The following is a 57671-nucleotide window of genomic DNA, read 5'->3' as shown; positions in this document are numbered from 1 at the left end:
ACGCCTACGTGCCCAAACCGGTCGACTTCGAGCAGTTCATCAAGGTCGTACGTCAGATAGACGACTTCTTCGTCACCGTGGTGCGCCTGCCCCAGGGATGACGCGCGCCGCGGGACATGAGTGGCCGCAGCGGTTTTTGGCTACGGTAAGAGGTATGAACCTGCCGGAGCCGCGTGACCCCGACGGTCCCTACCGCATCAGTGTGGTGTGCCTGGGCAACATCTGCCGCTCGCCCATGGCCGAGAAGGTCCTGCGCGCCGACATCGACCGCGCAGGACTGGGCGGCCTGGTGGAGGTGGACAGCGCGGGCACGGGCGACTGGCACGTGGGGGGCGCCATGGACCCGCGCGCGGCCTCGACCCTGCGCGTCCACGGCTACCTCACCGACCACACCGCCTGCCAGTTCGGTCCCTCGCACCTCGTCACCCGCGACCTCGTCCTGGTCATGGACCTGGACAATTTCGACACGGTGCGGCGCATCGTCGACGAGCACGGCGAGAAGCATGGGTTCGACCTCGGACGGCTGAGACTCTTCCGGTCCTTCGCGCCCGGCAGCGGTCGCAACCCCGAGGTGCCCGACCCCTACTACGGCGGGGACGACGGGTTCACCGCCGTCCTCAACATGGTGGAGGCCGCCTCCAAGGGCCTCACCGGTGAACTCGTCGCACGGTTGCGGCGGTAGGGCCGGTGGAGGAGGAGATCGTGCGCGCCTTCGACGGCGGAGGAGGCGAGGGCCGACGGCGGGACCCGGTCAGCGGGACCATGGCCGAGCGGCTCACCGCCCTGCTCGGCCGGGAGGTGCGCCGGGCGGCCAGAGCGGGCAGCAACCACGACTGGGACATCTTCTACGCGGAGCTGGTCGACGGCACGCGCCTGTTCGTCAAGTCCCTGTCGCGGGGCGTCCCCGTCAGCCCCGTGCTCTCGACCGAGGCGCGCGGGCTCGACTGGCTCGGCCAGGCCTTCGGCTCCCCGGCGATCGAGGTCGTGGCCTGGGACGAGCGCATCGTCGTGCTGCCGTGGGTGGAGGAGCGTGAGCCCACCCCGCGTGCGGCCGAGTGGCTGGGGCGGCAGCTCGCCGGGATGCACCTGGCCGGGGCCGACAGCTTCGGAGCCGAGTGGCCCGGCTTCATCGGCCCCCTGCCGGTGGACAACACGCCCTCGCGGGACTGGCCGTCCTTCTACGCCGAGCAGCGCCTGCGCCCCTTTCTGCGCCGGGCCGTCGACCAGGGCGGGCTCACCCCCGCCGACGGCCGGATCATCGAGAAGGTCGTCGACGCCGTCCCCGACCTGGCCGGCGCCCCCGAACCACCGGCCCGCGTCCACGGCGACCTGTGGAACGGCAACGTGATCTGGCGCGACTCCGACGCCGTCCTCGTCGACCCCTCCGCCCACGGCGGCCACCGGGAGGCCGATCTGGCGATGCTCGCCCTGTTCGGGCTTCCGCACCTCGACCGGGTACGCGACGCCTACAACGAGGCCGCTCCCCTCGCCGAGGGCTGGCGTTCCCGGGTCGCCCTGCACCAGCTGTACCCGCTGCTGGTCCACGTCTGCCTCTTCGGCGCGGCCTACCGCACCACCACCCTGGAAGCCGCGCGCGCCGCGCTGTCGTGAGCCGGGGGCCGTGTTTGCTTTGGGGCCTCCGCTGCGCTTCGGCCCGCCCGTCGCCCGCCGGCGCCCTCACTGTGCTTGCTTTGGGCTTCCGCTTCGCTTCAGCCCGGTTCGGGCGCCCTCAAGGCGCGGTTCTTCGTCGCTGCGCTCACATCCTCGTTCCTCGGATGTTCGCTCCACTCCTGCAGAACCCCGCCGGCGCCCTCACGGCACACCCCTTGGGGCGCGGCTGTGCTCGTGTGGGGCCCGGCGCCCTTGCGTGCCTTTGCGGCTCGGTTCGGGCGCCGGGGGCGGGGTCAGCCCTTGACGCTGCCGGCCAGGAGGCCGCGGACGAAGTAGCGCTGGAGCAGGAAGAACACGAGCAGCGGGATGATCATCGACACGAAGGCACCCGCTGTGAGGCGGTGCCAGGCCTCGCCCCGGGTGCCGGCGAGCTCGGCGAGGCGGACCGTCAGCGGCGCGGTCTCGGCCGAGTTCCCCGTGAAGATCAGCGCCACCAGCAGGTCGTTCCACACCCAGAGGAACTGGAAGATGCCCAGCGACACCAGGGCCGGGACGATGAGCGGGAGCACGATCCGCATGAAGATGCGGCCGTGTCCGGCGCCGTCCACACGGGCCGCCTCGAACAGGCTCTTCGGCAGTTGCGCGATGAAGTTGTGCAGGAGGAAGATCCCCAGCGGCAGGCCGAAGATCGTGTGTGCCACCCACACGTTCGTGAACGCCATGGCGCCGGTCAGCTCCCACGCGGGCAGGACCTGCACACCGCCGATCACCACGCCCTGGGAGAAGAAGCGCAGCAGCGGCACCAGCGACATCTGCAGCGGCACGATCTGGAGCGCGAAGACCCCCAGGAAGAGCCAGTCGCGGCCGCGGAAGTCCGTCCACGCCAGGGCGTAGGCGGCCAGAGCCGCGATACCCACGACGAACACCGTCGCCGGCAGCGTGATCACGAACGAGTTGACGAAGTAGCTGGCCAGCCTGCCGTCGCTGGCACTGCCGAACAGTACGTCCCGGTAGTTGTCGAGCGTCACCTCGGGGGAGGCGAAGAACGTCCACCAGCCGCTGGTCCGGATCTGCTCGGCCGGGCGGAAGGAGGAGATGAACAGGCCCGCGGTCGGCACCGTCCACACCACGGCGATGACGAGCGCGACCAGGCTCGCCGTCGACCCGCTGAGCCTGCGGCGCACCCGGGCCGCCGCGCTCCCGCGGGGGACCGGGATCTCGGGGTTCGCCGCCGCGGCCTCTACCTCGGGGGTTCTGTTGCTCATGCCAGCTCCCTCGCCTTGCGCATCCGGCGGATCTGTACCACGACCAGTGGGATGACCAGTACGAACAGGAACACGGCCAGTGCCGACCCCTGACCGGTCTGGCCCTGCTGGAAGGCTTGGCTGTACATCTCGTTGGCGATCACGCTGGTCCCGTAGTTGCCGCCGGTCATGGTGCGGACGATGTCGAAGACCTTCAGCGTCTGGACCGTGATGGTGATGAACACGACCAGCAGGGTCGGCCACACCGTCGGCAGGGTGATGCGGAAGAACAGGTTGAAGGGGCCGGCCCCGTCGATCCGGGCCGCTTCGACCATGTCGGCGGGGATGGCCTTGATCGCGGCCGAGAGCACGACCATGGCGAACCCGGCCTGCACCCAGATCAGCACCAGGATCAGCAGGAATGTGTTGATGGGCTGTTCGAGCAGCCACAGCCTGGGCTCACCGCCCAGCCACACGACGATCTGGTTGAACAGGCCGTACTGCTCCTGGTCGGCGGGCCGGTAGGCGAACACGAAGCGCCAGATGATGCTCGCGCCGACGAACGAGATCGCCATCGGCATGAACACCAGCGACTTGGCGATCGGCTCGAACCGGGAGCGATCCACCAGCACCGAGTACACCAGCCCGATGGCGGTGGACAGCAGCGGTGCGAACAGCACCCACAGCAGGGTGTTGAACAGCACCTGGAGGATCTCGGGGCGCTCGAACATCCACAGGTAGTTGTCCAGCCCCACGAACGTCTCGCCCGAGCGGTCGTAGAAGGACAGGAGGGTGGTGCGCACGCCCGGATAGACGATGCCGCCCAGGAGGAGGAGCAGGGCGGGGGCGAGGAAGAGGAACGCCTGCCAGCGGTCCCGCCGGGTGCGCGGCAGGTCGACCAGCACCAGCAGCAGTCCGATGACGGCGAGGAAGACGGCGATCCCGATGAGCATCCACACGATCTTGGGAAGCTCGTTCAGGAAGGAGAACTCCATGGTCGGTCCCTTGTACCTGGAAGGGGACGGGGCCCGGCCTCGCCGGGCCCCGCGGGGGTTTCCGGGTGTTTACGGCCAGGCGGACTCGATGGCCTCCAGGACCTCGTCGGTGGAGGAGCCGGTCACCCAGTCGATCATGCCGGTCCAGAAGGCGTCCGTCCCGACGGAGGCGGGCATGGAGTCGCTGGCGTCGAAGTGGAACACGGTGTCCTCCGCGAGCAGGACCTCGGCGGCGAACTGCGAGGCGGGGTCCTCGATGACCGACGTGTCCATGTTCTGGTTCGCCGAGACCCAGGCGCCCTCGGAAGCGCGGCTGTTGGCGTACTCCGGCGTGGACAGGTACTCGTGGACCGCGGCGACCTCGGGGCGGTCGGCGAACGGCACGGCGAACTCGCCGCCGCCCATCACCGGCACCTCGGCGCCGGCCTCCAGCGGGGGCAGGACGAAGCCGTAGACGTCACCGTCCTCGCCGACCTCCACGTCCTCGCCGAACTGCGCGGAGTAGAACGAGCCCATCAGGTACATCGCGCAGCCGCCGTCCAGCAGGGGCAGACCGGCCTCCTGGAAGGAGGTGATCGCGATGCTCTCCATGTCGCCGAACGTACCGTTGACGTAGTCGGGGTTGCGGACGATGCCGTCGGCCAGGTCGAAGGCCTCGGCGACCTTCGGGTCGTCGAAGGGGATCTCGTGGGAGACCCACTGGTTGTAGGTCTCGGTGCCGCCGGTGCGCAGCAGCGCGTTCTCGATCCAGTCGGTGCCGGGCCAGCCGGTGCCGTCCCCGGACTCGAAGCCCACGCACCAGGGCTTGGTGCCCGACTCCGCGATCTCGTCGCTCAGCGCGACCATGTCGTCCCAGGTCTCGGGGACCTCGTGGCCGTTCTCGGAGAAGTACGTCGGCGAGTACCACACCATCGACTTCATGTTGGCGCCGTAGGGCGAGCCGTACAGTTCGCCGTCGATGGTGGCGTAGCTGCGCCAGTCCTCGCCCCAGCCCTCCTCGACGTTGGCCTTGACGCCATCGGAGACGGGCACCGCGTGGCCGTCGGAGACGACGCGCTCCAGGAGCCCGGGCTGCGGGATCAGCGCCAGGTCGGGGGCGTTGCCGCCCTCGAGGCGGATGGGCAGCTGCGCCTCGAACTCACCGCTGCCCTCGTGCTTGATGTCGATCCCGGTGCACGCCTCGAAGTCGGCCCAGGAACGGTCCATCCGCTCGGCCTCCTCGTCGCGGATGGACGAGTAGAGGCTGACGCTGCCGCCGATGTCCTCCCACTGCTCGTAGGGGCTGCAGTCGATGCCGGAGGCGTCACCGCCTCCACCGGCCCCGCCCTCGCCACTGAGGTAGCCGCAGCCTGAGGCCGCGAGGAGGACGACGCCTGCCACCGCCAGACGGCGGGTGCTGTCTCTTCTCAGCATGGAGCTCTCCCTTGTGTGACCCACGGCATGCCGAATCCGATGCAATCCACTATCAGTGAAAATGTCTACAAATTTCGCAACTACTTTCGTAACGATGACGAAACGTAGCGGGGCCTCAGGCCGTGTTCTTCGGATGCTCTCGCCGCATCGGCGGAGCCGATCCCCCCGCGAACGGCCGACCAGGCGTCTCCTCGCGAGTCGGAGAGCGCAGCTCGGCCCGGCCGGCCTCGCAAGCTCTCCGCCGCGGCAAGGGGGCGTCCGGTGGCCGTGCAGCCCGAGATGATCCGAAAAACAGGGCCTTAGATTGGAACCATGTCGAACGCATCCAGGGATCCCGAGCTGCACGTCGCACTCATCGGTTACGGCAAGGGCGGCGAGGTCTTCCACGCGCCGCTGATCGACGCCGTCCCGGGCCTGCGCCTGGCGGCGGTGGTCACCGGTAACCCCGAGCGGGCCCGCGCGGTGCGCGAGCGCTACCCCGGTGCCGTGGTCCACCCGACCGTCGCGGACCTGTGGGCGCACGCCGACCGCTACGAGATCGCCGTGGTCACCACGCCCAACGACACCCACGCCCCGCTGGCCCGGGCCGCGCTGGAGAACGGCCTGGACGTCGTGGTGGACAAGCCGTTCGCACTCACCTCCGCCGACGCCCGCGAGCTCACCGACCTGGCCGAGAAGCTGGGCCGGGTGCTGACCGTCTACCAGAACCGCCGCTGGGACGCCGACTTCCTCACCCTGTGGGGCCTGGTCGAGGAAGGCGCCCTGGGCCGGGTGCACCGGTTCGAGTCGCGCTTCGAGCGCTGGCGCCCGCAGGCCAAGGGGACCTGGCGCGAGAGCGGCGGGGTGGAGGCCGGGGCCGGCCTGCTCTACGACCTGGGGCCGCACCTCATCGACCAGGCGGTCAACCTGTTCGGCCCGGTCTCCTCCGTCTACGCCGAGGTGGACACCCTCCGCGAGGGGGTGCAGGCCGACGACGACGTCTTCCTCGCCCTGCAGCACGCCCGCGGGACCCGCTCCCACCTGTGGATGAGCGCGGTCGCCGCGCAGAACGGCCCGCGCTTCCGCGTCCTGGGCGACGCGGGCGCCTTCACCAGCCACGGCATGGACGCCCAGGAGGCCCGCCTCACGGCGGGCGAGCGCCCCGACGCCGACGACTGGGGCGTGATGCCCGAGTCGTCCTGGGGGGTGCTGGACACGGAGGGCTCCACCCGCCGGGTACCCAGTGCACGCGGCGCCTATCAGGAGTTCTACGCCGGGGTCCGGGACGCGGTGGGCGAGGGCGACCCGCTGCCGGTCGACCCGCACGAGGTCACCCACGGCCTCGAGATCATCGAGGCCGCCCGCCGCAGCGCGCGCACCGGTTCCGTCGTGCGGCTGGAGTGACCTTTCCATGGGCCTATGTTGGGAGGTGAGTCCCACCGAAGGAGGCTGACGTGGCCCAGGTCCTCGTGGTCGCAGACGAGCTCACCGGTGCCAACGCCACCGGTGCCAGGTTCGCCCGGACCGGAATGCGTGTGGCCACGGTGACACCTGAGCACGTCAGCCAGGTCGAGGGCGACTACGACGTGGTGGTGGCCAACCTGGACAGCCGCCACGTCCCCGCCGAGCAGGCCGCCGACCTGGTCACCGACGTGGTCGAGGCCGTGTGGCCGGTGGGTCTGGTGGTCAAGCGCACCGACTCGACCCTGCGCGGCAACATCGGCGCCGAGCTGGAGGCCACCTACCAGGCCGTCCGCGAACGCGTCCCGGTCGGCACCCGGGTCCGCGTGCTCTTCGTCCCGGCCTTCCCCGCGGCCGGCCGCACCACCGAGAACGGCGTCCAGCTGCTCAACGGCTTCCCCCTGGGGGACACGGAGCTGGCCCAGGACCCGCTGCACCCCATGGCCACCGGCTCGGTCGCGGAGATCCTCGCCGCCCAGACGGCTCTGGCGGTACGGCACGTGCCCGTCCGCCAGGTCACCCAGACCATGCTCACCGCCGAACTCCTGGCCGGCGACGAACCGATCGTGCTGTGCGACGCCGCCACCGAGCAGCAGCTCACCGACATCGCCGAGGCCGCCGCGGCCGCCCACCACGCCGACGGGACCGTGTGGGTCTGCGCCGACCCCGGCCCCACCGGCGCCCTGCTCGCCTATGCCCTGCGCCTGCGCGGTCAGGCGGGTTCGCGCGGCCCCCTCCTGGGAGTGGTGGCCAGCACCACCGAGGTCACCCGCCGCCAGCTGGCCACGGTGGCACGCACGGGAGCGGTCCGCTTCATCGACCTGGACGCCGTGGCCCTGTGCGAGGACCGCGCCGACGACGTCGCCACCGAGCTGGCCGCGCAGCTCACCTCCTCGGTCTTCCCCGACCTGTGCATCCTGCGCGTGGTCACCCCCGGCGACCGGATCGGCGAGATGCCCGCACAGGCGAGGGCCGAACTGCCGGTCCGCATCGCCCGCCTGGTGGCGGACGTGGTCAACGAGACCCACGCCCTGCCCAGCGGCCTCTACCTCACCGGCGGCGACCTGGTGTCGAGCCTGCTGGACGAACTGGACGTCCACGCCTTCGACATCGGCGGCGAGATCGTCCCCCTGGCCGTCCACGGCCACCTCAGCGGGGGTCCCCTCGACGGCACCCCCGCCATCGCCAAGGGCGGCCTGGTCGGCGACGACACCACCCTGGTCGAATGCCTCACCAAGCTCCGCCGCGCCGTCCGGACCCGCCTCCACCAGGTCCACTCCGAGGTGTCCGAGCACATCTTCCCCGTCCCCAGGCCCGCTCCCGGGAGGCACACCCGGTCCCAGCGGTGAGACCGGCGCCCCCGGCCGCGCGGCGGAGCGGGGCGCCGCCGTCCACGCGTGTCAGCGGGCGGCGGCCTTCCGGTGCCCCGGGTCCCCGGGAGCACCTTCGCCGACCGAGCCCGCCGGGCCCCCGGCGCACTCCTTCGCCAGGCGCTCCACCATCTCCGCCAGTACCTCCGGGTACTCCAGCGGCCCCATGTGCCCGGCCCCCTCGACCTCCCGGACCTCCCGGCAGTCCCCCAGGAGCGAGGCGATGTGGTGGGCGTGCCACGGCGGTGTCATCCGGTCCTCGGTGCCGACCGCGACCACGGCGGGCACGGTGATCCGCCGGACCGTGTCGTCCAGGTCCAGACCTGTCATCACCTCGCCCCAGCGCCCCCGCACCACGCCGTTGCACGCGTGCACCATGCGCATGCACAGCCGTACCATCCTCGGATCCGCCTTCATGCTCATGCAGACGTACTGCAGCGCGAGGTCGGTGACCGGGTTGGGCGGGCCCAGCGGCAGGGGGGCCCGGAGGAAGACCTGTGACCCCAGCGTGCCCAGAGGGCCGGGCAGCGGAATGGCGCGCGCCCTCTTCGTCAGCTCGGTGCAACCGGTGTTGGTGAGCAGCACCGCGCCCGCCTTCTCCCGGAACACCTCACGGTCGCCGGCGGCCATGACGGTCATGCCGCCCATGCTGTGTCCGGCGACCACGGCCCTGTGCCCCTCGGGGACGGTCGCCGCCAGGACGGCGCACAGGTCGTCGGCGAGCTTCTCGGCGCCGTAGCCGGCGCGGGTGAGGGGGGCCGGACTGCGGCCGTGGCCGCGCTGGTCGTAGAGCACCACCCGCAGATGGGGGGCGAGCTCGCGCACCACCGGTCCCCACGACGCCAGGGACGTCGCCCAGCAGTGGGAGAGAACCACGGTGGGGCCGTCGGAGGGGCCGCGCACCTCGACGTGCAGTTCGCTGCCGTCGTCGGAGCGCACCCGCAGTTCCCGGGCCGCGCCCACGTGTCGGATCGCCATGGGAGAAACACCTCTCGTCGGGGGAGTGGGGGAAGGAGTCCGGAGCACGTGCCTCGCCGGAGAAGGGTCAGTCGACCAGTTCCTCCAGTTCGATCCGGGGGACCGCGAAGGGAGGCGTCCCCGATCCGCTGACCGGATGACCTCCCCACACGTTGGGCTGGGCCAGCACGCCCGTCCCCTCGTGCCCCTCCGGGGTGCGCACCCGTACCGTGCGGACCCCGCGCTCGTAGGCCGCGGTCACCTCGGGGCTCGCGGACAGCCGTCCACGCCACTCGTACGCACCGGTCAGCGGCGAGAAGTGTCCGGCCAGATGCGCGGTGGCGGTGATCTCCGCGTCCTCGTCCCCGTCCACCGGGACGAGGACGACCTCGCCCCGGTACTCCTCCTCGTCGTCGTCGAACCCGCTCACGGCATCCTCCCTCAGACCCCGGCCCGCGCCCTGGTCCTCGTCCGGGCACCCGCGTCCACCCGCAGGTCGTAGTTCCTCGGATCGAACCAGCGCGTCCGCAGCGCATAGCTCCACGTGAAGGTCGGCCACAGCGTCGTGTTCCGACCCTCCTCGTTCAGGTACCAGCTGTCACATCCGCCCGTGACCCACACCGTGCCCCGCATGGACCTGTCCACCATCTCCTTGTAGGCCCTCTGCGCCTGCGGCCGCACGTCCAACCGGTCGTAGCCGCCCCGGCACAGGTACTTGAGGGCCTCCATGGTGTATCTGATCTGGGCCTCGAGCATGAACAGCTGCGACGTGTGACCCAGCCCCGTGTTGGGCCCGGCCAGCACGAACAGGTTGGGGAACCCCGCGACCGTGGTGCCGCGGAAGGCCTGCGCGTCGCTGCCCCAGTGGTCGGCCAGGGAACCCCCTTCCCCGCCGAAGATCCGCTTGGCGATCGGCGGTTCCGTGACGTGGAACCCGGTGCCCAGGATGACGGTGTCGACCTCGTGCTCGGTCTCCCGCCCCGAGGCGTCGCGCGTGACGACCGCGTTCGGCCGGATCTCCGCGATGCCCTCGGTGACCACGTCGACGTTGGGGCGGGCCAGCGCCGGATAGTAGTCGTTGGACATGAGGATGCGCTTGCAGCCCGCACGGAAGCTCGGCGTGACCTTGGCCCGCAGCTCCGGGTCCTTGATGCTCCGGTGGATGTTGGCCCTCCCCATGGCCTCCACCACACCGAGGAGCCTCGGGTTCTTCGCGAAGCCGAGGACGTAGCTCTCCCGGCCCCAGTAGATGCTCTTGCGGGCGATCTGCTGGGTGAACGGCAGGTTCCGGTACAGCCACCGCTCGGCCTTGGTGATGTCGCGGTCGTGGCGGAACATCACCCACGGCGCGGTGCGCTGGAAGAGCGTCAGCCGGGCGACCTTCGGCTGGATCTGCGGCACGAACTGGATGGCCGACGCGCCGGTTCCGATGACCGCGACCCTCCGGCCGGTGAGGTCGTGCCCGTGGTCCCAGGTCGCCGAGTGGAAGAGCTTCCCCTCGAAGGTGTCCAGGCCCTTGATGTCGGGAAAGGCAGGGTCCGCGAGCGGGCCGGCGCCGCTGACCAGGAACTGCGCGGTGAGCGGGCCCCGGCCGGTCTCGATCCGCCAGCGGTTGTGCTCGGGCTCCCAGTGGGCCGAGAGCACCTCGTGGCCGTACCGCACGTGCCGCCTGATGCCGTGCTCCCCGGCGACCCGCTTCATGTAGTCGAAGATCTCGGGCTGAGGGGAGAACGACCGGCTCCAGTCGGGGTTGGGCGCGAACGAGAACGAGTACAGGTGCGAGGGCACGTCGCAGGCGGCGCCGGGATAAGAGTTGTCCCGCCAGGTGCCGCCGACCTCGTCGGCGCGCTCCAGGATCACGAAGTCCTCCAGGCCGGCCTGCTTGAGGCGTACGGCCATCCCGATTCCGGCGAAGCCGGACCCGATGACGGCCACCCTGAAGTGGGGCGGTGCTTCGGTCACGTGCTGGTTCCCTTCGTACGACCGGTCCGCGCGGCGTCTGCCGGCGGCCGCGGACCGGAATGCGGGGGTCCCCCGGGGCGTGGCGCGTTTCGCCCCGGGGGAGTGTGCCCCCGGAGGCGTGGCGCGTTCCGCCTCCGGGGAGAGGGCTCCCGGGGACGCGGCGCGTTCGTCCCCGGGAGGCCTGTGCCACCGCCGGCGGACGCGGGGCGTCCGGTTCCTCGGCGGTGAAGTGTGTGCGGCGGTTTCTGCGGGCGGCGGTCGGCCCTCGGACCTCAGCGCCCCAGCAGCCCCGCCTTCCTCCAGAAGTAGCGCCCCAGCCCCGTGATGGCGTTCGCCGTTTCGAGCGTGGTGACGACCTTGCGCGCGGCCCAGGTCTTGGTGTCGATCCAGTGCGGGTTGTTGCGGGCGGCCCGGGCGGCCTCCTTGGGGTCCAGCCCGACCTGCTCGTACACCTTGGGGTTGATCAGCCGGGTCGCGGAGTAGTAGGTGACCAGGCCGAGGATCACCTTGCTGTAGGCCTTGTTGAGGGGGCCGCGCTGCGTCCAGTCGCGCTTGAACTCCTCCCGGGCGTAGCGCATGTGCCGGGCTTCCTCGGTCACGTGGATGCGGGCGACCGCGCGCACCAGCGGCAGGACGTTCTCGTCGGGGATGGCCTCGCGCTGGAACTGGTCGAGGACCTCCTCCACGAACAGGGCTCCCGCGAAGATGAGCGGTCCGTGCGCGATGGTCTTGAACAGGCGGCCCAGCTGGAAGGCGACCGGGTCGAGGCGGTGGGTGTGCCATCCCAGCTTCTGCACCATCTTCGCGAACATGACCGTGTGGCGGCACTCGTCGGCGATCTCGGTGTAGGCGTACTGGACGTGCAGCGTGGTGGGGTCGTTGTGGTAGGCGTGCCGCACCAGCATCTGCATGAGGATGGTCTCGAACCAGATGCCGATGGTCGCGATGGAGGCGACCTCCAGGCGGCTGAGCTCCTTGCGCTTCTCCTCGCTGAGGCGGTCCCACAGGGGAGTGCCGTAGATGGAGATGCGCTCGGGTCGGATCGCCCACATGTCGGGGTCGACGGGGGCGTCCCAGTCGATCTCGACCAGCGGGTCGAAGGAGGCCTTCGCCGAACCGCGCAGCAGGCGCTTGGCGATGTCCTCGCGGTCGGTGAGCTCGGGTTTGGCGGCGATCTCTGCGGTCATCTGTCGTCTCCTTCAGGAAGCGTCCGCCAGGGCACCGGCGGGAAGGCCGTCACTTCGGGAAGAACCCCTGCCGCGGAGGGATCCCTCGACGCGGACCCCGCTCTGCCCCCTCTCGCGGCCGCCGTGGCGCTCGTGCAGTCCCCGTGCGATCTCCGCGTCGCCGAAGACCCCGTTCTGCAGGAGCAGGCCGATCTGCAGCGCCACGGCCTGCTCGGTGTTGCCGGGGAAGTGGCGGAACAGGTGCAGGCCGACCGTTCCGAGCGGAGTGGAGGCCACGTCGCGCGGGGGCCGCCGGGCGCCGGCGGCCCTCACCACCGCCATGACGGTGTCGCGCTCGCGTTCGGCGGGCACGAGCCCGTCGAGCGCGACGCCCGTGGCACGGGAGCGCTCGTGGATGGGTGTGTCCACGTACCCGGGGTAGACGGTGGTCACCCCGATGTGGGTGCCGTACTCGGCGCGCAGGCAGTCCGCGTAGGCGGTGAGCGCACGCTTGGACACGGTGTAGGCACCCGCGAAGGGAACCTGGAGGTGGGAGAGCAGTGAGGCGGTGATGATCACCCGGCCCCTGTCCCGGAGGAGGGCGGGGAGCGCGGCGGCGGTGACCCGCCAGGCGCCCAGCAGGTTGACCTCCAGGGTCTGGTGGACGTCGGAGCCGGGTGCCTTGCCGATGTCCACGGCCGGTCCGATGCCCGCGTAGTGGATCAGCAGGTCGAGGCGGCCGCCCAGCTGGTCGAGGGCCTCGCCGACGCCCCGGCGGACCTGTTCGTCGTCGGTGATGTCGCAGGCGATGACTCCGGGGGCCGGTTTGCGGTCCAGTCCCACGACGTTGACGCCCAGGCGGCGGAGGACGGCCACGGTGGCGCTGCCGAACGCCCCGGAGGCTCCGGTGACAACGGCGTTCAGGCCGGGGAGTCGGCGCAGGTGGCGTGGCAGGGGGGTCGTCATGTGATCTCCTCCACAGTCATTGCCGGAACGTTACAACGACCATTGTCACAATGCAATGGGTCAAGAACGAGAAATTAACTCGCCAGTAGCTTTCGGGACCTGTCCGGCCGAGCCGCTCCGGCAGCTGTTCTGGCGGCGATCTCCCGCGGAGTCCCTAGGCTGGGGGCATGGCCGAATACCGCATCGACGAACTGGCCCGTCTTGCCGACACGACGGTCCGCAACGTCCGGGTGTACCAGGACCGGGGGCTGCTCGCCCCACCGCGCAAGCAGGGGCGCGTGGGGATCTACTCCGAGGCGCACCTGGCCCGGCTGAGGCTCATCGGCCAGCTGCTGCGGCGCGGCTACACGTTCGCCACCATCGGCGAGATGTTCCAGGTCTGGGAGCGCGGCGGCAACCTCGCCGACATCATCGGCTTCGAGTCGGCCATCGGCGACTCCTGGAGCGACGAGGTGGCCGACTACGTCACCCTCGGCGAGCTGCGCGAACTCTTCGGCACGGGGGTGACGCCCCGGACGGTCCGGCGCTCGATGGAACTCGGCATCCTCGAACGCGACGGGCTGCGCTTCCGCGTCCCCAGCCCCCGGCTGCTGCACGCCGGGGCCGAGCTGGTCAGGCTCGGCATGAGCGTGGACTCGGTGCTCGACATTGCCGCGAACCTGCGCGAGAAGATCGGCCAGGTCTCCGAGCACATGGTCAGGACGGTCTTCGACCACATCGTCGCCGAGTACGTCCCCGGAACGGTGGTGCGCGGCGGGAACCCCGCCGAGATCGCCGAGCTCACCCGCCGGGTGCGCCCCCTGGCGCAGCAGGCCGTCGATGCGGTGCTGGCCCAGGAGATGGCCGAGAACCTCACCAACTTCCTGGGGGAGCACTTCGCCGAGGCCATGGAGGACCTCGAGCGCGAGCGCGCCGCCGGGACCCCGGGCCCGTCGGCGCGCTCCTGAGCCTCTCGGCGCCGGTCAGGGGGCCGCGGCCTCCCCGGCACCGTCCGCGGCCCTGCCCGCCGCACCCTTCTCCGGGGCCTCCGCCCCCTCCAGAACCCCGGAGTGCTCCGGGGTCTCGGCGGGTTTCAGGACCTTCGGGCCTTTCGGCATTCCCGGGTCCTCCGGAATCTCGGCGGGTTTCAGGACCTCCGTTCCTTTCGGAACCTCCGCGTCCTCCAGAACCTCCGAGGGCTTCAGGACCTCCGTGAGTTCCAACCCCTCCGGCCCCCCTGGCCCCTCTGCTCTTCCGGAGCCTCCCGCGCCGACCACCGTCAGCGGCAGCGGCGCCGTGAACCGCAGCTCCGCGAACGCCCCCCGGGGCACGGCCGGGGAGTGCGGGAAGACCGGCCTGACCCTGCGGTAGGCCTCTCCCGGCCTCGGCCGCGGATCCTCCTCGCCCTTGTTGGGCCACATCGACATCGCGCGCTCGGCCTGCGCCGTGATCGTCAGCGACGGGTTCACGCCCAGGTTGGCCGTGACCGCCGAGCCGTCCACCACATGGATGCCCGGGTGCCCGTAGAGCCGGTGGTAGGGGTCGATGACACCGCTCTCGGGGCTGTCGCCGATGGGGCAGCCGCCCAGGAAGTGCGCGGTCATGGGGATGTCGAAGATGTCGCCCACCGAGCCGCCGGCGAAGCCGTCGATGCGGGTGGCCAGCCGGGACGCCGCGTCCTGGCCGGCCGGGATCCACGTGGGGTTGGGCTCCCCGTGGCCCTGCCGGGAGGTCAGCTTCTTCCTCCCGCCGAACAGGCCGCGCCGGACCGACGTCGTCAGCGAGTTGTCCAGCGACTGCATGACCAGGCCGATGATGGTGCGCTCCGACCAGCGGCGGGTGGAGAAACTGCGCACGAACACGTACGGGTGGCGCACCACCAGCCCGAGGAACTTCAGCCAGCGCGGCACGCGCCCGCCACCGGGCACCTGCATGGCGGTGAGCATGCCCATCGCGTTGGAGCCCTTGCCGTAGCGGACCGGCTCGATGTGGGTGTTCTCGTCGGGGTGGATGGACGAGGTGATGGCCACCCCGTGGGTGAGGTCCTCGTGCCAGGGCACGTGGCGGCTCGTCGCGCCCACGAGCGCCTCGGAGTTGGTGCGCGTGAGCGTGCCGAGCTTCTCCGAGAGGCGCGGCAGGTGCCCCGAGTCGCGCATCCGGTGCAGGAGCGTCTGCGTGTTGTAGGTGCCCGCGGCGACGACGACCTGGGCGGCGGTGAACGTGCGGGCGCCGGCGCGCCTCCGGCGCGCGCCGGTGCGCACGGTGTCGACCGCGTACCCGCCGCCGGGCAGCTCGCGGACGCGCTCGGCGGTGGTCAGCGGGTGCACCTCCGCGCCGCCGCGCTCGGCGAAGTAGAGGTAGTTCTCCGTCAGCATGTTCTTGGCGCCGTGGCGGCAGCCGGTCATGCACTCGCCGCACTCCGTGCACGCCCGGCGCTCGGGGCCGGCGCCGCCGAAGTAGGGATCGCCCACGGATTCCCCGGGCGCGGCCTCGGGGCCCTCGCCGTCCTTCCCGTCGCCGAAGCAGACGCCCACGGGGGTGAGGCGGAAGGTGTGGCCGACACCGGTCTCCTCGGCGATGGCCTTCATGTGCCGGTCGACGGCGGTGACGGTGGGGTTGGTGCGGACCCCGAGCATGCGCCGGGCCTGGTCGTAGAACGGGGAGAGCTCGGACTTCCAGTCGGTGATGTGCCGCCACTGGGGGTCCTCGAAGAACGGGTCCAGCGGGTGGTAGAGCGTGTTGGCGTAGTTCAGCGAGCCGCCGCCGACGCCGGCGCCGGCCAGGATGAGCACGTCGCGGAGCAGATGGATGCGCTGGATCCCGTACATGCCCAGCTGCGGTGCCCACAGGAAGTTCTTCAGGTCCCAGGAGGTCGAGGGCAGGGTCTCGGGGGTGAAGCGGCGGCCGGCCTCGAGGACCCCGACGCGGTACCCCTTCTCGGTGAGGCGCAGGGCGCTGACCGATCCCCCGAAGCCCGATCCCACGACCACCACGTCGTAGTCGAATCGGCTTTCCTCCTGCTCGGAGGAGGCGGAGGAGCGGGTGGAGGACGAGGTGGGATCTGCTTGCGCATTGCTGTCTGGCACGGAGTCTTCCTTCTGGTTGGTTGCGGAGGCCCGTAATGCGCCGGATACGAGTCCGCAACGATGAAAACGCGCCATCTAGAAATGTGACAATGGGTATTGTAATGTTCGTCACTACCGCCGAGTAAGGTGTGTTCCATGTAACACGCGAGGCGCGCATCGGCGCAAGGTCCGCTCCCCTCACCGCCTCCCCCCGGCGGTGGAACACAGGAGGTTCTCATGCCCATGGCATCCGAGGAGACACCGGAAGAAGTCTCCCACGAGGCGCCTGAGCAGATCCGAGGCACCCGCTGGCGTCGCTTCGCCCTCGTCCTGATACCCGGTTTCGCAGCTGCCGGGGTCCTCGGCGGGATGACCACCCAGGGCTTGCTGGCCGCCTCCTTCGCCGTCTCCGGGGACAGCTTCAAGATGTCCGCCAGTGAGTTCAGCGGCCAGGGGTTCACCCAGTACGGCGACGTGGCCACGTCCGCGGACGGCAGCAGCCGGGCGGTCGGCCTGTCCCGGGTGGGCAACGCCCAGCTGAGCGACCTCTGCATGTCCTCGCTCTGGGACCTGCCGATCGGCCAGGCCACCCTGGTCATCACCGCGGGCGAGAGCACCCCGGTCGAGGGCACCAACTTCGTCCTCGACATCGAGCAGCTCCAGGGCCACGCCGAGTTCGGCGCCATCGAGATCGGCCGCGACGCCAGCACCCTGGACAAGACGGAGGGCGGCCAGGGGCCTGCCGGCGGGTTCGGCCTCCAGGCCGACATCATCAACGTCACCGACATGGAGCTGACCACGTGGGCCGTCACCTCCGGCTCCCTGCACCTGTCCGGTCTGGGCCTGGCAATCAAGCCCGGCAACCACGAGTGCTTCTGAGTCCCATGGCCCACGCACTGAACCTTGTGCGCAAGGGGTGGGGACGCTTCGGGCAGTGGCGGCGCACCCGGCCGTTCTGGGGCGGCGTCCTGCTCGTCGCCGCCGGAATCGAGCTGCTGGTCGCACCGGCCGCACAGAGCCTCGTCATCCCCATCGACCTCATCATCTACGCCGGTATCGCCGGGATCTCGGGCGGCCTCATCGCGCTGCTGCTGATCTCGCTCGGTGTGCTGAGCTGGCTCCAGCCGGCGCAGCACGTGTTCTTCGGGGTGACCGGTGTCCTGCTCGCCCTGGTGTCCTACGTGACCTCCAACTTCGGCGGGTTCGTCATCGGCATGCTGCTGGGGATCGTCGGCGGGGCGCTGGTGTTCGCGTGGGGTCCCAAGACCCGCCGCCCCCGGCGCCGGGACCGGGCCGCCGCCGCGGAGGAGACCGCCGGTGAGGAGACCGCGGCGGAGGAGGCAGCTGCGGAGGAGACCGTCGAGCGGCCCGAGGGCACGGGTGCCCGGCCGTCGGCCGCCGTGGCCCTCCCGCTCGCGGCGCTCCTGCTCCTGTCCTCCGCCCCCGCCCCTCACCTGAGCTGGCCCTGGGACTGGCTCCTGCCCGGCGAGGAGGCCTCCGAGGAGCCCATCGACCCCTCGCCCTCCCCGAGCGCGGAACCCACCGAGCCAGGACCCGGCGAGGATCCCGGGGACCCCGGCACCGGAGACCCCGGGGACGGGGAGCCCGGCGCCGACGACCCTGAGAAGGAGGAGGGGGAGGACGGCGAACCCGACGGGGAGCCCGAGGAGGACGGCGAGGAGGAACCCGAGGAGGACACGGAGGAGGCCGACCCGGCCGACTGCGAACTGCGCGCCGGCCCCGAGGCCGTGGCCGACTCCGAGGAGGAGTTCCTGGAGGTCGTGCGCGCCTGCCAGGCAGCCCTGGAGGAGGGGGAGCTCCCCGACGTCCCGATGGACGAGGGGTACGACTGCTTCCGCGGTTCCGTCCGCACCTCGGGCCTGACCTCCGACGTCCTGACCATGTACGGAGCCGGATACGACGGTGTCGTCGAGTGCCCCACCGCCGACGGACCTCAGCGCTACATCCGCCTCACCATGAGCAGGGCCGTCTTCGACGACGCGGAGCTGTGGTTCGAGGACGCCGGCACCCGCATGTCCCTGGGCCTGCCGCGGATGACCATGGAGGGCGACGTCGTCATGCACGTCACCCGCATGGAGATCCGGCTCCTGGGCATCCCCCTGACGTTCACGCCGGACTTCCCCCCGCCCCTGCTCCTGCCCTTCATGATCGTGACCGACGTCGATGTCGCCGCCCCCACGGCCGGCACCGACACGATGGACATCCCCGCGCTCAACGGGAACTACGGCGGCTGATCCCGCCTACCGCGACGGGGGTGCCGCACCGTGTGCGGCACCCCCGTCCCCCTTTTCCGGCCGCGGCCCTCCGTCACCCGTCCGCGGTGATCAGGCGGCTCGGCCGTCCCACGTGCGAGACGTACAGGGCGTCGCGCGCCCGGGTGCAGGCCACGAACAGCAGCGTCCGCTCCTGCTGGAGCACGTGCTCCAGAGCCACCTGGTCACCCTCGGCGGCCTCGATCGCGGCCTTGGGCGGCAGCAGGTGATCGCTGACCCCCACCAGCGCGACGCAGCGGAACTCGCGCCCCTTGAGCCGGTGCATCGTCCCGATCCGCACGGAACCCGTGCGGCCGGCGTCCTCCAGCGGGGCGGTGCGGATGCCGCGGGCCTCCAGTTCCTTGGCGATTCCGCGCACCACCCACTGGTTGCGCCCCGCCACCGCGATCTCCTCCGGCTCGACACCCGCCTCGAGCCACACCCGCACCCAGTCACCCAGCGCCGTGAGCTCCTCGGCACGGTCGGCGCAGCCGCGCACCACCGGCTCCGGACCGCGCAGCAGCGACCGGTACCCGGCCAGGGTGTCGGCGTTGTCGTCCATGCCGAGCGCCGGGCGCCGCAGCACCCGCATGCTCCAGTCGAGGATCTCCTGGGTGACGCGGTAGCTCACGCGCAGCCTCTGCCCGCGCCCCCGCACGTTGATGCCGAGCGAGGCCAGCGAGACCCGGTTGTCCGACACCCTCTGGTGGGGGTCTCCCACGATGAACAGGTCGTCGGGGCCCTCGGGGACGGCGGCCCGCAGCATCCGCCACTGGGCCGGGTGCAGGTCCTGGGCCTCGTCGACCACCGCGTGCCGGAACAGCGGTGCGCCGCGGCGGAGGACCCTGGCCGCCTCCGCGGCCAGCTGCGGGTAGGACCACAGGCCCTCCACCCGCATGGCGCCCACGTAGCGCCGCACCGTCTCCCACACCTGGCGCCGGTGCTCGGGAGCCAGGTGCTGGACCCTGCCGCTGCGCTCGCAGCGGATGTACTGGGGCAGCAGCTCCAGGTCCTTGGCCAGGATGACCTGTTCCCACTCGTCGACCAGGAAGCGGCCGGAGAAGGGCAGGCCGTCGGCCAGCGCCAGCGCGCGCCAGCGCCGGGCCAGCTCGTCGCGGCCGACCATGCGCGGCGGGAGGCTGCTGTGGGCCTGGACGACGGAGCGGGCGAGGCTGTCGATGGTGGACACCCGCACCCGGGCGCGCACCCCGGGATCGGGGAGCAGCTGGTCGAGGCGCTCCGCCAGGGACTGGGCCAGCGCGCGGTTGTAGGTGGTGAGCAGGACGGACTCACGGAGGTCGTCGGGCCGGTCGGCGGCGTCGCGCCGGGCCAGGTGGGCGGCGCGGTGCAGGGCGATGACGGTCTTGCCGGTGCCGGGGCCGCCGGTGATCTGCACCGCGCCGTTGTAGTGGGCCTCGGTGATCCGGTGCTGGTCGGGGTGGAGCGTGACCTGCCACTGCCGGAAGGGGGCGCCGAGCGCGCCGGCCAGCTCGGGCGGTCCGCTGGGGCGGGGGTCGGCCGCGGGGGCCTCCGGGCGCAGGTCGCGGGCGAAGCGCAGTGCCTCGTCGCGGGGCCGCACGGTGAGCAGGCGGTAGCGCGCCCCCGGGGCCGCGTCCTCCGGGCACTCGCCGTCACGGGCCTCGGGAACGACGACGCCGGACCAGTCGGGGGAGATGCTGACGACCCGGACGTGCGGGTCGGCGGCGTCGGCGACCGGCTCCAGTTCGGGACGCTCCCCGGCCTGGCAGGCGCGCATCACGGCCAGGGTGTCGAGCTGGAGGTCGGGCGTGAGGTGGGAGAAGTCGCTGAGGAACGTCGGGGCAATCGCAAGGGCGGACACGTCGTGGTTTCCTCCGGTCTTCGACCAGGTGGTTGCTGGGGAGGTCGGATCGGATGGTCTGTGCGGGGATCTGTGCTGGACAAGCGGCCGGCCCGCTCACTAGGAGGATGCTCTGCGGCACATTCCGGCAAACGCCTCCGAGAGGGCAGTTCGAGGACGCTCGGAGAGCTCGGAAAGCCCTCGTGTAGCCGCAGGTCAGAGGGCTGTTTGCGTAACTCCGTTCGAGGAGGTTCGAAAAGTTTTTCCGCGCCGTTCGCGGGCGCGGCTCCGACCTGCGCCTCTGTGGCCGCCATCGGTGTCCGAAAAAGGGTTTACTGACTGGACCGAAAACGGTGACACAGCGAGAGGAACGCTGTTCGCCCCAGCATCGGGGAGGAACGGGGAAGAACTGCCGCACAGGTCCGGAAAACAGGTCCGAAACGGGTGCGCGGCGGAAGGGGACGCCGTCCCCGCCGTGGCCGGTTTGGGACAGAACCTGGCAGGGCCCGCCCCGGCGCGGGACTCTGGACTGTCACCGGTGCCGCACGGTCCAGGACTCTGCCGGGGTCCGTCCTACCCCGGCAGAGCCCTTCCCAGCAGGAGCGGTACCCCGCCCCGGGCGTTCCGAAGCCCGGTGCGCAGGGCGATCACCTGCGGAAGTACGTACCGGCATGCTCTACCGTTGTCACCACGAACCGGCGGAAAGGAACGGGAGCGTCCACAGTGGCTGCCCAGGACAAGAGCAGGATGCGCGTCTCCGACGCAGAGCGGGACCAGGTCGCCGAGGTGCTGCGCGAGGCCGCCGCCGAGGGCCGCATCACCCTGGAGGAGCTCGACGAGCGCCTGGACACCGTCTACGCCTCCCGTGTGTACGCCGACCTGGAGCCGGTGACCGCGGACCTGCCGGCCGGTATCGGTGCCGCGGCCGACACGCTGCCGGCCGTCGCGGGCGGTCGCTCGACGGCGCTCGCGGGAGAGGAGTCGGTCCTGCGCTCCCAGGCCTCGACGGTCACCCGCAAGGGGGAGTGGCAGGTGCCCGGACGCCTGGAGGTCCACAACAAGTACGGCACCACCAGGCTGGACTTCCGGGAGGCCGTGCTGCCCGGGCCCGTCGTGGAGCTGTACATCGACTCCTCCTGGGGCAGCGCCGAACTGATCCTGCCCGAGGGCGCCACCGCCGAGGTGGACGTCGAGTCCTCCTGGTTCGGCATGCTGCGCAACGAGGTCGACGCCCTGCGGAACCCGCCCGCCCCGCACTTCGTCATCACCGGCACCTGCAACGGCGGCGGCATGCGTATCCGCCATCACAAGCCCTTCTCCTGGAAGAACGTGTGGAGCGACGTCTTCGGCGACTGAACCGGTGGCCGGGCCGGCGCCCGGACCCCTCGCGGATGGGCCATGATGGAGCCTACGGACCAACGGGAGGAGTCTCTGTGGCGGTGTGGATCGCGGCGACCGGCGCGGTGGTCTGCGCCCTGGCACTGGCCCCCGTCGCCTGGGTGCTCCTGGCGAGCGCCGGACGCCGCAAGGACCCCGGCGCCGTTCCCGACCGGCCCGTGGCCGTCGTCCTGGGCGCCGCCGCCTGGGCGGAGGGGCCCTCACCGCTGCTGGCCCGGCGCCTGGACCTGGCCGTGCGCCTGTACCGGGACGGGCGCGTCGGGCGCATCCTCGTCTCCGGCGACAACCGCGCGGTGTCCCGGCACGAGACCGACACCATGACCGCCTACCTCGTCGACCGCGGTGTGCCCGCCGACCGGATCGAGGCCGACCCGCACGGATACCGCACCTGGGACACCTGCGTGCGCGCCCGCGAGGTGTTCGGCATCCGCTCGGCCACCATGGTGACCCAGTCCTTCCACCTGCCGCGCACGGTCGCCCTCGCCCGTGCCGCCGGAATCGACGCGGTCGGGGTGGGCGACCCCAGCATGGGAGCCCGCCGCCGCGCCACCGCCATCGGCTACGCCCGCGAGGCCGGCGCGGCCGCCAAGGCGCTGCGCGACGTGCTCCTGAGGACCGCCCCCGCACACCGGGAGCCCGACCGGCCCCGCGAGCGCCCCTGAGGTCGCGGGCGCACTCCGCGTTCGCCGCCTTCGCCCCTGCCGGGATAATCGAGGCATGAACGCGACGACCGACTCACACGACGGCGCGGAGAGCGCGGACTGGGAGGCCCTGGCGCCCGGTCACGGCGAACGCATCCCCCAGCTCCTGGCGTCTGTCACGGCAAGCGACAGCGCGGTCTCGGAGCTGCACGGCATCATCGCCTTCCCCGAGCCCGGCCACCGTGCCGCGCCCGCCGCGGTCGACCTCCTCGTCGACGCCGCATGCGATCCGAACACCCCGCCCACCGACCGCTGGCGCCCTCTCAGCCTCCTCCTCGAACTGGTCGCTCCCCACGCGGAGGACCTCCTGCCCCAGCTGCGCGACCTCGACCAGTGGCGCGAGGAGGTGGCGTGGATCCGCGAGGAGGACCCGGCGAAGGTCCGGGAGCAGTACCGGCAGTGGGCCGAGGAGGCCCACGACGAGCAGCACCGCCTGCGCATGCTCAACCGGTACGAGGTGATGGGAAGGCCCGGCGCCGCCGAGCTCCTCCAGGCCGAGCTCGACACCTTCGAGGCGGTCCGCGCCCGCATCCCCGACCTGATCGGCCTGCTCAGCGGCCCGGGCAACCGCGGCGGCCTGGACCGGGCCGGGGAGTGGGCCGGCTACGTGCTCGCCTTCCTCACCCCCGACGCCGACCGGATCGTCTCGGGCATCACCGGTGCCTCGCAGATACTGCTGGCCAAGGACCTGCGCCCCGTGCCCCGCCCGCTGGGACTCGGCGAGGCCATGAGCCAGATGCTCGATAGCGGTGAGCCCCTGCCCGCCGAGCTGTTCGCCCTCGGCCTGCTGGCCTCCCCCCGCGACACCGACATCACCGTCGCCCTCACCCACCAGATGGCGGGCGGCAACCTGTACAACGCCTTCGCCGCCTCGGTGGCCATGGTGCTCATCCACGGTGAGAACACCCCGCGCGAGGCGCTGCGCCGCATCGGCCGCGGCGGCGGCACCTCCACGGGCTACGAGGGCCTGTTCAACGAGTCCTGGCCGCACTGCGGCAACCGCTCCCCGCAGGTCCTCGGCTTCCTGGCACTGGGCCGCGCCGGGGACCGCGCCCGCCGCCTGCGCCTGGACATCCTCCCCGGCCTGATCAAGGGCGAGGAGGACTCGCGGGCCCTGGTGACCGGGGTCGGCCTGGAACTCGTCTTCGGCCCCCGGTCCAAGGGCTTCACGGCCGAGGAGCACCTGCACGCCGACTACGACGAGGAGACCCTCAAGGTCCTGTGGGCCATCGCCGAGCTGCCCGCCCCCGCCTGGGAGGACGAGGAGTTCCGGCAGACCCTGCGCGCCTGGGCCCTGCCCGACGACCACGCGGAGTTCTGCGCGCTGGCCGGCGTCGACCCCGAGCCGCAGGAACCCGAGCCCGAGGAGGCTCCCCGGCCGGAGCCCGAGGCCTCCCCGCGGGGCACCGGCCTCTTCGGAAGGCTCTTCGGCGGAGGCCGCTGACCGCGGCGGACGTGCGCCCGGGGCCGGCCCCGGGCCACCAGGGCCGGAGCCCCCGAGGGCGGGACCCTGGAGGCGGGGCCCCGCCGGCTCCGGCGGGGCCCCCGGCCGACCCGTCAGCCCCGTTCCAGGGCGGTGCCGATGAGACCCAGCGGCGGGGAGCCCAGGTCCAGGAGCGCCGCGTGGAAGCGGGCCGTGCCGAATCCGTCGCCCCAGCGGGTGCGGGCCTCCTCGCGCAGGCGCAGGATCTCCAGCTTGCCCCACGTGTAGCGGCCGTAGGTGGGGTCGAACGTGGCGCGCTGCGCCTCCGACAGGGCGGCCGGCCCCTGCAAGGGGGTGTCCTCGGAGAACCGGGCGGCCGCCTCTTCCACCGTCATCGCGCCGGTGTGCACGCCGATGGCCACGGACAGGCGGGTCACCCGGATGAGGGCCTCCAGCCACACGCCGACCTCGTAGTGGTCGGCGGTCCAGGACGGGTCCCCCAGCCGCTCGGCGGCGTACTCCCCGAACCCTTCCTCCAGGCACATCTCCTCGGCGTAGTGCGCCCAGCCCTCGGCGAAGGCCATGGACTGCAGCGCCCGCCTGGCCGGGCTCGGTGCGCGGCGCAGGGCCCGGCTGTGGGAGAAGTGGCCGGGAGCGACCTCGTGCACGCTGATGGCGGGCAGAGTGGTGTGGCTGAACATCTCCAGCCATTCCCCGGTCTCCTCCTCGCCCCAGGAGGGGTCGGGCGGAGTGATGTAGTAGAACGACGGCGTGTCCGCCTCCCACGGGCCAGACCAGGCCATCATCGCCGTGGCCCAGCGCTGGGACGGCGGGGAGACGTCCACCAGGCACTCGCCGTCGTCGAACGGCACCAGGCCGCGCTCGGCGGTGAACGCCGACGCCAGCTCCGTCCACCGGCGGGCGCTGTCGAGCACCTCCTCGGCATCCGGGTACTGCCGGGTCAGCTCCCGGGCGGCTTCCATCGCCCCGCGCCCCGGTGCCAGGCGCGACACCGATGCGGCCAGGCGGTCGCGCAGGCGGTCGCGCTCCGCGTCGGCGCGCGCCGCCAGGTCCTCCAGGTCCACCTCGGCGGCCTCGCCCGCGCCCATGAGCCGGGCCAGCGCGTCCGCGCCCAGCGCGGCGCTCGCCGGTCCGTGCACGGCCGCCTTCTCGAGGTGGGCGATCAGACGGGTGTGGGCGGCCAGTGCCGTCTCGCGCAGGTCCTCCGGTATCCCCTGGGGGAGACCGTCGGCCAGTCCCCGCGCCGCCCCGATGAGGGAGCGGGCGACCGGAGCCGGAACGCGGTCCATGGCGGCCAGGGCGTTGTCGACGGCGCGGGGCCACTGGGCCAGGTGGGCCTCGCGGGCGCGGGCGCGGTCCGCCTCGGGCGCATAGGGGCGGTCGTAACCCGATACGTCGAGCAGGCCCAGATGGTGGAGGGGGTTGGACCGGTGCAGTTCGAGCTCGCCCAGTTCGACCCGCAGCCCCTCCTCGAACGCGGCCGTGTGGGCCTCATCGTGGGGGTCGTCGAGCGGGTCGCCTCCCAGCCGGGCCAGCGCGGCCTCGACACCAGCGGGGGACAGGTCGCACACGCGGCCGTCGTAGTCGTGCATGCCGGCCCCCTCGCGCATCTCGCCCGGCATGAGGTCGGCCAGGGCCCGCAGGCGGGGGGACAGCTCGTCGTTTCTCCGTGGTGAGGACATGCGAGGAACCTATCCGCCCCGCGACGGGCGCGCACGCGCAAAAAATTCCCCCGGCGGCCCCGTCCGCCGGCAGGGGCGCGGCCGGCGCCGCCCCTCCCGTGCACAGGAGGGCCGGCGCCGATCCTCCCGCGTCACCGAGCTCTCGGATCACCGCGTCCAGGCGGTCCTCGCCTCTGCGGTCGGTTACACCTGGCCGGGTACGCCCAGGTCGGCCAGGGCCTCGCGCACCCGTCCCCGGGCGCCGGCGAGCGCACCGACGGCCGCGGCGGGCCCCACCCCGGCCAGGAGGGAGATCAGCGCCACCCGCGTGTCACCACCCGACTCGGACAGGGACCGCGCGCACGCGTCCTCGTCCAGCCCGGTGGCCTGGGACAGGATGGTCACCACCCGGCCGCGCAGCTTCCCGTTGCCGGCGTCCACCCCCACCATCAGGTTCGAATAGGTGCGCCCCATCCGCACCATCACCGCGGTGGAGAACGCGTTGAGGGCCAGCTTCTGCGCGGTCCCCGCCTTCATGCGCGTCGACCCGGCGATCACCTCGGCCCCGGTGTCCATCCCCACGTGCACGTCGACGCCCGCCGCCAGCGGCGCCCTGGGGTTGGCGCTGATCAGCACGGTCGAGGCCGAGCGCTCCCGGGCCGTCTCCAGCGCACCGCCCACGTACGGGGTGCGGCCGCTCGCGGTCAGGCCGACCACCAGCGACCCGGGGGCCACGTCCGCGGCGTCCGCCCGTCCCGTCCCCCAGTCGTCCTCGATCCCCTCCACCGCCTGCGCCAGTGACGCGGCGCCGCCCGCGTGGTGGGCCACCACCCACTCCGGCGGAACTCCGTAGGTCGGCGGGAGCTCCGCGGCGTCCTGCGCGGCGATCCGTCCCGAGGTTCCCGCTCCGAAGTAGTGGATGGCCGCACCGCCCTCCAGGGCGGCCACCCCCATCTCCACCGCCTGCGCCAGCTCGGTCAGGGCTTCGCCCACCGCGGCGGGGACGGTGGCGTCCTCGGCGTTGATCCGCCGCAGGATCTCCAGGGTCGGCAGCCGGTCGATGTCATGGGTGTCCGGGTTGCGGTCCTCGGTGGGGGCGCGGACGATCACCGCCTCGCCCGCCCTCCCCCGGGACGGTGGGAGGAAGGCCTCTTCCCGGGTGTGGTTCCTGCCGTTGCGCACAACGCCCTCCTGTCCGGTCCGCACGGTGTCATCCGTTGCCCGCGCCGCGGCGGCGCCTCTCGTCCTGGATCCGCAGCCCCCGCACCGCCTCGGCGGTGGTCTCGAGGGCGGCGCGGCTGTCGGCGTAGCGGCTCTGCGCCAGCCCGACGAAGAGGCAGTCCACCACGGTCAGCTGGGCCAGTCTGCTGGCCGTCGCCCCCGAGCGGAAGGTCGTCTCCCGGGCCGCCGTGGTCAGGACGTGGTCGGCGAAGCCGATAGGGGAGCGGGGGAAGTTGGTGACGGCCACCGTGCACGCCCCCCGCCGGCCGGCCTCGGACAGCGCCTGGACCGTGTCGATGGTGGTGCCGCTGTGCGAGATGCCGATCGCCACGTCGCGCTCGTCGAGCAGCGCGGCGCTCGTAAGCATCACGTGGGCGTCTGACCAGGCGAACGACGTCAGTCCGATGCGGTGCAGCTTCTGCTGGAGGTCGGCACCGACGAACGCGCTCGCGCCCACCCCGTACACGTCGATCCGGCGCGCCGCGGCCATCGTGTCGATGACCGTGCGCAGGGTGTCGGTGTCCAGCGCGGTCCCGGTCTCCTCGACCGCGCGGGCGTCGGTGTAGGCGATCTTCTGGACGACCGTCACGAGGGTGTCGTCGGGATTGATGTCGCTGGACAGCTCGGAGCCGGCGGTCCTGGCCCCGCGGGCCTGGCCCACCTCGGCGGCCAGGGCCAGACGCAGCTCCCGGTAGCCGCTGAGGTCGATGGTCCGGCAGAACCGGATCACGGTGGCCTCGGAGGTGGCGCAGTCCTTGGCCAGCTGGGTGATGGAGGAGGCGGACACCCGCTCGGGGTCGTCGAGGATGCGCTGGGCGACCCTGCGCTCGGAGGGGGCGAGGGAGGGCAGCAGGGAGCGGATACGGAGCACGGTGGTGGGGACGGCGGTGCCGGGCCCCACGCGGTCTTCCGCAGGCTTCGAGATGTGCGCCATGGAGGAAAGTTTCTTTCGGTCGTGGTGCGGAAGTCAACGCGATGCGGGAGAAAACGGGAGATCCAGGATTTCAAGCGACGGCTGCGGCGGCAAGTGTTCGGGCCGCGGCGGCGGAGCCGGTGGCGAAGGCCCTTCCGACCCGGGAACAACGGGAGATGTGGACTCTCCCTTGGTGCACAGAACCCCGGTGAGTCGCTAGTGTCGATTCCATGACAGACAACACTGATCCCAACCTGGACCCGGCGGGAACCACGCAGCACTTCCGCCGTTTCGTCGACCAGAACCCCGAGCCGGAGGAGCCCCCGCGCCGTCCGGTCCTGCCGATCGTCCTGGCGGTCGTGGGAGCGGTGGCGGCGATCGCGTTGATCGTGGCCCTGGTCCTGGCCTTCGCCTGACCGCCCCCGTCCCTTCGGGGGCGCCTTCGGCGGGCTCCGCGCGCCGGTCGACCGGTTCGCGGCAGCCCTGAGGTCCTGCTAGAGTTAACGGCGTCGCCAGGAAGTGCCGCGAGTGAGGGGCACGGACGCAGCGGCGGGCGTCATTAGCTCAATTGGCAGAGCAGCTGACTCTTAATCAGCGGGTTCGGGGTTCGAGTCCCTGATGACGCACCGAAGGCTCCGGTGGAGGGATCTCCGCCGGAGCCGCTCGCTTTCCCGGGCCCTGCGCCGCCGGGTGGTGCTCCCCACACGGCGGGCGGCGCGGCCCGCCCGCCGGATCCGGTAGAGTTGAACCGCTGCCGAACGGGACGAGAGTCCGGGCGGGACAGCAGGCGTCATTAGCTCAATTGGCAGAGCAGCTGACTCTTAATCAGCGGGTTCGGGGTTCGAGTCCCTGATGACGCACCGCAGGACGGGGCTCCGGTCGACACCGGGGCCCCGTCGGCTTTCCGAGGACGTGCGGAGGAGAAACTGTCACAGCCCTGTGCTGTGATGGCTCCACCGGCCGGGGAAAGGCCTCATCACGATGTGTTGGTGAGCGAGCGCGAAAAGCGATATTCGAAATTGCGTTGACACCGGACCCCGCCCGGTGAATTGTTGTCGCGGCGTCCACCCCCGGCGCCGTTTCCCCACATTCCCCTTCGGAGTTCGAGCATGTCCTCTGTTCCCCCCACTGCCCGCGCCCTTCTCCTCTCCGGCCTCGCCGCGGGTTCCGCACTGGCGGTCGCCGGCTGCGGAATCGTCGCCGACCTCCTCGGCACGGGCAACGTCTTCACACTCTCCGTCGGAGACTGCTTCAACTACTCCGATCTGGAGACGGGCCTGGCCTCGGGCGAGGTCTCCGACATCCCGCTGGTCGAGTGCGGTGAGGCGCACGACTCGGAGATCTACCACTCCCACCTCATGGAGGGCGACACCTTCCCCGGTGACGCGGCGGTCGTGACCGAGGCCGAGGAGGTCTGCACCGCGGAGTTCGACGGGTACGTCGGCCTCTCCTTCGCGGAGTCGGCCATGGACATGTACTACCTGATGCCCGACGCCACCAGCTGGGACAGCTTCGGCGACCGCGAGATCCTCTGCATCGTCACCGCGCCCGAGCAGACCGCCGACCCCCTCGAGGGTTCGGCCCGATAGCAGGCAGCGGTGCGGGGCCGCGTGCCTCCGATCACCTGATCCGTTCGGACCGGGATCGGAACCTTTTTCCTCTTTCCTGCATCTGGATAAGTGCCGACGAGATACCCCGCGGTTGGTACTTGAGTAGATATTTCAGTGGAGTTGCCATGATGTCCGAAACGCGCCGCACGCCCCACGGCCGCATCCTTCTCGGTTCCCTGGCCGCTGCCGGCGCGCTGCTGTCGCTGTCGGCGTGTGGCTTCCCCGTCCTGCCGCCCGGGCTCGGCGGCGAGCTGGAGACCACCACCCCCGAGCCGGTGGAGACGAGCGCCCCCGAGACCGAGGTCACCGACGCGCCCGCGGGGCCCGAGGACACCGACGTCTTCGACGTCTACCTGGGCGACTGCATGAACGAGATGGAGACCAACTGGGACGACTCCGTCTCCTCGGTGCCCAAGGTCGACTGCAGCGAGCCGCACGACTTCGAGGTGTACCACGTCGAGGACATCGCGGAGTCGGGCGACTACCCGGGTGAGGACCGCGTCTCCGAGATGTCCGCTGCGATCTGCGAGCCCGCCTTCGAGACCTTCGTCGGCGTCTCGTACCTGGACTCCGAGCTGTACTACACCCCGCTGTTCCCGACCAGCGACGGCTGGGACTACGGCGACCGCGAGGTCCTCTGCCTGATCCACGAGCTCGACGCCCAGACCACCGGCACCCTGGAGGGCGCCGGACGGTAGCAGTCCCCTTCCGGGCCCGCCCCGCCGACCGCAGGCGCAGGACCCGGAGAGGCAGGGCGGCCCGCACTTTCCCGGTGCGGGCCGCCGCCGTTGCGCACACCCCTAGCGGAGCGGAGGGTGCATGCCCGAAGACGGGGCGAGGACCTCGTCGCGGCTCTCCATCACCCGGGCCACCATCGAGCCCTGCTCCTGTGCCGACAGGGTGGCGGGGCCGCCGAGTTCGGCACGGGGATGCCCCGCACAGGTGAGGTCCTGGGGCGCGGCGCCGTCCACCAGGTAGGCGTCGACCGCGTCGTCGACGCACTCCAGCCCCGCCATCCCGTAGAAGCCGTGTCCGCCCTCGTCGGTGACGGTGATCAGCCCGTGCCCGAGACGGTCGGCCATCTGCGGACCGCCCTCGTAGACCGTCTGGGGGTCGAACTCCCCGGCGATGACCAGGCCCGCCGGATAGCCGTCGCGTTCCAGCTCCACCAGCGGCTGGGCCGGCTTCTCCGAGGCGAAGGTGCACGGAAGCGGCGAGTGCCAGTTGACGCCGATCCCGTAGGGGCTCTCCTCCCGCACCCTGCGCATGTCCGCGTAGTACTCCGAGAGTCGGGAGGGCCACTCCGCCTCGCAGAGGATCGCGGTCATCAGAGCGTCGTTCGAGAGCTCGATGTCGGGCACGGCGGGCTCGGGGAGCTCGAGGTCGGGGAAGGGCAGGCCGTGGACCAGGAGGAAGAGGTCGGAGGTGTAGGCGTCCCACCAGCCCTGGTAGCGGGCGCTCTGCCCGACGTAGAAGTCGAAGTCGTCGGCGGTGAAGGGCACGCCCTCCGGCAGGCCGGGGATGTCGTACCGGGGGTTCTCCTCGAGCTCGCCGTGTGCGGCGTCGAGGGTCTCCATGACCTCCTCCGCCGTGCTGCCGAAGCCGAGCAGGCCGTCGTACCCGGCCAGCCACTCGGAGTAGCGCTCCACGTTGCGCCGGTAGCCCTCGGCCTGGAGCGTGAGCACCCCGCGCCACATGCCGTCGGGGACAACGGAGGAGTCCAGCACGCTGCGGTCCAGGCGCTCGGGGAACAGACTCCCGTACACCGCGCCGAGGTAGGTGCCGTAGGAGGCGCCGATGTAGTTCAGCTTCTCCTCGCCCAGCGCGGCCCGGATCACGTCCATGTCGCGGGCGGTGGCGGCGGTGGTGACGTGCTGGAGGAGGTCGCCGTGGTTGCGCTCGCAGCCCCGCTGGAAGGCGATGGAGGTGCGGGTGATCGACGAGAACTCGCTGTCGTCGGGCCGGGGAGGATGGAGCGTCATCGGCATGCCGCAGTCCAGGTGGGGACCGGACGCGCCGCTGCCGCGCGGATCCATCCCGATGATGTCGTAGGCCTCGGCGACGCGCTGGTGGCCGTAGCCCCACAGGTTCGAGGACGGGTCGGGGTCCAGGGCCAGGTGGCGGCCGGTGCCGCCCGGTCCGCCCGGGTTGGTGAGCAGGATGCCGCGGCGCTGCTCGGGGTCCGATGCGGCGTTGCGGCTGATGGCGATGGTGATGCGCCGGCCCTCGGGGTCGGAGTGGTCGAGGGGTACCTCGATCTCGGCGCACTCCAGCCCTGACAGGGACCTCTCCTCGCAGGGGGCCCAGACGACCTCCTGTTCGTGGAACTCGGCCAGGGGGTTCTCGGCGGCGGGGTCCGCGGCGGCTGTCGGGCTCGCCGCGAGGGAAGCGGCGAGGGCGACAGCCAGCGCTGTGGCCGCGGTGCGTGTTCTGCGCACGGGGGGTGTTCCTCCACTCGTCACGGGGAGTCGTCCCCGACACCGTACGTAGTGGGATTCTCCGGGCAACACTGACATATGTCATGAACCCGTTCCGTGGCCGCATGCGGCCACGGAACGGGCCGGGGTTCCGATGTCCCGTGCCGACCGCGGGGGCCTCGCGCCTCCGGTCACCTCGCGCGGAGAGCCTTCCGTCCCCGACCCGGCGCACCTGGCACCACGGCGTCCCCGCTGTCCCCGCCGTCCCGGCGCCCGCTCCGCCGGCGGGGGAGGCGCGGTCGCCGGGACGGGCTTCCCGGGCTCGGATCCCTTGCCGGGAAGCGAATCAGGGACTTTCGCACGACGACACCGGTGCGCCCGGCCGTGTAGTCTCCTGACGTCGAAAGGGACCGCAGCGCAGCGGTTCCCCCCGCTCTCCCCCAGGCGGGCCGGCCGCCAGGAGGACCATGACCCTGTCTTTTCTCCCCCGGTCACGTGGGGTTTCCAGACCTTCACGAGGTGCTGCGGGAGCGGCTGCGCAGGGCTCTTTTCCTTTCCTCCGGTTGCCGGCCGGCCACCCCGCGGGCCCGACGACTCCAGGGTGTTCCACGTCACACCCGCTGCCCCCTGGTTGTGGAAAGGAATCCGCCCCCCATGCCCAAGGATCTGTACGACCTCGGAGAGGCTCCTCCCCTCGGTCACGTCCCGAAGCGCATGCACGCCTTCACCATCCGGCCCGAGCGCTACGGTGAGCCGCGCGAGGCCTTCGCCCACGAGATCGTCCCGGTTCCCGAGCTCGAACCCGAGCACGTGCTCGTCTACAGCATGGCCGCGGGGGTGAACTACAACAACGTCTGGGCGGCCAAGGCCCACCCGGTCGACGTCATCGCGATGCGCCGCAAGCAGGGACGGACGGAGGACTACCACGTCGGCGGCTCCGACTGCTCCGGCATCGTCTGGGCGGTGGGGGAGAACGTGCGCGGGGTGAAGGTCGGTGACCACGTCATCGTCGCCCCCGGCCAGTGGGACGAGAGCTCCGAGGACATCCGCCTGGGCCGCGACCCGGTCGCCTCCACGAGCATGCGGGTGTGGGGCTACGAGAACAACCACGGCTCCTTCGGTCAGTTCACCCTGGTCAGGGACGTCCAGTGCCACCCCAAGCCCGCGCACCTGCCCTGGGACCAGGCCGCCGGATTCCTGGCCAGTGTCGCGACCGCCTACCGGCAGCTCTTCGGCTGGTACCCCAACGTGGTCCGGCCGGGCGACCCGGTGCTGATCTGGGGCGGGGCCGGAGGCCTGGGAACCGCGGCGATCCAGCTGGTCCGCAACGCCGGCGGCCGGGCCGTGGCGGTGGTCTCCAGCGAGGCCAAGGCCAAGGTGTGCCGGGACCTCGGCGCGGTGGGCACGATCCTGCGCACCGAGTTCGACCACTGGGGCAGGGTGCCCGACGAGTCCGACGCCGACGCCTACGCGGCGTGGTTCGGTGGCGTGCGCGCCTTCGGCCGTGCGTTCTGGGAGGTACTGGGGGAGCGCAGGTCGCCGCGGATCGTCTTCGAGCACACGGGGGCCGACACGCTGCCCACCTCGCTGTACCTGTGCGACAACGAGGGAATGGTGGTGACCTGCGGGGCGACGTCCGGTTTCCAGGCCGACATCGACCTGCGCTTCCTGTGGATGCGGCTCAAGAGGCTCCAGGGCTCGCACTTCGCCTCGCCCGCGCAGTGCCGGATGGCCATCGACCTGGTGGCCAACGGCCAGGTGGACCCGTGTGTGAGCGAGGTGGTGGACTTCGACCGGATCGGTGAGGCCCACCAGATGATCAGTGACAACATCCACCCCCCGGGCAACATGGTGGCCCTTGTCAACGCCCAGCGGGGCCAGGTCGGTTGGGAGGTGGACCCCGTTCCGGGGGACGTGTGACCCCTGGGACGGGTATCGGATCAGCGGCTCTGGGCCCTAGTCGGACAAAACACATAAATGATATTTGTCGGACTAGGTGGCAGCGCCCTCTGCGGAGGCTCCTGTGCATGTCAGGGCCGTTGTACCGAACCATTTCAGATGTTTCTTGGGTTCTTCTGCCAAGTCGGGGAGCCTTTGTTAGTCTGGCGACCCGAAGGACATTTACCAGTGGAAGCGTAGGAATGGTGCGGGTTGTGGGTGTCTGTCACCGGCTTCGGAGATCATCCGCTCCCCACCCCCCAGGATCCGGGTTCCGTCGGGCCCCTCTTCCCGGTACGGGGAGCGTCGGGCCCCGAGTCCCCGAGTTGCCAGTCTCCTCGGTCGGATCGGCAGTGGGGGCCGCCGACGGCCCGCTCACCCTATTCGAGGAGACGAGACAGTGGCAGAGGCGTCGCCGGAAGGCGGCTCCACCCCCGAGGTGAACGGGGGCGGGCCTGCGGCATCGATCGGGGAAGGGACCAGCGCCAAACGCGAGGGGCGTTTTCGGAGGGCCATCTACAGGATGGTCAGAATTCAGGAAAGCCGCTCAATGGAGACCGAGCAAGGACATTCCGTGCATCAGCCCGTGCATTCGCACTCTCAGAACCCCCGCCGAGCATCGGATGACGGGGAAGCCAAGCAGCCGAGCGGCCCGCCGGCGAGGGACACGGTGGACGACAGGGGCATCGGCCCCTTCTCCGGCCCTGCCGAGAAGGGATACCAGCCCCCGATCAGGGGAAACGCACCCAACCCCTACACCTCTGCCCGGCACGTGGAGGTCGATGCCGCCGACCACGGCGGCACCTCTGCCGGCCAGTGGCACGGCGCGGGCCTCAACGAGCCCGAACCGCGCCGGGCCGAGCCGGCCCCCGAACCTGCCCGGGCACCGGAGAGCGGGGACGCCCGAGGCACGGGGTCCCCGGACGCGGTGTCGCGGGAGGAGCCCCTCCCCGCACCTCCGGCCGAGGCATCGCACACCGTCCCGGCCTTCCCCGAGGCGGCCGAGGCCCCGCAGACCGGTGCGGCACCGCACTTCCGGGGAGAAACGCACCCTTCCCCCGAGCAGGGGCAGTGGGCCTCCGCCGCGCCTCCGGCCGGGCAGGACCGGGGTGTCCCCACCGCGCCGTACCCCTCCCCCGAGCAGGGGCAGTGGGCCTCCGCCGCGCCTCCGGCCGGGCAGGACCGGGGTGTCCCCACCGCGCCGTACCCCTCCCCGGAACAGGGCTGGGACCCCTACGCCGCCTCCCGCCCGGGACCCGCGCCCCAGGCCCCCTACGCCCCCCACCCGGGCGGGTACGGGCCCCCGGCCCCCGAGCACCGGCCCCCCTACGGCCCCGGCGCCCACTGGCAGGGCGGCGACCCGCAGGCGCCGTACCCCGGTGGCCACCCCCAGGCTCCGCCGCAGGCCCACCCCTACCCCTTCTCCTCCCAGCAGCCTCCCGCACCCGGTTACCCCGTGCACTACCAGCCGCCGCCGGTGGTCGCCTACCAGAGCCCCTACGCCGCGCCCTTCTCCAACCCGGGCTACGTCCTCCAGGGCCAGCCGCTCTTCTACCCGTACAACCCCTACGGCCAGCCGGTCCAGCACGTCATCGTGCTCACGTCGGGACAGCCGCCCCAGGTGGTCACCGCCGATGCCGCCGGCGCCCTGCTCACAGCCTCCGCCCAGGAGGTCCGCGAGGCCCGGGCCGTCCTGGAGCGGGGCGGGGAGGAGACCCCGGAGGAGGCCGACGGTCCCGACGCGGAGGAGAGCGACACCGGAGCGGGCGACACGGAGGAGGGCGGCGAGCCCCCCACCGAGCAGGAACGGGGTGAGGACCCCGCCGGAGAGGCGGCCGAGGCGTCCGAGGCTGCCCCGGACACCTCCTCCGCCACGCCTCCGGACCCGGGCCCCTCCCAGAGCGACCTCCTCAACGAGGCACTGGCCGGTCTGGCGATGCGCGACCTCTCCCTCGTCGACGCCCTTCTGGAGATGGTCGAGGAGCTCGAGTCCGACGCCCAGGACCCCGATCTGCTCGACAAGCTCTTCCAGATCGACAACTTCGCGACCCGTATGCGACGCAACGGGGAGAACTTCCTGGTGCTCACCGGACACGACGGCGGCGAGTCCGACGCCCACGACGAGATCGTCCCCCTGCTCGACATGGCGCGCGCCGCCATGTCCGAGATCAAGGACTACCCCCGGGTCCGGCTGGGCAAGCTGCCGCAGACCTCCCTCACCGGTATGGCGGCCGACGACATCAGCCACCTGCTGGCCGAGCTCCTCGACAACGCCACGGCCAACTCCCCCGAGCACTCCCAGGTCGTCATCAGCGCCCAGGAACTGGACGACGGCCGCCTCATGGTCGTCGTCGAGGACGAGGGCGTGGGCATCCCCGAGGAGCAGATCGGCGAGCTCAACGAGCGCCTGTGCGGCTCCGTCGACCTCGGCGAGGAGATCCCCCGCCACATGGGCCTCTACATCGCCGGCAGGATCGCCCGCAAGCACGGTCTGGAGACCAAGCTCGAATCCCGTGCCTTCCGCGGGGTCAGCGCCTACGTGATCGTGCCCAAGAGCCTGCTGCGCGTGGCGACCCCCCGCACCCCCGGCCAGTCCCGGATGGCGGTGGCGCCTTCCGCGCCCAGGCCGACCGCGAGCACCGCCCCGGTGACCCTTCCGGCGCCTGCCCCCGGAACGCGCCCTGACGGCGGCACTTCCGCGGTCACCGCGGCCGGGCTCCCCCGGCGCAGCGCCACGCCGCACGGCTCCCCGCTGCGGATGATGCCCCGACCCGAGCCCGCCGGAGAGCGGAGGGGCCGGGAGGACACACCGCCCCGACTTACCGGAAACGCCCGGGCGGAGCAGATCCGCGACGAGATCGACGACTTCCTCGAAGGCGAGCGCGCCGCCGCCGAGGGCAGGGAGATCGACGACAAGGGCGAGGAATGACCCCCGGACCGCGCGTCCGATCCGGTAGAGGCGCGCACCCCCAGCGAAGTACGACCCCCGTCGAGGTAGGTAGGGCATGACTGAATCCATGAACGACAGTGTTGAGAACTTCTCGTGGCTCATCGACCGGTTCGTCCGGGACGTCCGCGGTGTCGAGCACGCCGTCGTGGTCTCCTCCGACGGCCTGGTCCTGACCCACTCCAGCGACTTCCCCGAGGAGCACGCCGAACAGCTCGCCGCGATCGCCAGCGGCCTGCACAGCCTCGCGGTCGGCGGGGCCGGCCTCTTCCAGCGCGGAGAGTGCGAGCAGCTGCTCGTCCGCTTCAACCACGGCCACCTGCTGATCATGGCGATCAGTGACGGCTCCTGCGTCGCGGTTCTCACCGCTCCCGGCAGCGAACTCAAGATCGTCGGCTTCCAGATGGCGAAGCTGGTGGAGAACGTCGCCCATGTGCTCACGCCGCAGCTGCGTTCGCAGTTGCGCGAAGTCATCCAGAACTGACGACGGTGGCCCGTTACAGTTCGGCAGGAATGAGGTTGCCACGGCAATGAGCTTTCGTAGGCGAAGGAGCAACCGTGTCCGCCCGTTCACCTTCACCGGTGGGCGGACGCGGTCACGGCATCCATTGATGGTGCAGACCCTGGTCTCGACGTCCGAGCCGGGACAGGAGCCCCCTGCCACCCTCATGCCGGAGTCGGTGAGGATCTACAGACTGTGTCGGGAGACGCGGTCGCTCGCCGAGGTGTCGGCCGAGCTCAACATCCCCTTGGGTGTCACACAGGTGCTGGTCAGTGACCTGGCCGAGCAGGACCTCGTGTACATCCACCCGACCATCACCGGCAGCAGTCCATCGGAAAACCAGGTTCTGGAGAGGGCTCTTCGTGGTCTCGAACGACTTTTCCAGTGACAGGAAGCGGTCCAACCGCAAGAAGATGTCGAGCAAGATCGTCATCGCCGGCGGCTTCGGCGCCGGCAAGACGACTCTGGTCCGCTCGGTGTCGGAGATTCCGCCTGTCACGACCGAGGCGATCATGACCGAGGCCAGCATCGGTCACGACGACACCTCGGTGACACCCGACAAGACAACCACCACCGTCGCGATGGACTTCGGTCGCATCACCATCGACGACGAACTCGTCATGTACATGTTCGGCACGCCGGGCCAGGCGCGGTTCTGGTTCATGTGGGACGATCTCGTCCGGGGCGCGGTGGGTGCGGTCGTCGTGGTCGACTGCCGCCGGCTCGCGGACTCCTTCGACGCCGTCGACTACTTCGAGACGAACAAGCGCATCCCCTACATCGTTGCGCTGAACCGCTTCGAGGACCGTCTCGACTACACCGCCGAGCAGGTTCGCGAGGCCCTCGAGGTCAGCCCCGAGGTGCCGATCATCGATTTCGACGCCCGCCAGCGCCTCTCGGGCGGGGAGGTCCTCAAGACCCTCCTCCGGTACGCCCTGGAGCACAACCGTGTCGGCGAGCCCGTCTCCTGACGGTCGGGAGTCCGCCCCTCCCGGAAGCCCACGGTCCCAGGAAACCCAGGAAAGTTAGCGACACATGCGCAAGATCCTCATCGTCGGCGCGGGCCATGCCGGCCTGCACCTGGCCCACGGGCTTCTGACCCATGGTTATGACGTCACGGTGATCACAGGGCAGTCCTCGCTGGAGATCCGTACGGGGCGCCCATCGATCTCCCAGTTCACCTTTCCCACCGCGCTGGAGTACGAGCGCAGGCTCGACCTGGACTTCTGGAGTGCGCTCTCCCCGCAGATCCGGGAACAGAAGATGTTCATCTTCAAGAGGGGCCGGCCGCCCGTGTCGCTCAAGGGGAGGTCGCACCACGGCAACGGCTACAGCGTCTCGGTCGACCGCCGGGTGAAGATGGCCGACTGGCTGGAGTCCTTCGAGGACCGCGGGGGGAAGGTCGTGATCCACGGGGTGACCGTGACCGACCTCGACTACTTCTCGCGGATGTTCGACCTCATCATCGTCGCGGTGGGCCACGGAGAGCTGGGCCAGCTCTTCGCCCACGACAGCAGCCGCTTCAGCGGTGCCCGGCCCCGTTCGCTGGCCCAGGCCTACGTCTACGACCTGTGGCCGGACCCGGACGGGACGGAGAACATCGGCTGGGAGGGGGTGACGGAGGAGGCGGGCAACATCCTCCTCATCCCGATCCTCACCCAGGAGGGACCGGCCCACAACATGCTCCTCGTGGACAAGAAGGGCGGGCCGATGGACGCCTGGCCGGACCGTCCGGGGCCGGAGGAGCAGCTGCGCCGGATGAAGGACCTCATGCGCAAGTACGCGCCGAACTTCTTCGAGCGCTGCAAGGACGCGGTGCTGGTCGACGGCCGGAGCACCATCATCGAGGAGCTGACCCCGCAGGTGCGCAACCCGGTGGGTGTCCTGCCCTCGGGCGGCAAGGCGCTGGGAATGGCGGACGTGGTGGTCACCATGGACCCGTTTGTCGGTCAGAGCTGGAACAACTCCACCAGGTGCGCCGAAGCCTATCTGGAGAGCATCATCGAGCACGGGGAAAAGGTCTTCGACGAGGAGTTCATGACCAAGGCCTTCGACCGGTTCTGGGAATTCGGACAGGACAACCAGATGTGGTCCGAGTTCGCGTCGACGATGGTCGAACAGGAGCTTCCCGAACACCTGATGAACGTGCTGGCCGCGGCCTCGGAGTACCAGGAGATCGCCGACCGCTGGGTCCAGGGCTGGGACTGTCCTTCCGACTACAAGTCGTGGCTGTTCGACCCCGAGATGGCGCGGCAGTACGTCGCGGCGATCATGCGGGCGGACGCCGGCTGACCCCGGTGTGTGCCCCCGAGCCCGGTGCCCGAAAGGGCCCGGGCTGTTTTCGGTTGCCCAAAATGAGGTTCGCCTCTGTTTTTCGTGTCGGTGATGCATCTATGGGCTGACAGTTAATGCCGCTTGTCGGGGCCGAAATTCGTGTCCAAAAAAGGGGTCTCTATTGTCAGTGCTCGAGGGCGCACGTTACGCTCCTAGTGGTTGGTTCCCGTTTGGTGCTGAATGGAAGTTCATGGGCTGGTTCTCGTGAACCTCAGAACTTTGGGTTCCGGTCTCCTTCACGATCCCGAAGTATGTGCGGGCAGAAGCCTGACGCGTGTAGGCGCACGTGCGGGCTGCGTACCGGAACCGCGGGTGGCCGAAACAGGTGGGGCAGTCGAGAGGGAGGACAGCGAGAGTGAGTGGCAGGCCGTCGGGGACCCGGACCCGGAGCTCCTGGGAGCCCATCGCCGTCGTGGGCATCTCGTGCAGGCTCCCGGGGGCCAGTACCCCCGAGGCTTTCTGGAGGCTGCTGAGCGAGGGGCGCGAGGCGATCTCCCCGCCCCCGGAGCGGCTGGGTGACGGTCCGGCGGAGCGGAGCGGCGCCTGGGGCGGCTATCTGCACGACGCCGAGTACTTCGACGCGGCCTTCTTCGGGATCTCGCCCCGCGAGGCCGTGGCGATGGACCCGCAGCAGCGGCTGATGCTCGAACTGGGGTGGGAGGCCGTGGAGCGCGCGCGGACGGCCCCCAGCTCCCTGCGCGGAACACGTACCGGGGTGTTCATCGGCAACATCAACTCCGACTACGCCCTTCTGCACGACCGGGGCGGCCCCGGTTCGGTCACCCACCACACCCTCACCGGTACGCACCGCAGCATGATCGCCAACCGCATCTCCCACTTCCTGGGACTGCGGGGCCCCAGCCTCACGGTGGACTCGGGGCAGTCCTCCGCCCTGGTCAGCGTGCACCTGGCGGTGGAGAGCCTGCGCCGCGGGGAGTCGGACACCGCCCTGGCCGGCGGCGTCAACCTCGTCCTCGTCCCCGAGAGCACCGAGCACGTCGCCCAGTTCGGGGGACTGTCCCCCAGCGCCCGGATCCGCCTCTTCGACGCCGGCGCCGACGGTTACGTGCGGGGCGAGGGCGGCGCCCTCGTCGTCCTCAAACCCCTCGACCGCGCCCTCGAGGACGGCGACCGCGTCCACGCCGTCATCCACGGCGGGGCGGTCCTCCACGCGGGCGGCGGCGAGTTCCTCACCCGCCCCACCGTGGAGGGGGAGGAGTCGGTGATCCGCGCCGCCTACGCCGACGCGGGCAAGTCCCCCGACCAGGTCGGCTACGTCGAGCTGCACGGCACCGGCACCCCGGCGGGCGACCCCGTGGAGGCCAAGGCCCTGGGCGAGGTGTTCTCCCAGGGGCGCGAGGAGCCGCTGCGGGTCGGCTCGGCCAAGACCAACGTCGGGCACCTGGAGGGCGCCGCGGGCATCGTGGGCCTGGTCAAGACCGTGCTCGCCCTGGAGCACCAGCAGATCCCGCCCACCCTCAACTTCTCCGAACCCGCCCCGGGGATCGACCTCGACGGCCTCGGCCTGTCCGTGCAGACCAGGCGCGAACCCTGGCCGAGCCACGCACCGCTGGCCGGGGTCTCCTCCTTCGGCATGGGAGGCACCAACTGCCACCTCGTCCTGGGCCCGGCCCCGGCGGGCCGGGGCGGCGGTGAGGCGGCGGCCACCCGCGTCCTCGACCCCGTCCCGTGGGTGCTCTCGGCGCGCTCGGAGGAGGCGCTGCGCGCCCAGGCGTCCGCACTGCACACCTACGTCTCCTCCAACCCCGGCCCCAAGGCCCGCGACATCGGCCTGTCCCTGGCCACGACCCGGGACGTGTTCGAGCACCGGGCGGTGGTCTTCGCCTCGGGGGACGGCGGGCACCGCGAGCTGGCGTCGGTCCACTCCCAGGGGGCCGTTGCCCCCGGCGGGCCCGGCCCGGTCCTGGTCTTCCCCGGCCAGGGAGGGCAGTGGCTCGGGATGGGCAGGGACCTGCTCGACGAGGAGGGGCTCCTCGCCGAGGTGTTCGCCACCCGGATCCAGGAGTGCGAACGCGCCCTGAGCCCCTTCGTCGACTGGTCCCTCACCTCCGTCCTGCGCGGTGAGCCGCAGGCCCCGCCGGTGACGGGGGCCGGGGCCTCCGCCGACGTGGTCCAACCGGTGCTGTGGGCGGTCATGGTCTCGCTCGCCCGCGTGTGGGAGACCCTGGGCGTACAGCCCTCCGCCGTGGTGGGGCACTCGCAGGGAGAACTCGCGGCGGCCTGCGTGGCCGGGGCGCTGACGCTGGAGGAGGCGGCCCGGGTCGTGGCCCTGCGCAGCCGGGCCCTGGCCTCGCTCTCGGGCAGCGGGGGCATGGCCTCGCTCGGGATCACCGAGCACGAGGCGGAGGAACTGGTCGCGACGTTCGACGACCTCCACGTGGCGGCGGTCAACGGACCCGCCTCCGTGGTCGTGTCGGGAAGCCCGGCGTCGGTCCGCGCCGCGGTCGACCACTGCGTGGACCGGGGGGTCCATGCGGGCCTCGTCGAGGTGGACTACGCCTCCCACTCGCCGCACGTGGAGCAGATCCGGGACCGGGTGGAGGAGTACCTCGGCCAGGTGCGCGGCCAGGCCCCGCGGATCCCCCTCTACTCCACGCTCACCGGCGCCGAGCTGGACCGGACCCGGCTGGACGCCGAGTACTGGTACTCGGCGCTGCGCAGCCCTGTCCGGTTCGCCGACGCCGTCGACGCCCTCGTCGCCGACGGGCGGCGCATCTTCCTGGAGGTCGGCCCGCACCCGGTGCTCTCCCACAGCATCCGGGCCCTGCTGGAGCGGGCGGGCGTGTCCGGCCACGTGCAGGAGACCCTGCTCCGGGACGCGGGGGACCAGGCGCAGCTGCTCACGGCCGCGGCGAAGGCGTTCAGCGCCGGGGCGGACGTCCGGTGGCCGGTGCTGTTCGAGAACACCGGGGCCCGCAGGACGGACCTTCCGACGTACCAGTTCCAGCGCCGGCGCCACTGGCCCGAACACGCGGCGGTGCAGGGCGCCGCCTCCGCGCCCCCGCCGGCGGAACCCGCGACCGGCCCTTCCGGCGACTCCCTCCTGGAACTCGTGTGCGCGCACACCGCGCGCGTGCTGGAGCGCGACTCCCTCGGCCCGGGGGAGGAGAACAGGGCCTTCCGGGACCTGGGGTTCGACTCCATCATGACGCTCGAACTCGGTGACGCGATGGAGGAGGAGACCGGTGTCAGGCTGGACGACACCGCCCTGTTCGAGGTGCCCACACCCGCCGGGCTGGCCGAGCTCCTGGCCGCCGAGACCGGGGCGCGCACGGTCGGCACCCGGCACGACCCGCCCGCCGGCGGGCCGGCCGTCCAGGCCCCGTCCGCTCCCGTCCCGGAGCGCCCGCGCCGCGACGACGACCCTGTCGCCATCACCGCGATGGCCTGCCGCCTGCCGGGCGGCGTGACCTCGCCCGAGGACCTGTGGCGCCTGGTGGAGGAGGGGACCGACGCCACCGGCGACTTCCCCGACAACCGGTACTGGGACGTGGACGCCCTCTACCACCCCGAGCCGGGCGTCCCCGGGCGCACCTACACCCGCCGCGGCGGATTCCTCTACGACGCCGACCTGTTCGACGCCGACTTCTTCGGGATCTCCCCGCGCGAGGCCGACGCGATGGACCCCCAGCAGCGGCTGCTGCTGGAGACCTCCTGGGAGGCGGTCCAGCGCGCCGGGCTGACCCCCGAGGAGCTGAGCGGCGCCCCGGTGGGCGTCTTCGTCGGCATGATGGCGAGCGACTACGGGCCCCGCCTCGCCGACCCCGAGCGGGGCGGCGACGGCGGCTACCGCCTCACCGGCTCCACCCCGAGCGTGGCCTCCGGCCGTATCGCCTACGTCCTGGGGCTGACCGGCCCGGCCCTGACCGTCGACACCGCCTGCTCCTCCTCCCTGGTGGCGATCCACCAGGCGGCGGAGGCCCTCCGGCGGGGCGAGTGCGACATGGCACTGGCCGGCGGCGCCACCGTCATGTCCTCCCCGGGCATGTTCCTGGAGTTCTCGGCCCAGGGCGGACTGTCCCCCGACGGCCGCTGCCGCGCCTTCGGCGCCGGGGCCGACGGCACCGCGTGGGCGGAGGGCGTGGGCGTGCTCGTCCTGGAACGCCTCTCGCACGCGCGCCGCGCCGGGCGCCCCGTGCTGGCCCTGCTGCGCGGCAGCGCCGTCAACTCCGACGGCGCCAGCAACGGCCTGACCGCCCCCAACCCCAGGGCGCAGGAACAGGTCATCGGCGCCGCCCTGGCCGCCGCCGGGCTGGAGCCGGGCGAGATCGACGCCGTCGAGGCCCACGGCACCGGCACCCGCCTGGGCGACCCGATCGAGGCCAAGGCGCTCATCTCCGTCTACGGCGCGGGCCGCGACGGCGAGCCGCTGCGGCTGGGCTCGCTCAAGTCCAACATCGGGCACGCCCAGGCCGCCGCGGGCGTGGCCGGGGTCATCAAGACCGTGCAGGCGCTGCGCCACGGCCGGCTGCCGCGCACCCTGCACGCCGACGAGCCCACCCCCCGGGTGGAGTGGGAGGGCAGCGGCGTGCGGCTGCTCACCGAGAGCGAGCCCTGGCCCGACACCGGCCGCCCCCGGCGGGCCGCGGTCTCCTCCTTCGGCATCAGCGGCACCAACGCCCACCTGGTCCTGGAGGGCGTCGCCGACGAGGGCGCCCCGGTGCTCCTGCCCGACCTGCCCTTCGACCGGCGCCGGCACTGGGCCGAACCCGCCGAGCCGCCCCGGCCCGCGGACGCGCCCGATCCCTTCGTCTCCGAGGAGGGCCTGGAACTGGCCGACGGCAGCACGGTGTTCTCCGGCGCGGTCTCGGCCGCCGACCACCCGTGGACCGCCGACCACGGCCTGCTGGGCCGCGTCCTGCTCCCGGGCACCGCGCTGCTGGGGCTCGCCCTGCACGCGGGCGCCCGCACGGGCGCGCCCGTCGTCACCGACCTCACCCTGGAGGCGCCCCTGCTGCTGCCCCGCGGCGGCGCGGTCACCCTCCAGGTCACCGCGGCGGCCCCCGACGCCGACGGCGGCCGGTCGCTGACCGTGCACTCACGGCTCCCGGGAGGGGAGTGGGTCCGCAACGCCTCCGGCCTGCTGGCCGCCGAGGCCCCGGCACGGGAGGCCCGGGAGGAGTGGACGTGGGAGGCCGCCGAACCGGTCGGGTTCGACGCCGCCGAGTCCTACGCCGCCCTGCTGCGGCGCGGCTACTCCTACGGGCCGGCCTTCCGGGGCCTGAGCGACGTGCGCCGCGGCCCCGGCGGTGTGCTGCTGGCCCGCACCGACCTGCCCGAGGGCACCGCCGCCGGTCCCGTCGCCGGACCCCACCCCGCGGTCCTGGACGCCGCGCTGCACGCGGCCCTCCTCCACGGGACGGGAGACGCGGCCGCCGCACTGGCACCGTTCTCCTGGAGCGGGGTCCGCCTCGCCGCCGACGCCCCGGCCGACGCCCTCGACGTGGTGCTCCGGCCCCTGGGAGGGGACCGCTACCGGCTCACCGCGCGCGGCCGCGACGGCACCGCGGTGCTCTCGGTGGACGAGCTGGCGATGCGCCCCGTCGACCCCGCCGCGATGCCCTCCCTGCCCGGCGAGGAACCGGGGCTGTACCGCCTCAGGTGGGACACCGTGGCGGTACCCGACCCCGCCCCCGAGGCCCCCGCCGACCTGCCGTCCCCCGAGGACCTCGACCTCGGCGCGCCCGTGCCCGACGTGGTCTACGCCGAGCTGCCCGCCCGCGCCGTCTACGCCGAGGGCGAGCCCGTGCCCGGTGCCGTGCGCGAGGGGCTGCGCTCGGCCCTGGAGACCGTGCGCTCCTGGCTGGAGGACGAACGCACCGCCCACGCCCGCCTGGTGCTGACCACCTGGCGCTCGGTGGTCACCCACCCCGAGGACCGGCTCGGCGGCCTGGCCGCCTCCTCCGTGTGGGGGCTCCTGCGCTCGGCCCAGCGCGAGCACCCCGACCGCCTCGTGCTCGTCGACTCCGACGGCTCCGAGGACTCCCACCGGATCCTGGCGGCCGCGGTCGGCACGGGCGAGCCCCAGATGGCGCTGCGCTCGGGCCGGGTCCTGGTGCCGCGCCTGGTGCCGGCGGACGAGGGCGGCGGACTGCTGCCGCCCGGGCCGCTGTGGCGGCTGTCCACCCGCGCCCCGGGATCGCTCGACGACCTGGCCCTGGTGCCCGCCCCCGAGGCGGCGGCACCGCTGGGCGACCGCGAGGTGCGCGTCGCGGTGCGCGCCGCGGGCGTCAACTTCCGCGACGTCGTGGTCGGCCTCGGCATGATCCCGGACGACTACGGGATCGGCCTGGAGGGCGCCGGGGTCGTCCTGGAGACCGGCCCCCTCGTCACCGACATGGCGCCGGGCGACCGCGTCGCGGGCATGTTCGGTGCCGCGATCGGCCCCGTGGCCGTCGCCGACCGGCGCCGCCTGGCCCGCATCCCCGAGGGGTGGACGTTCGAGGAGGCCGCCGCCGTCCCCGTCGTCTTCCTCACCGCCTACCACGCACTCGTCGACCTGGCGGCGGTCCGCCCCGGCGAGAGCGTCCTGGTGCACGCGGCGGCCGGCGGTGTCGGCCTGGCCGCGGTCCAGCTCGCCCAGCACATGGGGGCGGAGGTGTTCGGCACCGCCAGCCCGCACAAGTGGTACGTCCTGGAGGAGCACGGGGTGCCCCGCGAGCACCTGGCCTCCTCCCGGACCCTCGACTTCGAGGAGTCTTTGCGCCGGGCCAACGGCGGACGCGGCGTGGACGTGGTCCTCAACTCCCTCACGGGCGAGTTCGTGGACGCCTCGCTGCGCCTGCTGCGCGGACCCGGGGGCAGCGCCGGGGCCGGCGGCCGCTTCGTGGAGCTGGGCCGCACCGACCTGCGCGACGAGGAGGAGGTGGCCCGCGACCACCCCGGACGCGGCTACCGGTCCTTCGTCCTGCCCGAGGTCGACCCGGAGCGGATCGGCCAGATGCTGGAGCGCGTCCTGGACCTGTTCGCCGCCGGGAGCCTGCGCCCCCTGCCCCTGGCGGTGTACGACGTGCGCGACGCGCGGGAGGCCTTCCGGTCGCTCCAGCGCGGCGAGACCGTCGGCAAGACCGTCCTGTCCGTGCCCAGGCCCTTCCCCTCCGACGGCGCCGTCCTCGTCACCGGCGGCACCGGGACGCTCGGCCACCAGGTGGCCCGCCACCTGGTGGCCTGGTACGGGGTGCGCGACCTGGTCCTGGTCAGCCGCAGCGGCGCGGGGGCCCAGGGGCAGGACGCCCGGACCGAGGAGCTGCGCGCCCTGGGCGCGCGCGTGGAGGTCCACGCCTGCGACACCGCCGACCGCGCCCAGCTGACCCGCCTGCTGGACTTCCTGGACCGGCCCCTGGGCGCGGTCGTGCACACCGCGGGTGTGCTCGACGACTCCACGGTGCTGTCCCTGGAGCCCGAGCAGCTGGAGACCGTGCTGCGGCCCAAGGTGGACGCCGCCTGGAACCTGCACGAGCTCACCGCCGACCGCGACCTGGGCGCCTTCGTGCTGTTCTCCTCGATCACCGGCACCCTGGGCAGCCCGGGGCAGGCCAACTACGCGGCCGCCAACGTGTTCTGCGACGCCCTGGCCCACCACCGCCGGGAGCGGGGACTGCCCGCGCTCTCCCTGGCCTGGGGGCTGTGGGGGCAGGCCAGCGGCATGACCGGGCACCTGGACGGCGGCGACCTGGACGCGCTGGGCCGCGGCGGCCTCCTGCCGATGCCCACGGACCGGGCGCTGGCGCGCATGGACGCCGCCCTGTACCTGGACGAGGCGGTGGCCGTCCCCGCCCTGCTCGACCCGGAGAACGGCCCTGCGCTGCCGATCCTCGGCGAGCTCGCGGGCGGCCGGCCGCAGGAGGGTGCGGACGCCGGCGGGGAACCGCCGCTGTCGGCCGCGAGCCTGGCCGCGCTGCCCGACGCCGAGCGCGAGCGGGTGCTGCTGGAGGAGGTGCGGGTGTGCGCCGCCGCGGTCCTGGGCCGCCAGGAGGCCGACGCCGCGGGCATCCCCGCGGACCGGCCCTTCAAGGAACTGGGCATGGACTCCCTCACCGGGGTCGAGATGCGCAACCGCCTGGGCGCGGCCACGGGCCTGCGGCTGCCCGCCACGGCGGTCTTCGACCATCCCACGCCGCGGGCGCTGGCCCGCCTCGTGGCGGGGATGCTCCTGCCTCGGCAGGAGGAGTACCGGCCCGACACGGTCGAGGAGGCGGCCGGGGACGAGGGGGTCCCCGACGGCAGCCGCATCGACGACATGGACGTGGAAGGGCTGCTGGACCTCGCCTTCGGCGAGGACGAGGGGGAACAGGAGACCGCTGATGGCTACCGATAGCGACCAGACCGCCAAGCTCGTCGCCGCGCTGCGCACCGCGCTCAAGAAGAACGAGCGCATGCGCGAGGAACTGGACCGGACCGCGGAACCGATCGCGGTCGTCGGCCTGGGATGCCGGCTGCCCGGCGGCATCGACACCCCCGAGGCGCTGTGGGGGCTGCTGGAGGAGGGCGGCGAGGTGCGCGGCCCGCTGCCGGCGGACCGGGGCTGGGACCTCGCCGCCCTGCGCGGCGAGGGGGGACGCGAGCCGCGCTCGGCCATGTCCCGGGGCGCCTTCCTGGAGGACGCGGCCGGCTTCGACCCGGAGTTCTTCGGGATCTCCCCGCGCGAGGCCGAGGCCATGGAACCCCAGCAGCGCCTCCTGCTGGAGGTGGCGTGGGAGTCCCTCGAACACGCCGGGCTGGTGCCCTCCTCCCTGGCCGGCAGCGACACCGGCGTCTACGTCGGGGCCATCGCCCAGGAGTACGGCCCCGACGTCGCCGGGGCACCCGGCGACGGGTTCGCGGTCAGCGGCACCACCACCAGCGTCGCCTCCGGACGCCTGTCCTACACCCTGGGCCTGACCGGCCCGGCCGTCACCGTGGACACCGCGTGCTCGTCCTCGCTGGTGGCCGTGCACCTGGCCGTGCAGGCACTGCGTGCAGGTGAGTGCTCGCTCGCACTTGCGGGCGGGGCCACCGTCATGGCCGGGCCGGGCATCCTCACCGAGTTCACGCACCTGCGCGGCCTGGCCCCCGACGGGCGCTGCAAGGCGTTCGGGGCCGGGGCCGACGGCGCCGGGTTCTCCGAGGCCGCCGGGATGGTGGTCCTGGAGCGCCTGTCCGAGGCGCGCCGGCGGGGCCACCGCGTCCTGGCCGTCGTCCGGGGCAGCGCGGTCAACCAGGACGGCGCCTCCAACGGGCTCACCGCGCCGAACGGGCCCTCCCAGGAGCGGGTGATCCGCAAGGCGCTGGCCGACGCCCGGCTCGCCCCGGACGACGTCGACGCCGTCGAGGCGCACGGCACCGGCACCGCGCTCGGCGACCCCATCGAGGCGCAGGCGCTCCTCCACGCCTACGGGCGCGGGCGCGACCCCGAGCGGCCGCTGTGGCTGGGGTCGCTCAAGTCCAACGTCGGCCACGCCCAGGCCGCCGCCGGGATCTCCGGCCTGATCAAGCTCGTCCTGGCGCTGCGCGCCGGGGTCCTGCCCCGCACCCTGCACGCCGACGAGCCCACCCCGCACGTGGACTGGTCCGAGGGCACCGTGCGCCTCCTGACCGAGGCCCGCCCCTGGCCGCAGGCGGGGCGGCCGCGCCGGGCCGCGGTCTCGTCCTTCGGGATGAGCGGCACCAACGCCCACGTCGTCCTGGAGCAGGCCCCCGAGGAGGCGTCCGCGCCGGCGGGCGGAGCACCGGCGGGGGAGGCGCCGGCCGGGCCGCTGATGTGGCCGCTCTCGGCCCGCACCCCCAAGGCCCTCGCCGCCCAGGCCGCGCGCCTGCGCGACCGGGTCGCCGCCGACCCCGGCCTCGACCCGCGCGACGTCGGCTGGACCCTGGCCACCGCGCGCGAGGCCTTCGAGCACCGCGCGGTGCTCCTGGGCGGCGACCGCGACACCTTCCTGGCCTCGCTGGGATCCCTGGCCGAGGGCCGCCCCGACGCCCGCACGGTGACCGGGCGGGCCGAGACCGAGCGGCGCACGGTGTTCGTGTTCCCGGGGCAGGGCGGCCAGTGGCCGGAGATGGCGCGGGAGCTGCTGGAGCGGTCGCCGGTGTTCGCCGAGCGCATCGGCGAGTGCGGGCGGGCGCTGGCGCCGTTCACCGACTGGTCCCTGGAGGCGGTGCTGCGGTGTGAGCCGGGCGCGCCGCCGCTGGAGCGGGTGGACGTGGTCCAGCCGGTGCTGTGGGCGGTGATGGTGGCGCTGGCCGAGGTGTGGCGCTCCCACGGCGTGCACCCCGACGCGGTCGTCGGCCACTCCCAGGGCGAGGTGGCGGCGGCGTGCGCGGCCGGCGCCCTGTCGCTGGAGGACGGCGCGCGCGTGGTGGCGCTGCGCAGCCGCGCCGTGGCCGGGCTGTCGGGCTCGGGCGCCATGGCCTCCGTGGCGCTGCCCGAGGCCCGCGTACGCGCCGACCTGGCCGGACGCGGCGAGGACCTCCACGTCGCCGTGGTCAACAGCCCCTCCTCGACCGTGGTCGCCGGCGAGTCCGAGGCGGTGTCCGCGCTGGTCAAGGAGTACGAGGAGCAGGGCGTGCGGGCGCGGCGCATCGCCGTGGACTACGCCTCCCACACCCCCCACGTCGCCCGCCTGCGCGAGGAACTGCTGTCGTCCCTGGCGGAGGTGGCCCCGCGCCGGCCCGAGGTGCCCTTCCACTCGTGCCTGACCGGCGCGCCCGTGGCCGAGGGCGAACTGGACGCCGGCTACTGGTACCGCAACCTGGCCGAGCCGGTGCTGTTCGAACGCACCGCCCGGGCCCTGCTCGCCGACGGCCCCGTCCTCTTCGTCGAGGTCGGCCCCCACCCGGTGCTGGGCTCGGCCCTGCTGGAGACCGCGGACTCCGCCCGGGTGCCCGCCGCGGTGGTGGGCACCCTGCGCCGCGACCACGGCGGCACCGAGGGCTTCCGCGCCTCCCTGGCCGAGGCCTTCGCGGCCGGTGCGCCCGTCGACTGGACCACCGTGTTCGGCGACGGCGCCCGACGCGTCGACCTGCCCGCCTACGCCTTCCAGCGCCGCCGCTTCTGGCGCGACCGCATCGCAGCCCCTGCCGCGGCGGCCCCGGACACGGCGGCACCCGCCGAGGACACCGAAGGCCCCGCGTCCTGGACGCTGCCCGAGGGGCTGTCCTCCGCCGAGCGCGAGGCGGCCCTTCTGGCCCTGGTGCGCACCGAGACCGCGGCCGTCCTCGGCCACGGCGGGCCCGAGGACGTCGGGCCCCGCACCGGGTTCCTCGACGCGGGCGGCACGTCCCTGGGGGCCGTGCGGCTGCGCAACCGGCTGAGCGAGCTCACCGGTCTGGAGCCGGCGGTCACCGCGGTCCTGGATCACCCCACCCCCGAGGCCCTGGCCCGCCACCTCCGGGAACTGCTCGACGAGCGGACCGCCCCGGCCCTGCCGGCCCTGGACGAACTCGACCGTCTGGAGGCCGCCGTCGCCCCCGGGCTCGACGACGCCACCCGCGAGGAGCTGGCCGAGCGGCTGCGCGGCCTGCTGCGCCGCGTCGACACCCCCGCCGCACCCCCGACCGACCTGGACGACGCCGACGACGACCAGCTCCTGGCCCTGATCGACCAGGAGTTCGGGATCTCCTGACCCCGGCCACCGGACGCCCCCGAGAGCGGAAGAAGCAATGACGAACGAGACCAAGTTCCGCGACCTGGTCAAGAAGATGGCGGTCGACCTGCGCCGGGCCAACGCCCGGGTCGAGGAACTGGAGCAGCGCGACCACGAGCCGATCGCCGTGGTCGGCATGGCCTGCCGGTTCCCCGGCGCCGACACCCCCGAGGGCCTGTGGGACCTGCTCCTCCAGGAGCGCGAGGCCCTCGGCCCCTTCCCCACCGACCGCGGCTGGGACCTGGAGACCCTGTTCCACCCCGACCCCGACATCCCCGGGCGCACCTACGTGCGCGCGGCCGGCTTCCTCGACGGCGCGGGCGACTTCGACCCCGCCTTCTTCGGGATCAACCCCCGCGAGGCCCTGGCCATGGACCCCCAGCACCGGCTGGTCATGGAGACCTCCTGGGAGGCCCTCGAACACGCCGGGATCGTCCCCGCCTCCCTGCACTCCACCCCCGCCGGGGTGTTCGTCGGCATGGTCGGGCAGAGCTACGGCCCGCCCGTGCAGGAGTCGCCCGCCGAGCTCGTCCCCTACCGCTCCCTGGGCGGCATGCCCGCCGTCGCCGCCGGGCGCGTCTCCTACACCCTGGGCCTGACCGGCCCGGCCGTCACTGTCGACACCGCCTGCTCCTCCTCCCTCACCGCCATCGCGCTGGCCGTGCGCTCCCTGCGCGCGGGGGAGTCCTCCCTGGCCCTGGTGGGCGGCGCCGGCGTCTACACCGACACCTCCCCCTGGGTGTCCTTCAACGCCCACGGCGCCCTGTCGCCCGACGGCCGCTGCAAGGCGTTCTCCGCCGACGCCGACGGCACCGGCTGGGGCGAGGCCGCCGGAATGCTCGTGCTGGAGCGCCTCTCCGACGCCCGCCGCCACGGCCGCCGGATCCTCGCCCTCGTGCGCGGCGCCGCCCTCAACCAGGACGGCGCCTCCAGCGGCCTGACCGCGCCCAGCGGACCCGCCCAGGAGCGCGTGATCCAGCGGGCGCTCGCCGACGCCCGCCTCACCCCCGCCGACGTCGACGCCGTCGAGGCCCACGGCACCGGCACCCGCCTGGGCGACCCGATCGAGGCCAACGCCCTCATCGCCGCCTACGGCCGCGGCCGCGCGGGAGAACCGCTGTGGCTGGGCTCCCTCAAGTCCAACATCGGGCACACCGGAGGCGCCGCCGGCGTCTCCGGCGTGATCAAGACGATCCTGGCCCTGCGCGAAGGCGTCCTGCCCCGCACCCTCCACGTCACCGAGCCCACCCCGCACGTGGACTGGAACTCGGGGGTGTCGCTGCTGACCGAGGCCAGGCCCTGGCCCGCGACCGGCCGCCCCCGCCGCGCCGCCGTCTCCGCCTTCGGCGCCAGCGGCACCAACGCCCACGTCGTCCTCGAACAGGCCCCCGAGGCCCCCGCCCCCGAGCGCGACCGCGCGGTCCTCACCGCGCCCCGCACCCCCGTCCCGTGGGTGCTCTCGGCGCACAGCGCCGACGCCCTCGCCGCCCAGGCCGCCCGCCTGCGCGACCGGGTCGCCGCCGACCCCCGCCTCGACCCGCGCGACGTCGGCCGGACCCTGGCCACCGCGCGCACCGCGTTCCCGCACCGGGCCGCCGTCGTCGGCGCCGACCGCGACACCCTCCTGGCCCGCCTGGACGCGCTCGCCTCCGGGGCCCGGGAACCCGGCACCGTGCGCGGGCACGCCGCCGAGGGCCGCACGGTGTTCGTCTACCCGGGGCAGGGCTCCCAGTGGGAGGGCATGGCCCGGCAGCTCATGGCCGAGGTATCGGTGTTCGCCAAGGCGATCGCCGAGTGCGAGACCGCCCTGGCCCCCCACACCGACTGGTCGCTCACCGACGTCCTCCTGGGCCGCGAGGGCACCCCGCCCCCGGACCGCGCCGACGTCGTCCCCCAGGTCCTGTGGGCCGTCATGATCGCCCTCACCGAGGTGTGGCGCTCCCACGGTGTGCACCCCGACGCCGTCGTCGGCCACTCCCAGGGCGAGGTCGCCGCCGCCTACGTCGCCGGGGCCCTGACCCTGGAGGAGTCGGCCCGGGTGATCGCCCGGCGCAGCGCCGCCGTCCTCGACCTGGTCGGCAACGCCGCCATGGCCGTGGTCTCCCTCGGCGCCGACCGGGTCCGCGCGCGCCTGCCCGAGTTCGGCGACCTGCACGTGGCCGTGGTCAACAGCCCCGGCACCACCGTCGTCGGCGGCGACCACGCCGCGGTCGACCGGCTCGTGGCCGCCTTCACCGCCGAGGGCGTCAAGGCCCGCCTGTTCTCGGCGAACGTGGCCTCCCACATCCCCCGCACCGAGTCCGTGCGCGAGCAGCTGCTGGCCGACCTGGCCGACATCGCGCCCGCCCCGCCGCGCATCCCCCTCTACTCGCCGGTCACCGGCGGCCTCCTGGACCGGCCCGCCGACGCCGCCTACTGGTACGCCGGCCTCAGCGGCCCCGTCCTGTTCCAGAAGGCCACCGAGGCCCTCCTGGCCGACGGGCACACCGTGTTCGTCGAGGCCAGCGCGCACCCCGTGCTCACCGTCCCCGTCACCGAGACCGTCGCCGAGACCGGGGCCGCGGCCACCGCCGTGCCGACCCTGCGCCGCGACGAGGGCGGCCTGGAGCGCTTCCTCACCTCCCTGGCCCACGCCCACGCCGGCGGCGCCGCCGTCGACTGGACCACCGTGTTCGGCAGCGGGACCGGGCTCGTCGACCTGCCCACCTACCCCTTCCAGCGGCGGCGCCTGTGGCTCACCGCCGAACGCGCCGGCGGCGACGTCTCCTCCGCCGGCCTGGAGCCCGGGGACCACCCCCTGCTGGGCGCGGCCCTGCCCCTGGCCGAGACCGGCGCCACCCTGTTCACCGGCCGGATCTCCCGCACGAGCCACCCGTGGCTGGCCGACCACGCCGCCGGGGACACCGCCCTGATGCCCGGCACCGGCTTCCTCGAACTGGCCCTCGACACCGGGGACCGCCTGGGCAGCCCCCACGTGGAGGAACTCGTCGTCCAGGCACCCCTGGTCCTGCCCGAGCAGGGCGCCGTCCAGCTCCAGGTCGCCGTCGAGGCCGCCGACGACCAGGGACGCCGACCCTTCACCATCTCCTCCCGCCCCGCCGGCACCGCCCCCGACCTGGGCGGGCGCCCCTGGACCCGCAACGCCTCGGGCACCCTGGCACCCGAACCCGACCGGCCCGGACGCGACCTCACCGCCTGGCCGCCACCGGGCGAACCCGTCCCCGCCGACGGCCTCTACGACCGGCTCGCCGCCATCGGCTACACCTACGGCCCCGCCTTCCGCGGCCTCACCGCCGCCTGGGTCGACGGGGACGAGGTCTACGCCGAGATCACCCTGCCCGAGGAGCTGCGCGCCGACGCCGAGCGCTTCGGACTGCACCCCGCCCTGTCCGACGCGGCCCAGCACGCCGTCGGCTGCGCCCCCTGGATGCCCGACGACGGCGTCCGCATGCCCTTCAGCTGGAACGGCGTCAGCCTGCACGCCGCCGGAGCCGCCCGCCTGCGCGTGCACGTGCGCCCCACCGGACCCGACGAGGTCGCCATGGCGCTCGCCGACGCCGACGGCGCCCCCGTCGCCACCGTCGACTCCCTCGTGCTGCGCGCCCCGGCCGGCGACCCCGGCGCGACCGCCCCCGCCGACGACCTGTTCCACGTCGAATGGGTACCGGCACGGCCCGAACCCGGACCCGGACGCCAGGTGTGGGCCGTCCTGGGCGAGGACCTGCTCGACACCGCCGCCGCCCTCACCGCCGCCGGGCACACCGTGCGCGCCTTCCCCGACGCCGGCGCCCTCCTGGCCGCACTCGACGCGGGGGCGCCCGTCCCCGACCGCGTCCTGCTGCCGTTCCTGTCCGCCCCGTCCGAATTCGCACCCGGCCACGCGCACGACGCCCTCCGACGCGCCGTCGCCCAGGCCCAGCGGCTGCTCGCCGACGAACGCACCGAGACCGCCCGCCAGGTCCTGCTCACCTCCCGGGCGGTGGCCACCGGCCCCGGCGAGGACGTGCCCGACCTCGCGCACGCACCCCTGTGGGGGTTCGTCCGCGCCGCCGAGCACGAACACCCGGGGCGCTTCGCCGCCGTCGACACCGACGACCCCGGCCGCACCGCCCCCGTCCTGGTCACCGCGCTGACCGGCGGCGACCACCAGCTCGCCGTACGCGGCGGCACCCTGCTCGCCCCCCGTCTGGCCCGCACCGCCCGCGCCGCCGAACCGGTGTCCTTCGGCGACGGCACCGTCGTGGTCACCGGGGCCACCGGAACCCTGGGCGGCGAGATCGCCCGCCACCTGGTCACCCGCCACGGCGTGCGCGACCTGCTCCTGCTCAGCCGCAGCGGCCCCGACGCCGAGGGCGCCGCCGAACTGGAGAGCGGCCTGGCCGAGCTCGGCGCCCGCGCCGTCCTCACCGCCTGCGACACCGCCGACCGCGACCGGCTCGCCGCCGCCCTGGCCGGGCACCGCGTCACCGCCGTGGTGCACATCGCCGCCACCCTCGACGACGGCCTGCTCACCTCGATCACCCCCGAGGGCGTCGACCACGTGCTCCGGCCCAAGGTCGACGCCGCCTGGCACCTGCACGAACTCACCGGCGACCTGTCCGCGTTCGTGCTGTTCTCCTCCGCCGCGGGCATCCTCGGCAGCCCCGGCCAGAGCGACTACAGCGCCGCCAACGCCTTCGTGGACATGCTCGCCCACCACCGGCGCGCCCGCGGACTGCCCGCCGTGTCCCTGTCGTGGGGCCTGTGGGACCGGCGCGGCGAGGTCACCGCACGCCTGGGCGAGGAGGCCGTCAGCCGCTACGCCCGCCTCGGCCTGGCCGGGCCGATGGCCACCGAGCACGGGCTGTCGCTGCTGGACGACGCCCTCGCCTCCGGGCGCCCGCACCTGATGCCGGTGCCCATGGACCTGGCCGGAGCGCGGGCCCGCGCCGCCCGCACCGGCGAGGTCGCCACCATGCTGCGCGGACTGGTCCGCCCGCCCCGCCGCCGCGCGGGCAGCTCCGGCACCGGCCCCGCGGACCTGCGCGCCACCCTGGCGCGCACGCCCGCCGAACGCCGGGAGGAGCTGCTGCTGACGTTCGTGCTGGCCCGGACCGCCGAGGTCCTCGGCCACGCCGACGCCTCCGCGGTCGACGCCGACACCCCGTTCCTGGAAATGGGCTTCGACTCACTCACCGCCGTGGAGCTGCGCAACCAGCTGGGCGGGGCCACCGGCCTGCGCCTGCCCGCCGGACTGGCCTTCGCCCACCCCACCCCGCGCGACCTCGCCGCCCACCTGGACGCGGAGACGTCCGGCACCGCCGAGACCGGGGGCGCCGCCGCGCCCGAACCGACGGCGGGCGAGGGCCTGGTGGAGCTGTTCGTGGACGCCTGCAAGCAGCGCCGCATCGCCGAGGGCATCGACCTCCTGTGGTCGGCCTCGCGGATGCGGCCCGCCTTCACCGGCTCCCACGACATCGGCGCGCCGCGCATCCCGGTCCGCCTGTCGCGGGAGGGCACCGCCACCCGCCTCATCTGCCTGCCGTCGGTCCTGATGATCTCGGGGGTGCAGGAGTTCGCGCGCTTCGCCGGACACATCCGCGGCAGGCGCAAGGTGGACGTCATCGCCCAGCCGGGCTTCGCCGGCGGCGAGCCGCTCCCGGCCACCGTGGACGCCGTCGCCGAGGTGCTCGCCGACGCCGTCACCGCCTGCGCCGAGGGCGAGCCCTACGTCCTGGTCAGCCGCTCCTCCGGCGGCTGGGTCGCACACGCGGTCGTCGAGCGCCTGGAGCGCCTCCAAGCCCGGGGCGAGGCGAAGGCCCCGGTGCTGACCGCGCTCATGGACACCCCCGCCCCCGCCGACGTGGACGTCTCGGGGCTGCCCACCATCGAGACCGGCGTGGTCGAGCGCGGCGAGATGATCGGCATCATGGACGGCGTCCGCCTCACCGCGATGGGCGCCTACCTGCGGCTCTTCCGCGACTGGACGCCCGGACCGGTGTCCACCCCGGTGCTGCAGCTGCGCCCCGAACAGCCCACCGTCGACCGCGACGGCAACGAGCTGGAGTCCTTCACCTGGGCGGTGGACCACGAGGTCCTGCGCGTCCCGGGCGACCACTTCACCATGCTGGAGGGCCACGTCGACGTGGTCGGCGCCCTCTTCCACGACTGGCTCACCGAGAGGGGCATCTGACCCCACCCGGCGGCGGGCCGGCGGGGCCCGCACAGGCCCTGTCCGGCCCGCCACCGCGGACCGGACAGGGCCTTCCCCGGGGGCCGGATTCGCCACAGGGCACAGGCCGCACAGCCGGGTTTCGGTGAACCCGCTCAGTCGGGGTTCCCCTGGATCTGAGCGATCAGGTCGCGCACGGCTGCTGCGGTGTGGTCGTCGCCGCTGACCTCGAACAGGGGTACGGCTTGAGAGAGTGCTTTCACCGCCTCCTCCCGTGCTCCGGCGTTCGCGTGGTCCAAACCGAGTCCGAGCCACGCCATCGCTTCGCGGTGGGCGTCCCCTACCTGGTGGAAGGTCTGCTGTGCGCGGGTGTGGGCGTCGATGGCCTCGTCGAACCTGCGCAGCTGTTGCAGCGCTGTCCCGAGGTTGGTCCACGCCATCGCTTCGCGGTGGGCGTCCCCTACCTGGTGGAAGGTCTGCTGTGCGCGGGTGTGGGCGTCGATGGCCTCGTCGAACCTGCGCAGCTGGTAAA

At 72.8% G+C, this 57671-nt stretch carries 38 protein-coding genes and 2 tRNA genes (1 of these 40 running past the window's edge); 25 read left to right on the top strand and 15 right to left on the bottom strand.

Going from position 1 to position 57671, the window contains the following annotated elements:
• The 3 genes in view from FHS13_RS13285 to FHS13_RS13275 are tightly spaced (at most 53 nt apart) and all read left to right on the top strand, a layout consistent with a single transcriptional unit that may run on beyond the window.
• Positions 1-101 carry the final stretch of a response regulator gene (locus FHS13_RS13285; RefSeq protein WP_184292152.1) on the top strand. Its footprint begins 334 nt before the window's first position, so the window shows 101 of its 435 coding nt (coding positions 335-435); the start codon falls outside the window, past its left edge; its stop codon occupies positions 99-101.
• 53 nt (positions 102-154) lie between these two features.
• Positions 155-682, top strand: coding sequence for a low molecular weight protein-tyrosine-phosphatase (locus FHS13_RS13280; RefSeq protein WP_184292047.1), 528 nt, complete (start codon positions 155-157; stop codon positions 680-682).
• 20 nt (positions 683-702) lie between these two features.
• A complete protein-coding gene (locus FHS13_RS13275) occupies positions 703-1611 on the top strand; it encodes a fructosamine kinase family protein (protein ID WP_420221012.1) in 909 nt (302 codons plus the stop codon).
• A gap of 293 nt (positions 1612-1904) precedes the next feature.
• Here FHS13_RS13275 and FHS13_RS13270 read toward each other — a convergent pair whose 3' ends face one another.
• The 3 genes from FHS13_RS13270 to FHS13_RS13260 form a co-directional block, all read right to left on the bottom strand.
• Positions 1905-2876, bottom strand: coding sequence for a carbohydrate ABC transporter permease (locus tag FHS13_RS13270; RefSeq protein WP_184292043.1), 972 nt, complete (start codon positions 2874-2876; stop codon positions 1905-1907).
• The gene (locus FHS13_RS13265; RefSeq protein ID WP_184292041.1) at positions 2873-3850 is read right to left on the bottom strand and encodes a carbohydrate ABC transporter permease; all 978 of its coding nucleotides are present in this window, start codon (positions 3848-3850) and stop codon (positions 2873-2875) included. The genes FHS13_RS13270 and FHS13_RS13265 overlap by 4 nt, the downstream gene beginning before the upstream one ends.
• A gap of 69 nt (positions 3851-3919) precedes the next feature.
• Positions 3920-5263: an ABC transporter substrate-binding protein gene (locus FHS13_RS13260; protein ID WP_184292039.1), complete on the bottom strand. Its 1344-nt coding sequence runs from the start codon at positions 5261-5263 to the stop codon at positions 3920-3922.
• A 312-nt stretch (positions 5264-5575) separates the two neighbouring features.
• Between FHS13_RS13260 and FHS13_RS13255 the strand changes: the two genes are divergently transcribed.
• Positions 5576-6646, top strand: a complete 1071-nt coding sequence (locus FHS13_RS13255; RefSeq protein WP_184292038.1) for a Gfo/Idh/MocA family oxidoreductase — start codon at positions 5576-5578, stop codon at positions 6644-6646.
• A gap of 50 nt (positions 6647-6696) precedes the next feature.
• Complete coding sequence (locus tag FHS13_RS13250) at positions 6697-8052, top strand: four-carbon acid sugar kinase family protein (protein WP_184292036.1); 1356 nt, start codon at positions 6697-6699, stop codon at positions 8050-8052.
• 51 nt (positions 8053-8103) lie between these two features.
• Here FHS13_RS13250 and FHS13_RS13245 read toward each other — a convergent pair whose 3' ends face one another.
• The 5 genes from FHS13_RS13245 to FHS13_RS13225 all read right to left on the bottom strand — a co-directional run bounded on the left by FHS13_RS13245 (position 8104) and on the right by FHS13_RS13225 (position 13124).
• Positions 8104-9051, bottom strand: coding sequence for an alpha/beta fold hydrolase (locus FHS13_RS13245; RefSeq protein ID WP_184292034.1), 948 nt, complete (start codon positions 9049-9051; stop codon positions 8104-8106).
• A 67-nt stretch (positions 9052-9118) separates the two neighbouring features.
• Positions 9119-9460, bottom strand: coding sequence for a DUF4873 domain-containing protein (locus tag FHS13_RS13240; protein WP_184292032.1), 342 nt, complete (start codon positions 9458-9460; stop codon positions 9119-9121).
• An 11-nt stretch (positions 9461-9471) separates the two neighbouring features.
• Positions 9472-10992, bottom strand: a complete 1521-nt coding sequence (locus FHS13_RS13235) for an NAD(P)-binding domain-containing protein (protein WP_184292030.1) — start codon at positions 10990-10992, stop codon at positions 9472-9474.
• A 272-nt stretch (positions 10993-11264) separates the two neighbouring features.
• The gene (locus FHS13_RS13230) at positions 11265-12179 is read right to left on the bottom strand and encodes an AurF N-oxygenase family protein (protein WP_184292028.1); all 915 of its coding nucleotides are present in this window, start codon (positions 12177-12179) and stop codon (positions 11265-11267) included.
• Between the two features lie 12 nt (positions 12180-12191).
• The gene (locus FHS13_RS13225; protein ID WP_184292027.1) at positions 12192-13124 is read right to left on the bottom strand and encodes an SDR family NAD(P)-dependent oxidoreductase; all 933 of its coding nucleotides are present in this window, start codon (positions 13122-13124) and stop codon (positions 12192-12194) included.
• 167 nt (positions 13125-13291) lie between these two features.
• Here FHS13_RS13225 and FHS13_RS13220 point away from each other — a divergent pair, with 167 nt between their 5' ends.
• The gene (locus tag FHS13_RS13220; protein ID WP_184292025.1) at positions 13292-14071 is read left to right on the top strand and encodes a MerR family transcriptional regulator; all 780 of its coding nucleotides are present in this window, start codon (positions 13292-13294) and stop codon (positions 14069-14071) included.
• A gap of 15 nt (positions 14072-14086) precedes the next feature.
• On the opposite strand, the gene FHS13_RS13215 is transcribed toward FHS13_RS13220, so the two are convergent.
• A complete protein-coding gene (locus tag FHS13_RS13215) occupies positions 14087-16096 on the bottom strand; it encodes a GMC oxidoreductase (protein ID WP_343065023.1) in 2010 nt (669 codons plus the stop codon).
• Between the two features lie 309 nt (positions 16097-16405).
• Here FHS13_RS13215 and FHS13_RS13210 point away from each other — a divergent pair, with 309 nt between their 5' ends.
• A complete protein-coding gene (locus FHS13_RS13210) occupies positions 16406-17047 on the top strand; it encodes a DUF6230 family protein (RefSeq protein WP_184292023.1) in 642 nt (213 codons plus the stop codon).
• Positions 17048-17052: 5 nt separating this feature from the next.
• Positions 17053-18423 (top strand): DUF6114 domain-containing protein, encoded by a 1371-nt coding sequence (locus FHS13_RS13205; protein ID WP_184292021.1) that lies wholly within the window; start codon positions 17053-17055, stop codon positions 18421-18423.
• A gap of 73 nt (positions 18424-18496) precedes the next feature.
• Here FHS13_RS13205 and FHS13_RS13200 read toward each other — a convergent pair whose 3' ends face one another.
• Complete coding sequence (locus FHS13_RS13200) at positions 18497-20281, bottom strand: UvrD-helicase domain-containing protein (protein WP_184292020.1); 1785 nt, start codon at positions 20279-20281, stop codon at positions 18497-18499.
• Positions 20282-20983: 702 nt separating this feature from the next.
• Here FHS13_RS13200 and FHS13_RS13195 point away from each other — a divergent pair.
• The 3 genes from FHS13_RS13195 (at position 20984) to FHS13_RS13185 (ending at position 23803) form a co-directional block, all read left to right on the top strand.
• A complete protein-coding gene (locus tag FHS13_RS13195; protein ID WP_343065017.1) occupies positions 20984-21616 on the top strand; it encodes a DUF1707 SHOCT-like domain-containing protein in 633 nt (210 codons plus the stop codon).
• A 77-nt stretch (positions 21617-21693) separates the two neighbouring features.
• Positions 21694-22320 carry an ElyC/SanA/YdcF family protein gene (locus FHS13_RS13190; protein WP_184292018.1) on the top strand — a complete coding sequence of 209 codons (627 nt, stop codon included), beginning with the start codon at positions 21694-21696 and terminating at the stop codon, positions 22318-22320.
• Between the two features lie 55 nt (positions 22321-22375).
• Positions 22376-23803, top strand: coding sequence for a type II toxin-antitoxin system Phd/YefM family antitoxin (locus tag FHS13_RS13185; RefSeq protein ID WP_184292016.1), 1428 nt, complete (start codon positions 22376-22378; stop codon positions 23801-23803).
• 113 nt (positions 23804-23916) lie between these two features.
• Here the strand turns inward: FHS13_RS13185 and FHS13_RS13180 are convergent, their stop codons facing one another.
• The 3 genes from FHS13_RS13180 to FHS13_RS13170 form a co-directional block, all read right to left on the bottom strand.
• Positions 23917-25485 (bottom strand): DUF885 family protein, encoded by a 1569-nt coding sequence (locus FHS13_RS13180; RefSeq protein ID WP_184292014.1) that lies wholly within the window; start codon positions 25483-25485, stop codon positions 23917-23919.
• A 183-nt stretch (positions 25486-25668) separates the two neighbouring features.
• Complete coding sequence (locus tag FHS13_RS13175) at positions 25669-26670, bottom strand: N-acetylmuramic acid 6-phosphate etherase (protein WP_184292012.1); 1002 nt, start codon at positions 26668-26670, stop codon at positions 25669-25671.
• A 4-nt stretch (positions 26671-26674) separates the two neighbouring features.
• Positions 26675-27619, bottom strand: coding sequence for a MurR/RpiR family transcriptional regulator (locus FHS13_RS13170; RefSeq protein WP_184292010.1), 945 nt, complete (start codon positions 27617-27619; stop codon positions 26675-26677).
• Positions 27620-27828: 209 nt separating this feature from the next.
• Between FHS13_RS13170 and FHS13_RS13165 the strand changes: the two genes are divergently transcribed.
• The 5 genes from FHS13_RS13165 to FHS13_RS13145 all read left to right on the top strand — a co-directional run bounded on the left by FHS13_RS13165 (position 27829) and on the right by FHS13_RS13145 (position 29906).
• Positions 27829-28014, top strand: a complete 186-nt coding sequence (locus tag FHS13_RS13165) for a hypothetical protein (RefSeq protein WP_184292008.1) — start codon at positions 27829-27831, stop codon at positions 28012-28014.
• 137 nt (positions 28015-28151) lie between these two features.
• Positions 28152-28224, top strand: a tRNA-Lys gene (locus FHS13_RS13160).
• Positions 28225-28385: 161 nt separating this feature from the next.
• A tRNA-Lys gene (locus FHS13_RS13155) sits at positions 28386-28458 on the top strand.
• Positions 28459-28707: 249 nt separating this feature from the next.
• On the top strand, positions 28708-29187 hold the full coding sequence (locus FHS13_RS13150; protein ID WP_184292006.1) for a septum formation family protein: 480 nt from the start codon (positions 28708-28710) through the stop codon (positions 29185-29187).
• A gap of 146 nt (positions 29188-29333) precedes the next feature.
• Positions 29334-29906, top strand: coding sequence for a septum formation family protein (locus FHS13_RS13145; RefSeq protein ID WP_184292004.1), 573 nt, complete (start codon positions 29334-29336; stop codon positions 29904-29906).
• A 102-nt stretch (positions 29907-30008) separates the two neighbouring features.
• Here FHS13_RS13145 and FHS13_RS13140 read toward each other — a convergent pair whose 3' ends face one another.
• On the bottom strand, positions 30009-31646 hold the full coding sequence (locus FHS13_RS13140; protein WP_343065015.1) for an alpha/beta hydrolase: 1638 nt from the start codon (positions 31644-31646) through the stop codon (positions 30009-30011).
• Between the two features lie 633 nt (positions 31647-32279).
• Here FHS13_RS13140 and ccrA point away from each other — a divergent pair.
• The 9 genes from ccrA to FHS13_RS13095 all read left to right on the top strand — a co-directional run bounded on the left by ccrA (position 32280) and on the right by FHS13_RS13095 (position 57160).
• Positions 32280-33545, top strand: a complete 1266-nt coding sequence (ccrA, locus tag FHS13_RS13135) for a crotonyl-CoA carboxylase/reductase (protein ID WP_184291999.1) — start codon at positions 32280-32282, stop codon at positions 33543-33545.
• A 688-nt stretch (positions 33546-34233) separates the two neighbouring features.
• Positions 34234-36492, top strand: coding sequence for an ATP-binding protein (locus FHS13_RS13130; RefSeq protein ID WP_343065014.1), 2259 nt, complete (start codon positions 34234-34236; stop codon positions 36490-36492).
• A gap of 76 nt (positions 36493-36568) precedes the next feature.
• Complete coding sequence (locus FHS13_RS13125) at positions 36569-36994, top strand: roadblock/LC7 domain-containing protein (RefSeq protein WP_184291995.1); 426 nt, start codon at positions 36569-36571, stop codon at positions 36992-36994.
• Positions 36942-37400 carry a DUF742 domain-containing protein gene (locus FHS13_RS13120; RefSeq protein ID WP_343065013.1) on the top strand — a complete coding sequence of 153 codons (459 nt, stop codon included), beginning with the start codon at positions 36942-36944 and terminating at the stop codon, positions 37398-37400. The genes FHS13_RS13125 and FHS13_RS13120 overlap by 53 nt, the downstream gene beginning before the upstream one ends.
• Before the next feature lie 25 nt (positions 37401-37425).
• Positions 37426-37983: a GTP-binding protein gene (locus FHS13_RS13115; RefSeq protein ID WP_184291991.1), complete on the top strand. Its 558-nt coding sequence runs from the start codon at positions 37426-37428 to the stop codon at positions 37981-37983.
• A gap of 64 nt (positions 37984-38047) precedes the next feature.
• Positions 38048-39304, top strand: coding sequence for a styrene monooxygenase/indole monooxygenase family protein (locus tag FHS13_RS13110; RefSeq protein ID WP_184291989.1), 1257 nt, complete (start codon positions 38048-38050; stop codon positions 39302-39304).
• Positions 39305-39701: 397 nt separating this feature from the next.
• A complete protein-coding gene (locus FHS13_RS13105; protein WP_184291987.1) occupies positions 39702-47684 on the top strand; it encodes a type I polyketide synthase in 7983 nt (2660 codons plus the stop codon).
• Positions 47671-50967, top strand: a complete 3297-nt coding sequence (locus tag FHS13_RS13100) for a type I polyketide synthase (RefSeq protein ID WP_184291985.1) — start codon at positions 47671-47673, stop codon at positions 50965-50967. Before FHS13_RS13105 ends, FHS13_RS13100 begins: the two co-directional genes overlap by 14 nt.
• Before the next feature lie 37 nt (positions 50968-51004).
• Complete coding sequence (locus FHS13_RS13095) at positions 51005-57160, top strand: type I polyketide synthase (protein WP_184291983.1); 6156 nt, start codon at positions 51005-51007, stop codon at positions 57158-57160.
• Positions 57161-57294: 134 nt separating this feature from the next.
• On the opposite strand, the gene FHS13_RS21510 is transcribed toward FHS13_RS13095, so the two are convergent.
• On the bottom strand, positions 57295-57671 hold a 377-nt coding region (locus tag FHS13_RS21510; RefSeq protein WP_246405267.1), incomplete at its 5' end, for a tetratricopeptide repeat protein.

The organism is Nocardiopsis algeriensis (assembly GCF_014203695.1).
Classification (GTDB): domain Bacteria; phylum Actinomycetota; class Actinomycetes; order Streptosporangiales; family Streptosporangiaceae; genus Nocardiopsis; species Nocardiopsis algeriensis.
This window is presented reverse-complemented; position numbering and strand designations above follow the sequence as displayed.

Excerpts from the sequence above, each read along its gene's own strand:
- FHS13_RS13280 (WP_184292047.1), top strand. The coding sequence starts at position 155 with ATGAACCTGCCGGAGCCGCGTGACCCCGACGGTCCCTACCGCATCAGT.
- FHS13_RS13270 (WP_184292043.1), bottom strand. The coding sequence starts at position 2,876 with ATGAGCAACAGAACCCCCGAGGTAGAGGCCGCGGCGGCGAACCCCGAG.
- FHS13_RS13265 (WP_184292041.1), bottom strand. The coding sequence starts at position 3,850 with ATGGAGTTCTCCTTCCTGAACGAGCTTCCCAAGATCGTGTGGATGCTC.
- FHS13_RS13260 (WP_184292039.1), bottom strand. The coding sequence starts at position 5,263 with ATGCTGAGAAGAGACAGCACCCGCCGTCTGGCGGTGGCAGGCGTCGTC.
- FHS13_RS13255 (WP_184292038.1), top strand. The coding sequence starts at position 5,576 with ATGTCGAACGCATCCAGGGATCCCGAGCTGCACGTCGCACTCATCGGT.
- FHS13_RS13245 (WP_184292034.1), bottom strand. The coding sequence starts at position 9,051 with ATGGCGATCCGACACGTGGGCGCGGCCCGGGAACTGCGGGTGCGCTCC.
- FHS13_RS13230 (WP_184292028.1), bottom strand. The coding sequence starts at position 12,179 with ATGACCGCAGAGATCGCCGCCAAACCCGAGCTCACCGACCGCGAGGAC.
- FHS13_RS13225 (WP_184292027.1), bottom strand. The coding sequence starts at position 13,124 with ATGACGACCCCCCTGCCACGCCACCTGCGCCGACTCCCCGGCCTGAAC.
- FHS13_RS13220 (WP_184292025.1), top strand. The coding sequence starts at position 13,292 with ATGGCCGAATACCGCATCGACGAACTGGCCCGTCTTGCCGACACGACG.
- FHS13_RS13210 (WP_184292023.1), top strand. The coding sequence starts at position 16,406 with ATGCCCATGGCATCCGAGGAGACACCGGAAGAAGTCTCCCACGAGGCG.
- FHS13_RS13205 (WP_184292021.1), top strand. The coding sequence starts at position 17,053 with ATGGCCCACGCACTGAACCTTGTGCGCAAGGGGTGGGGACGCTTCGGG.
- FHS13_RS13185 (WP_184292016.1), top strand. The coding sequence starts at position 22,376 with ATGAACGCGACGACCGACTCACACGACGGCGCGGAGAGCGCGGACTGG.
- FHS13_RS13180 (WP_184292014.1), bottom strand. The coding sequence starts at position 25,485 with ATGTCCTCACCACGGAGAAACGACGAGCTGTCCCCCCGCCTGCGGGCC.
- FHS13_RS13170 (WP_184292010.1), bottom strand. The coding sequence starts at position 27,619 with ATGGCGCACATCTCGAAGCCTGCGGAAGACCGCGTGGGGCCCGGCACC.
- FHS13_RS13165 (WP_184292008.1), top strand. The coding sequence starts at position 27,829 with ATGACAGACAACACTGATCCCAACCTGGACCCGGCGGGAACCACGCAG.
- FHS13_RS13150 (WP_184292006.1), top strand. The coding sequence starts at position 28,708 with ATGTCCTCTGTTCCCCCCACTGCCCGCGCCCTTCTCCTCTCCGGCCTC.
- FHS13_RS13145 (WP_184292004.1), top strand. The coding sequence starts at position 29,334 with ATGATGTCCGAAACGCGCCGCACGCCCCACGGCCGCATCCTTCTCGGT.
- ccrA (WP_184291999.1), top strand. The coding sequence starts at position 32,280 with ATGCCCAAGGATCTGTACGACCTCGGAGAGGCTCCTCCCCTCGGTCAC.
- FHS13_RS13125 (WP_184291995.1), top strand. The coding sequence starts at position 36,569 with ATGACTGAATCCATGAACGACAGTGTTGAGAACTTCTCGTGGCTCATC.
- FHS13_RS13120 (WP_343065013.1), top strand. The coding sequence starts at position 36,942 with ATGTGCTCACGCCGCAGCTGCGTTCGCAGTTGCGCGAAGTCATCCAGA.
- FHS13_RS13115 (WP_184291991.1), top strand. The coding sequence starts at position 37,426 with ATGTCGAGCAAGATCGTCATCGCCGGCGGCTTCGGCGCCGGCAAGACG.
- FHS13_RS13110 (WP_184291989.1), top strand. The coding sequence starts at position 38,048 with ATGCGCAAGATCCTCATCGTCGGCGCGGGCCATGCCGGCCTGCACCTG.
- FHS13_RS13100 (WP_184291985.1), top strand. The coding sequence starts at position 47,671 with ATGGCTACCGATAGCGACCAGACCGCCAAGCTCGTCGCCGCGCTGCGC.
- FHS13_RS13095 (WP_184291983.1), top strand. The coding sequence starts at position 51,005 with ATGACGAACGAGACCAAGTTCCGCGACCTGGTCAAGAAGATGGCGGTC.